We start from the raw sequence: 56,859 nt of genomic DNA on the forward strand, positions 1-56,859 counted from the left end.
CGCGGTGGCCGACATCCGCACGTACACGCCGCCGGACCGGTACGACGCGATCCTGCTGCGCGAGGTCATCTACTACCTGTCCGTGCCGGAGGCGGCGGACCTGCTGCGCCGGTTGCCGGGGATGCTCACCGCGCGGGGACGGATCCTCGTGCAGATCTACGACGTGCAGCGGTCCCGGCAGTTCGTGGCGGTGATCCGGGACTGCGGGCTGGAGGTGACCACCTGGCGACCGCCGGAGACCGGTGACGCCGGGCGGGACGCCTTCTTCGTCCTCACCCCCGCCGCCGTCGCGGAGCCCTGAGCCACACCGGGCCTACACCGGCACGCGCCGCTCCCACCATGGCCACACCGTCACCGGCTCGCTGCGCAGCAGCCGGCGGTGCAGGTCCTGGAGGCGGTGTCCCGGTTCGACGCCGAGCCGGTCGGCCAGCGTGGTCCGGGCGTCCTGGAAGGCGGTCAGCGCCTCGGCCCGCCGTGACGTCTGCCCGAGCGCGATGAGCAGCAGTTCCCAGAGCCGCTCCCGCATCGGGTGCTCGGCCAGCATCCAGCGCAGCTCGGCGACGACGTTCTCGATGTCGCCGAGCAGCAGCCGTACGCCGGTCACCTCCTCCCGGACGTCCTGGCGCAGCTCGGTCAGCCGGATCCGCTCGGCCTCGGCCAGCGGGCCGGTGGCCTCGTGCAGCGCCCGGCCCGACCAGCGCGCCAGACCGGCCTGGAACAGGTAGAGCGAGTCGGTCAGGTCCGCCTGGGCGCGGGCCGCCCGGGCCCGGCGGACGTCCTGCTCGAAGCGGACGGTGTCCACGGCGTCGGGCGGTACGTCGAGGGTGTAGCCGGGTCGGGTGGAGCGCAGCACCCGGGCCACCGCCGGACGGTCTCCGGGTGGTTCGAGGGCCCGACGCAGCCGGCCGATGTAGGTGTGCACCATGTTCTCCACCGAGTCGGGCCGCCGACCGACCCAGATCGCCTCGACGATCTGGGCGACGGACATCACCATGCCGCTGCGCATCGCCAGCACCGCCAGGACCTCCCGCTGCCGGGGGGTGCCCAGGTACAGGACGGTGTCTCCCCGCCGGGCCCGCACCGGACCCAGGAGCAGGATGGACAGTTCACTCTGCGACATCAGGGGCCTTCTCCCACCCGGCGCGGCCGGGGCGTCACGTGTGCGGGGACGGTGACGAAGCGCAGCCCACGGGCGGTAAGCCCGGGCAACACCTCGGCCAGGGCGGCGACGGTCTGCGACCGGTCGCCACCGCCGTCGTGGCAGAGCATGATCTGCCCGGGCCGGGTACGCGACAGCGTGCGGGCGATCCGCGCGACACCCGGACGACGCCAGTCACTGGGGTTCACCGTCCAGTCGACAGGAGTGAGGCCGAGCTCGGCGACGGTCCGCAGGACGGTCGGCGACCAGTTGCCGCCGGGCGCGCGGAACAGGCGCGGCGACACCCCGGTGGCGTCCTCGATGTCGCGCTGGGTCTGCGCGATCTCCGCGACGATCGCGGGTCGGGACAGCGCGGCGAACGGCTGCGGGTGCGAGCGGGAGTGGTTGCCGATCAGGTGACCGGCGGCGAGCACCCGCCGGGCCAGGTCCGGGTGTTCCCGGACGCGGTCGCCGATGAGGAAGAAGGTGGCGCGTACCCGGTGCCGGTCGAGCAGGTCGAGCAGGGCGGGCGTCCACTGCGGGTGCGGCCCGTCGTCGACGGTGAGGGCGACCTCCGCCCCGGCCAGGCCGAACGCCGGCCAGCGCGGGCTGCCGGGGGCCGCGTGACGGCGCAGTGTCTGCCCGCCGCGATAGGCGAACAGCAGGTAGTGCAACGCCTGTGCGTGCAGGTGCGCGCCGAGTCGGGTGACGGGTCCTCGGCGGGCGCTCATCGGGACGTCTTCGCCGCGGTGGCCCGGCTCGGCCCGAAGTCGCGGTCGGTGAGGTGACGGATCCCGCCGACCACGGCGCCGCCGACGACGGCGAGTTGGACCAGCAGGTGCACGGCGAAGAAGAAGAGGGTGAACGGCAGCCCGCGTCGACGCAGCACGAACCGCAGCAGCGCGGGCTCGGCGACCGTGAACAGGACGAGGAACAGCAGCGACAGCACCGGCCACCCGCCGGTGAGCGGTGCCGTCGGCAGCGTCGCCGGCACCGCCGCCGCGGTGAGCAGGCCCGCCGCGCTGTTGGCGCGGATCCCGGCCGGTCCGCGTTCGGCCAGGGCCACCGGAATCAGCATCTGCGAGCGGCGGAACTGCTTGGCCAGCAACGACCCGAGTCGGCTGTCGTCGTCGTGTCGGCAGACCACCGTGTCGGTGAGGACGATGCCGTACCGGTCGCCCATCCGGTCGCCGATCTCCACGTCCTCGGAGGCGCGCAGCTTCTCGTCGAAGAGGCCGACCGTGTCGAAGACCTCGCGGCGGATGAGGCAGATCGCGAAGAGGGTGGTGCGGACCCGCCCGACGTGGCGCAGCCGCCAGTGGTGCCCGTGCGTGAGCCGGTACGCCTCGACCGGGCCGTCGTCGAAGAGCGGCTCCAGCGCGTAGATGCCGTGTACGCAGGCGACGTCGGGCTGCTCGCGCAGGACGGCCAGGGCGTTGCCCAGGGCGTCGGGTTCCGGGGCGCAGTCCGAGTCGAGGAAGAACAGCAGGTCGCCGGTGGCGGCCCGGATGCCGCGGTTGCGGGCGGCGGCCGGGCCGGCGTTGCGGTCGGTGACCAGCAGCCGGCACGGGAACCGCCGGGCGACGGCCCGGGTGTCGTCGGTGCTGGCGTCGTCGACCACGATGACCTCGGTCACCGGGTGCCGTAGTCGGTGCACCGCCGCGAGGCACGCACCCAGGGTCTTGGCGCTGTTGTGGGTGGGAACGATTACCGACACCGTCGGCGGCATGACGGGCACCTCAACGAGTGTTGGCTAATGTGCAGATGAATTGACCGGCGGCAATTGTGTTGCGCCTTGACCAAGTTATCCATGCCCCACCCGCCGTGGCAAGGGTTGCCTTGCGTAGTCAAGGTTGCATCCAGCCTCGGTCCAGGAAAGATCACGGACCAATAGATAGCGTCGCGGCATGCCCAATCTCGTCAGTGTCGAGGAATGCGAGCGGTTCACCGTTCGCGAGGTGCACGACCTCTATCGGCGGTACGTGAACGCGAGCCAGGTCAATCTGATGACGTCGTTCGGGTTCGGTCGGGAATTGGTGGAGCAGGCCGAGGGTGCCTACCTGACCCTGCGGGACGGCCGGCGCGTCCTCGATCTGACCGGCGGGGTGGGGGTGCTCAACCACGGCCACAACCATCCACGGATCGTGGCGGCCCGGCAACGCTTCGCTGAGCGTCGGCGAATGGAGGTGCACAAGACGTACTTTTCGCCCTACCTCGCGGCGCTCGGCCACAACCTGGCCCAGCTGCTGCCCGGCGATCTGTCCATGTCGTTCCTGCCCAACTCCGGCGCCGAGGCGGTGGAGGGTGCGGTGAAGCTGGCCTACAAGTACCACGGTGGTCGACGGGGCACCATCCTTCGCGCGGACTGCGGATTCCACGGGAAGTTGCTCGGTTCCGGTGGGCTCACCGGACAGCCGCACTTCAACTTTCCGACAATTCCGGGAATCGTCCCATTCGCGTACGGGGATCTGGAATCCGTCCGGTCCGCTATCGAGCGGCATGCGGGTGACGTGTACGCCCTGATCGTCGAACCTTTCAGCGCCTCCACCATTCAATGGTGCGACGAAGATTTCCTTCGCGGCGTCCGGGAACTCTGCGACCGACACGACATCGTACTCATCTTCGACGAGATCTACACCGGCTGGGGCAAGACGGGCAGCCTCTTCTACTTCATGCGTTACCCGGATCTGATACCGGACGTGCTGACCACCAGCAAATCGTTCGGCGGCGGCAAGTCGTCCATATCGGCCTTCGTCGCCCGCAAGCCGGTCTTCCGGAAGGCGTACGACAATCTGACCGACGCGCTGTTGCAGAGCACCAGCACCACCTACTACGGCATGGGGGAGGAGTGCGTCACCGCCATCGAGGCGATCAACATCGTGGTGGAGGACGACTACCCGGCACGGGCGCGGGCGCTGGAACGGGTCCTCGAACCGGGGCTGCACCGGTTGGCCAAGGAGCATCCGGAGGCGGTCGGCCGGGTGGCCGGCGCCGGGGCGCTCTGGGGCGTGCACATCGACGGCGGACCCCGGATCCTCGACCTGGTGGGCCGGCTCGCCCCGGCCGGTGTGGCCCGCGACCCCCGCTTCAAGGCCAAGCTGGTCACCTGCGCCGTCATCAACGCGCTCTACCGCGACCACGACATCTTCACCTACTACACACTCAACGGCCGCAACCCGCTTGTCGTCGGCCCGTCGCTCGTCACCGAGCCGGCCGACGCGCAGCGGGCCGTGGACGCCCTGGGTGAGGTGCTCGACCAGGGACTGACCCGACTGGTGACCCGGTTCGTCACGCAGAAGGTGGGATCGCTGTGGTGATCGCGATCACCGGCGCCGCCGGGATGCTCGGCTCCCGGCTGGCCGACCGTCTCGCCGCCGACGGACACCAGGTCCGTGGCGTCGACCTGCGACCGGAACCCACCGTCGGGTACGTCGGCGACATCCGCGACCCGGCGCTGCTGGACCGCGCCCTCACCGGCGCCACCGTGGTGATCCACTGCGCGGCGGCGCTGCCCAGCTACCCGACCGACGAGATCCGGTCGGTCATCGTCGACGGCACGCGCGGTGTCTTCGACGCGGCGCGCCGGGCCGGGGTGGCTCGCGTCCTGCACGTCTCCTCGACCGCCGTGTACGGGCTGCCGAAGCAGGTGCCCACCACCGAGGCGTACCCGCGCAGTCCGGTCGACACCTACAGCGCGGCCAAGGCCGCCGCCGAGGAGATCGCCGAACGGCACCGCGCGGACGGCCTGCCGGTGGCGGTGCTGCGGCCCAAGACCTTCGTCGGCCCCGGCCGGATGGGACTGTTCGCCATGCTCTTCGAGTGGGCGGAGGAAGGGCGCCACTTCCCGGTCCTCGGTCGCGGCGACGTGCGGATCCAGATGTTCGCCGTGGACGACCTGGTGAACGCCGTGGTCACCGTCCTGCACGCCGCCGACGACGTCGCCAACGACACGTACAACCTCGCCGCCGAGGAGTTCGGCACACTGCGCGAGGACTTCCAGGCCGTCCTGGACGCCGCCGGTCACGGCCGACGCGTGGTCTCGCTGCCCGCCCGGCCCGCACTCGCCGCGCTCAGCCTGCTGGAACGCAGCCGACTCTCCCCGGTCTACGGGCGCCTGCTGCACAAGCTGATGGCCGACTCGTACGTCAGCACCGACAAGGCCCGGGACCGGTTGGGCTTCCGGCCCAAGCTGTCCAACCAGGACGCCATCCTGCGCACCTACGAGTGGTGGCGGGCGCAACGGCAGCATCACCGACCGGCCCGGGACGGTCGGACCAGCCGCGATCCGTGGCGGCAGGGCGCCCTGGCCGCCGCGAAGATCTTCTTCTGACGGCCCGCGATGACCGCCGCCGAGACCGTGGTGGAGCCGGTCGCCCCGGTCGCCCCCGACCGGGTCGTACGCCCGCTCCTGCTGCCACGCCACCTCCTCGTCCTGGCCCGACCGGGTCACGTCGTCAAGAACCTCCTGGCCGTTCCGCTCGCCCTGGTCGACACCCCGGTCTGGACGGCGTCGTCGCTGTGGCGGTGCCTGTGGGCGATCGGCGCGTTCACGCTCGCCTCGTCGGTGATCTACGTGCTCAACGACATCGCCGACCGCCACCTGGACCGGGCGCACCCCGACAAGCAACACCGCCCGATCGCCGCCGGGCACGTCCCGGTCCCGGTCGCCTGGGCGTACGCGGTGCTGCTCGCGGTCGGACTGGTCGCGGTGACCGTCACGGGGCCGGAGATGACCTGGTGGCCGCTGATCGCCTACCTGGCACTGAGCGCCGCCTACAGCCGGTGGCTCAAGCACCTGCCGCTGCTGGACGTCTGCGTGGTCTCCACCGGCTTCGTGCTGCGCGTCCTCCAGGGGTACGCCGCCACCGAGACGGTCCCCGCCAGCCTGCTGCTGACCGCCGTGTTCAGCGGTTGCCTGGTGCTGATCCTCGGCAAGCGCCGGCACGAACTGTCCGCCCTGGGCACGCCGCACCGGCCTGCGCTGCACGGCTACAACCTGCTGCTCGCCGACCACCTGCTCGGCCTGACCACCTCCCTGGCCGGCACCACCTTCCTGCTCTACCTGCACCTGGACGCCCCGATCGCCGCCTACCCGCCGGCCGTCCTGGCCCTCGTCGTACCCCTCGGGCTGCTGGCCGCGTTCCGCTACCTCCAGGCGGTCCTGGTGCTGCGGACCGGCGGCGACCCGATCCGGATCCTGCTGCGCGACCGGACGATCGTCGGCTGTGCCGTGCTGATCGGCGTCGTGCTGGCCGTGGCACAGATCAACGCCCGCTATCCCCACCTGCTGACCTGGATGGACTGATGAGCCCTCCCCTGGTGTCGGTCATCGTGCCGAACTACAACTACGCCCGCGCGCTGCGGCTCTGCCTCGACTCCCTGCGGGCACAGACGTACCCGCGCCTGGAGATCATCGTGGTGGACGACTGCAGCACCGACGACTCGGTGGCGGTCGCCGAGGCCCACGGCGCGCGGGTCGTGCGGACGCCGAGCAACAGCGGCCCGGCCGCGGCCCGTAACCTCGGCGCGGCGGTCGCGGCGGGTGAGATCCTGTTCTTCGTCGACTCCGACGTGGCGGCCCGCCCGGACGCGGTGGCCAACGCGGTCGACCTGCTCACCACGGACCCGGAGATCGGGGCGGTGTGCGGCAACTACGATCCGGTGCCGCTGATCCGGGACAGCCTGCTGGAGGAGTACCGCTGCCTCCAGCAGTCCTACTGGCTGATCGCCGACGAGGGGCAGATCATGACGCTCTACACCGCGCTGCTGGCCGTGCCGGCCCGGGTGTTCGCCGAGATCGGCCCGTTCAACCCCCGACTGCGCGAGACCGAGAACGCCGACTACGGCATGCGGCTCGCGCAGCGCTACCGGATCCTGCTGTCGCCGAGGGTGCGGGGTGTGCACGACCACGACCACGAACTCGGTGTCCTGATCCGCAAGGTGTTCACCCGCACGGCGCTGCACATCCCGATGTACGCGAGCAAACCCGAGTTCCCCGGCGGACTGCGCAGCGGCCCCCGGGCCTGGGTCAGCATCGCCGCCCCGCTGACCCTGCTCACCCTCGTGCTCCCGGTCCTGCTCGGCCCGGCGGCACTGGTGGTGCCGCTGGCCGCGTTCGCCGCCTTCGTCGCCGGCGACCTGCCGATGTACCGCTTCGTCCGCGCCGAACGCGGCTGGGGATTCCTGGTCTACTTCGTCGCGATGCACTTCTTCCTGAACCTGGTCATCGCGGTCGCCGCGGCCTGCGGTGTGCTGGCCTGGCTGACCTCACGCCGGTTCCGTCGGCTCTACGACCGCCCGGAGGTCGCCACCCGATGAACGCCCTTCCGCTGGTCTCGGTGATCGTGCCCAACTACAACTACGCCGAGTCCCTGGACCTCTGCCTGCGCTCGGTGCTCGACCAGACCTACCCGAACATCGAGGTGCTGATGGTCGACGACTGCAGCACCGACGAGTCCGTCGCGGTGACCGAGGCGCTCGGCGTACGCGTGGTCAGCACCGGCGCGAACGGTGGTTGTGGGACCGCCCGCAACGTCGGTGCCGCGCACACCCGGGGCGAGCTGATCTGCTACGTCGACTCCGACCTGGCGTTGGCGCCCGACGCGGTGGCCCACGCGGTGCGCCTCCTGCGGGACGCGCCGGATGTCGGTGCGGTCTGCGGGATCCAGGACGCCGAGCCGCTGATCCACGACACGCTCGTCTCCCGCTACCGTGGGCTCCAGTACCACTACTGGTCGATCAGTTCGGAGGGCGACGTGTCGTTCCTCTTCCCCGCCGTCTGCGTGATCCGCCGGGCCGTGTACGACGAGATCGGGCCCTTCAACCCGGCCCTGCGGCAGACCGAGGAGGTCGACTACGGCTACCGGCTGACCCGCCGGTACCGGATGCTGCTCACCTCCGAGGTACGCGGCCGACACGACCACGACCACGAGCTGCCCGGACTGCTGCGCAAGCTGTTCCACCGGGGACGGCTGCGGATTCCGCTGTACGCCCGCGCCCGGCGATTCGGCAAGGGCTTCGAGACCGCCTCCCGCGCATGGGGCAGCCTGGCCGCGTTCCTCGCCCTGCCGGCGCTGGTCGTACCGCTGCTGTTCGGGCCGTGGGGTGCGGTGCTGCCGGCGGCCCTGCTGGCCGCGTCGCTGGCCTGCGACGCCGGGATGTACCGCTTCGTCCTGCGGCGGCACGGGCCGTTGTTCCTGCTCGGCTTCGCCGGGCTGCACTTCCTGGTCAACGTGACGATCACGGCCGGGGTGGCGACCGGCGCCGCGCAGTGGCTGCTCTCCCGGCCGTTCCGGCAGCTCTACGACGCCTCGTTCCCGATCGACGGCACCCCCCGGTGGGAATCGGCGTGACCACCGCCGCGCCGGTCGCCGCCGACACCGCGACGCCACCCGGGCGCGCGGTACGGCGGCGCTGGCCGACGGTGCTGTGGCCGGCCGCCGCCGGGCTCTGGCTCGCCTTCACCGTCGCGCACCGGGCACTGAGCGGGCGGTGGTGGCTCTGGCTCGCCGTGGACACCGTGCCGCCGCCGGCCTTCCTGCTGGTGCCCCTGGTGCTGGCGGCCGGCGCGGTGATGAGCCGCCGCCGTCGTCGTGTGGTGGCGGTGCTCGCCGCCCTGGCGTTGCTGCTCGGCGCCGGGCTCAGCGGCGCCAACGTGCGCTGGTGGCAGGGCGGCGACGGCCCCGCCCCGGCCGACGCGGTACGCGTCTTCTCCTGGAACACCGGCTACTGGGACTCCGGCGGCGAGACCGAGACGATGTACCAGGTGCTGCGCGACGCCGACGCCGACGTCTACCTGTTGCAGGAGTACTGGTTCGAGCAGGGCCGGCCGACGCAGGCGACGCTGGACCGGCTGCGCGCCGAGTTCCCCGGCTTCCACGTGGTGGTGGTCGGCGAGCTGGTCACCCTCTCCCGGCTGCCGGTGCTGCGGCAGGCACCGCTGGAGCCGGTCGGCCTGCCGCCCGAGGTCGCGGCGGCCGGCGACGAGTGGCGCTACAAGACGCTGCGGACCGACCTGGACCTGGGTGGCGGGCGGGTGCTCTCGGCGTACAACCTGCACCTGCCGGTGCAGCTCTCCCCGCAGCACGGCCCCTTCGACGCCGCCTTCTACCGCATTCTGCGGGAACAACGGGCCCAGCGGGAGCCGCAGTGGCGGGCGCTGGCCCGCGACGTTCGTGACAACCCGAATCCGGTGCTGCTCGCCGGTGACCTGAACACCACGCCGGCAATGGGCGACCTGCGTAAACTGCCCGACGGCCTGCGCGACGCCGCCCACGCCATGACGACGCCGTACCCGGCCAGCTTCGCGGCCCGACCCGGCTGGCCGCACTGGTGGCGACTCGACTGGGCGCTCGCCTCGCCGCAGGTCCGGGTGCACTCCTACCGCTTCGGCGACGCGCGGGGCGTCTCCGACCACCGCACCCAGGAGCTGGTGGTGTCGCTGGGCGACCGGTGAGCGAGTCGCCGCTCGCCCTCAGGCGTACGCGTCGAACGGGATGCCGGCGGGCTTGGCGACGCCGAGCAGGTACTCGAACGCCCCATCCTTGATCTTGATGCTGGCCGCGCCGAAGTCGGCAGCCATCAGACTGTTCCGCAGATCCAGGCTGGGCCAGCCGTGCCAGTCCACCACCGGCGGGTAGTGCCAGGTGCCGTAGTGGTTCTCCGGCGGCTCGTCGTTGCCGTTGGCGAGCCGGAAGAAGTGCGTCGACGCGCCGTCCTTGTGATAGACCACCTTCGGATGCGTGCCGTCGAAGCGCACCTGGGAGCGCGGGTAGGTGCGTCGACTGCTGTGCTGAGTGGTGGTCACGTACTCGACCCGGTCGGTGACCTGGTCGACCCAGGAGATCACGTGTTCCCAGTCGTGCCGGTGACCGCCGAGGCCACTGCCGTGCACCGCCTGGTCCTTCTCGAAGTAGCTGGCGTACACGATCGCGCACCAGCCGTTGTTGCACTTCGACCGCGCGTACGTCTGCGACATGTCCAGGTCGGACCGGTCCCGGCAACTGCCGTTGATCGCCCCGGTGGTCCGCAACCCGCCGTTGATCCGGCCGTCCGGGCTGATCGCCGAGACCGCGTAACAGCCGTCGGTGTCGTAGTCGTAGGCGGGGGAGAAGGACGACTCGTAGCCGCCCGCGTGGTGCGGCAGGTTGGGCAGCGAGTTGGCGTACGCGGGCGCGGCGGGCACGAGGACCGCGAGCGCGGCCAGCCCGGCCAGCATTCGGGACAGGGGGCGACGCCGCCGGACCGGCGGGTGTGCGTGCGGTGTCATCTCTCGCCTCTCCGGACGGCGGCGTCGGGCCGGCGTCTCCATCGACGTGTGGCCATGTATCTCACGGTGCGGTGGCGTGCGTCAACGAAAACGCGAGGAATCCTCGCTGACTTGTGGGTGTCGGGCGGGTCCGTCCACAGCGGCCGGACCGGTTGCCGGGTGCCATGCCGGCGCGGTGCGCGGTGTCGGCCGTGCGGGATCCAGCCGTCCGGCTCCGGTGGGCGCTTGCCTGCTCCGCGGTGGAGCGCATTCCAGACGAGGTGGGGAGATTTGTTGTCGCTCCAGCGACAACAAATCTCCCCACCTCGTACCGGGTCCGGGGTTCGTGCCAGGTCCGAGGTCCCGCGCTAGAGGATCAGGCCCGCGTGGCGGCCGGTGCGGCGGCGGACGTGGCCGCGCCAGCCGGCGAGCAGGGCGATCACGGCCCAGCCGAGGGCGCCGAGAACGAGGCTGCCCACCTTGCCGGCGGAGTCGACCCGGTCGGCGTCCCGCAGGGCGATCCGTCCCTCCGGGTCGGTCAGCACGGTGAGCGTGTCGCCGACCCGGTAGCCGGGGGAACTGCCCTGGTACACGAGCGGTTCGTCGAGCGGGCCGGCCGCGCCGCGCAGGGTGAAGGTGTGCCGCTTGCCGGTGGCCTCGGCGTCCACGATCGTCACCTGCTGGCGGACGCCGCGCTGCTCCAGGGCCAGGTCCGGGGCGAGCTGCACCGAGCCGACGAGGACGAACAGGGCCGGCAGCAGGGAGAGCAGGGCCAGCCAACTCGCCCGGTGCAGGAGATGGACGCCGGTGGCGAAGGCCAGGCAGAGGAGTACGCCGGTCACGATCGGGATCACCCGGGTGCCTGCGGAGGCGTACCCGATGCCGGTGTTCAGCGCGACGGCGGCGACGCCGAGGAACAGCAGCAGCGCGGTGCGGCGGACCGACCGGCCGGCGGTCCAGGAGCCCGCGAACTCGGTGGCGACGGAGGTGGACACGACGGAGATCGTAAGGGCGGCTGTCCAGCCGCCCACCGCGCGATCGTGCCTCCCGCCGGACGGCCGGGAGGCACGATCGCGTGGCCGTGAGGGCCGCTGCGCGACCGTCTCCGGCGGCGCGCCGTGGTGAGCTGGGATCCGTCCTATGTGGCCGGTCCGGCTGCCCGGCCTGTCCCGGGATGTCATAGGCTGCCGTCCGGTCGTGAGCCGGTCGAGGAGTAGCATGACGCGTACTGTCCGTGGTCCGTTGCGCCGGCTCGCCGTGCGCTGCGAGGCCGTCGTCGGCGCGCCCTGGTTCAACCTGGCCAGCTTCGCCGTGGTCATCGTCAACGCGGTGGCGTTGGGCCTGGAGACGTACGGCAACGTCGTGGCGACCGTGGGCATCGGGCTGCGTGCCGTCGAGTACGTCTGCATCGCGTTGTTCGTGCTGGAGTTGCTGATGCGGTTCGGTGCGCACGCCACCGCCCCGGCCGGTTTCTTCCGGGACCGGTGGAACGTGTTCGACCTGGTGATCGTGGCCGCGCCGCTGCTGCCCGGTGTGCGGGAGAACGTGACCCTGCTCCGGTTGCTGCGGCTGGCCCGGATCGTGCGGGCGTTCCGGCTCTTCCCGAGTCTGCGGGTGATCCTGGTGGGCATCCGGCGCAGCCTGCCCGGTCTGGCCAGCTTCCTGCTGGTCACCGCGTTGCTGCTGTACGGGTACGCGATGCTCGGCTGGATGCTGTTCGGCGCCGCCTACCCGGAGGAGTACGGCACGGTCGGCCAGGCCATGCTCACGCTGTTCCTGCTGTTGTCGTTGGACGGGATCACCGACACGCTCCAGGCGGGCCGAGACGTCACCGGGTGGGCGGTGCTCTACTACGTCTCCTACATGGTGGCCGCCTGCTACCTGTTGACCAATCTGCTGGTCGGGCTGGTGCTCACCGCGTTGCAGGAGGCGCACCAGGACGAGCAGGTCGCCGCGCAGCGGGCCGGTCGACCGACGGGCGGGCACGCCGAGGACGAGCCGTCGGTGCGGGAGCAGTTGGCCCGCGTACAGGCGATCATCACGGACCTGGAGCGGCGGCTGCCGGAACCGGTCCCGGTCGGTCCGCCGACCGCCGCGCCGGAGGTCGGGACGCTCGTCCTGCCGCCGGTCCCACGGCGGGCCCGGGAAACCGACATCGCCGGGACCGCCTCCGCGCCGCCGGGCAGCGTTCGTGACCAGCGGAGGGCCCGGACCAGGAACCGCCGCAAGCGGCGCTGACCGCGCTGCCGTACGCGGCGCCGGCGGTGCCCCCGCGTACGGCCGCCCCGGGACCGCCCGGCGGCTCCAGGGCGGCAGGGCCGCCCGGCGGGGCGGGTCACTCCCAGCGGAACAGCAGGCCCGCCACGGTGGCGCCGAGGAGCACCGTCACGCCGAGGCCGAGCAGTTGCCCGAGCCCGACCGGCGTGCCCTCCCAGGCGGCGCCGAGAGCCTCCACGGAGGCGCCGAACGGCAACAGGCGACCGATGTCGGCGAGCGGGCCCGGCAGCGAGCCCGGTCCGCCGAACATCCCGCCCAGGGCGCCGAGGACGAAGAACATGACCAGGCCGATGGCGACGGCGGAGTTCGGGGTGGGCGCGACCGCCGCGACGATCATGCCGGCGCTGTACATGGCGGCCATCGCCAGTGCCGCCACGCCGAGGGTCGCGCCGACGTCGACCGGCGCGTTCGCGTCGAACACCAGGAAGGCGAGCGCGACGGCGGCGGCGATGCCGACGACCGACTGGAGCACGCTGACGATCACCTGCGCGGCCAGCACCGTCGCCGGTGAGGCGGGCGTGACGCCGAGCCGGCGCAGGATGCCGGAGCGCCGGTAGTAGGCCAGGAAGCTCGGCATGTTGATGATGCCGATGATCGCGATGACCATGGTGAGCACGAGCGGGAGCACGAACAGGTCCAGCGCGGTCAGCCCGCCCGAGACCTCCTGCTCGTTCGCGGAGCCGGCGCTGGTCAGCATGATCAACAGCGGCAGGCAGAGCGGGACGACCAGTCCGGGGGTGTCCCGGATGACCATCTTCGCCTCGCAGCGGATCAACGTCAGCAGCGACCGCATCCCCGGTCGGTGGGCGACGACGGTGGTCATGCAGCTTCCTCCAGGTCGAGTTCCTTGCCGGTGAGCGCGACGAACGCGTCGTCCAGGCTGGCGGCGCCGGTCTGTGCGACCAGCCCGGCGGGAGTGTCGGTGGCGACGACCCGGCCGGCGTCGAGGACGGCGACCCGGTCGCACAGCCGCTCGACCTCCTCCATGGCGTGACTGACCAGCAGCACACTCACCCCCTCGGCGCGGAGCTGCTCGATCGTCGCCCACATGCGGCGGCGGGCCTTCGGGTCCAGGCCGGTGGTCAACTCGTCGAGGATCACCACGCGGGGGCGGCCGGCCAGCGCCAGGGCGATCGAGAGCCGCTGCTGCTGGCCGCCGGAGAGCTTCTCGAACGTCGCCTTCCGGTGCGTGGTCAGATCGACCATGTCCAGCAACTCGTCGGCCGGGCGAGGGTCGGGATAGAAGCTGCGGTACAGGTCGACGAGTTCGGACACCCGCAGCGCGCCGTGCAGGTAGGCGTGCTGGAGCTGCACCCCGAGCACCTGCCGTACGCGCCGCCGGTCCGCCCGGGGATCGAGTCCGAGGACGCGTACCCGCCCCCGTTCGGGTACGCGTAGCCCGGCGATCATCTCGACCGCCGTGGTCTTCCCGGCTCCGTTGGTGCCGAGGACGCCGACCGCCTCCCCGACGTCGACCCGGAGACTCACGTCGGCCACGGCCCGGGTCGATCCGTAACTCCTGGCGAGGTTCTCGGCGAGGATCGCCGGTTCGGCATCGGTCATGCCTCGACGCTACGGACGCCCCGACCTGGCCACCTGTCCCAGAAGTCACCTCCCGGGGGCATGACTTCCGGCACGGGTGCGCCCGACACGGGCCGCCCTAGAGTGGGGGCGTGCGACGTTTCGGGACGGAGGAGTGGTCCGGCATCGCCATGCTCGTGGTCGCGGTCGGCGTCGCCGCGCCCGTGCTGTTCGGGGCCGTCGACACCGAGATCCCCCGGGTGCTGTGGATCGCGCTGTTCCTCCTCCACCTCGTCGCGCTGCTCACCTCGCTCGCCATCGAGCGGGCCGGTCCGCTGCGTACCGGGGCGTTCGCGGTGGCCGTGCTGGCGTCCTGGGCGGTGGTTCTCGCACTGCCCAACACGGGGCTGCTGCCGGTGCTGCTGGTGCTCACCGCAGCGGTCAGTGTGTACCTGCTGCCCCTGAAGGTGGGGCTGGTCCTCGTCGCCCTCAACACCGTGGTGATCGCCGTGGGCCTGCCGCCGACCGCGCTCCGGTCGGCGGAGGCGGTCGTGGTGGTCGGCTTCTACCTGCTCATCCAGTTGGCCAGCCTGCTCAGTTCGAGCACCCTGCTCCGCGAGCAGCGGATGCGCCGCGAGTTGGCCGAGGCACACGTGGAGTTGCAGGCCGCGAGCGTGCTGCTCTCCGAGTCCGCCCGGACCGCCGAGCGCCTGCGGATCTCGCGGGAGCTGCACGACCAGATCGGTCACCAGTTGACCGTCCTGACGCTGGAATTGGAGACGGCCCGGCACCTCGACGGCGAGGCGTCGCGTACCCACGTGGAACGGGCCGACCGGGTCGCCCGCGAACTGCTCGGCGACGTACGCGCCACGGTCGGCCGGCTGCGGACCGAACCGCCCGACCTGGAGCAGGCGTTGCGGCGGATGGCCCGCGACCTGCCGGGACTCGACGTGTCGGTGGACGTCTCGCCGACCGTGCGGGTCGACGAGGAGGAGAGCGCGGCGTTCGTGCGGGCCACCCAGGAGATCGTCACGAACACCATCCGGCACGCCGGGGCGCGGGAGTTGTGGATCTCGGTGACCGCCGACGCCCGGGGTACCGTGCTGGAGGCCCGCGACGACGGGCACGGCGCACCGGACCTGGTGCTCGGCAACGGGCTGCGGGGGCTACGCGAACGCTTCCAGGCGCTCGGCGGTGACATCGCCGTCGACGGGCGGACCGGATTCCGGGTGACCGCGCGGGTGCCGGCGGCATGACCCGGGTGGTGGTGGTCGACGACCAGACGCTCATCCGGCAGGGCATCCGGGGGCTGCTGGAGGTCGCCGACATCGACGTGGTCGGCGAGGCCGACGACGGGCGGGCCGCACTGGCGGTCGTCGCCGAGACCACGCCGGACGTGATCCTGCTCGACCTGCGGATGCCCCGCTTCGACGGCATCTGGACGCTCGAACGACTCCGCGCCGCCGAGGTCGAGATCCCGGTGCTGGTGCTGACCACGTTCGACGACGACGAGCTGGTGCTGGCGGCGCTGCGCGCGGGCGCCCGTGGCTACCTGCTCAAGGACGTGACGCTGGACCAGCTCACCCGGGCCATCCGCACGCTCGCCGACGGCGGGACGCTGATCGCCCCGTCGATCACCGACCGGATGCTGCGGGCGATCCGGTCGGGGCCGTCACCGGCCGGGCCGCACGCCGGGCCCGTACCCGGCCTCACCGAACGCGAGCAGGAGGTGCTGCGGCTCGTAGCGCACGGCTACAGCAACCGGGAGATCGCCGAGGTGCTGTTCCTGGCGGAGGGGACCGTCAAGAACCACGTCTCCACCATCCTCACCAAGCTCGGCGCGCGGGACCGGACGAACGCGGTGCTGCGTGCCCTGCACGAGGGCCTCCTCGACTGACCTCGGGTAAGCAGGGGTCCCCTGCTATGCACCAGGCGTTAGCAGGGGACCCCTGCTTGCGCGTGACACGCGATTAACAGCTCCCGGGCGGTATGACGCTTTCGCGATGACATCGGACGGGAGGCGGCCATTAATATTCACGCACATCGATCGCGGCGTATCGGCGCGCCGCGCAGTCCGCAGGGGAGTACCTGATGATCCGACGACAACTGCTGCGCGCGGCCACCGCCGCGCTCGCGGCGGTGCTGGCGGCGACCGGCGTGCAGGTGGTCACCGCCACCGGCGCCGCCGCGGCCCGGACCGTGTACTACGACGCCAGCCGGGCCGGCGAGTTCCGGACCAACTTCGACCAGGCCGCCCAGATCTGGAACAGCCGGGTCAGCAACGTCCGGCTGGTCCCGGGTACGCCGGCCAACGTCACCATCCTGGTCGACACCGGCTGGCCCCGGGCGCAGGTCACCGGGCTGGGCTCCGGCCGGATCTGGATGGGGTGGCAGGCCGTCGACCAGGGCTACCACCGCACCCGCATCGCCACCCACGAGTTCGGCCACATCCTCGGGCTGCCCGACCGGCGTACCGGGCTCTGTTCGGACCTGATGTCCGGCAGCAGCGCCCCGGTCTCCTGCACCAACGCCAACCCCAGTGCCGCCGAGGCCAGCCGGGTCAACCAGCTCTTCGCGGGCAGCCGCAGCACGGCCGACGTGGCGCAGTCGTACACCTGGACCGAGGACGGGGAGTTCGGCACCTTCGTGGTCGGCGGTCGGCCGGCCACCGAGAACTACCCGTGGCTGGTCTACACCTCCGGCTGCACCGGCACGCTGATCAAGGCGAACTGGGTGGTCACCGCCAAGCACTGCCCGACCCCCTCGTCGGTGCGGGTGGGCAGCGTCAACCGCAGCAGCGGCGGCGTCGTGGCCGGCGTGAGCCGGGCCGTCAACCACCCCACCATCGACGTGAAGTTGTTCCAGCTCTCCAGCTCGGTCAGCTACGCGCCGGCGGTGATCCCGTCCACCTCCGGCGCGGTCGGCACCGCCACCCGCATCATCGGCTGGGGCCAGACCTGCGCGCCGCGTGGCTGCGGTTCCGCGCCGGTCACGGCGAACGAACTGGACACCTCGATCGTGGCCGACAGCCGGTGCAGCGGCATCAACGGCCCGTACGAGATCTGCACCAACAACACCAACGGCAACGCCGGGGCCTGCTACGGCGACTCGGGTGGCCCGCAGGTGCGCCGGGTCAACGGCGTGTGGCAGGTGATCGGCGCGACCAGTCGGGCCGGCAACAACAGTTCCACCTGCGCCACCGCGCCCTCGATCTACGGTGACCTCCCCTCCATCCGTTCCTGGATCAACACCCAGGTCGGCGGCCTGCCCGTCTGACGAGTCCCGCGATCATGGAGTTGTGGTGCCCGGACGGCCGCGAGGTGCGGCGTACGCGGTACCACAACTCCATGATCGCGTCAGGGGGCCGGGGTGCAGGTGGGGGGAGCGGGGGCGTGGGATAGTGCCTGGTTGTGGAGCGGTATGGGGTGTTGATCCTGCCTTCGAGTAACCGGGTGTACTCGGGGGCGGCGGTGGAGCTGACGCGGGCCGAGCTGGAGATCTTCGGCAGCAGCGTGCTCGGTGGACGGATCGGGGCTGTGGAGACGGTCGCCGTGGGCGGCGTCCCGTACGTCACGTTCGAGGTCGACGGCGGACTGAGTGAACGGGACGCCGCGCTGCTGGCCAACCTGTCCAGCGCGTACGCGCTGTTCGGGTTCGTCGGTGACCTGCTGCGGCCGGTGCCGTTGACGCCTCTGGACCGCTTCGACGACGACCTGATCACCATCCAGAAGTACCCGGGAAAGACCAACGAGCAGTTCACCAAGCTGTTGCTCAATGTCACCCTGCTCGCCTCGGCCTGGGCCGACGACCTGCTCACCCGGCGCTTCCGGGTGCTCGACCCGCTCTGCGGCCGGGGCACCACCGTCAACCAGGCGATGATGTACGGCTTCGACGCCGCCGGCCTGGACCGCGACAGCAAGGACTTCGAGGCGTACCAGACGTTCCTCAGCACCTGGCTCAAGCGCAAGCGGGTCAAGCACCGGGTGCTGGAGTCCGGGGCGGTCCGTCGGGAACGCAAGGTGGTCGGCAAACGGCTGCGGGTCGAGGTGGCCGCCTCGAAGGAGGCGCAGAAGGCGGGCGACGTGCAGACCGTGGACGTGGTCAGCGCCGACACCACCCGGGTCGGGGAGTTCTTCCGCCCGGAGACCGTCGACGTGGTGGTGGCCGACGCCCCGTACGGGGTGCAGCACGGCAGCCGTACCGCCGAGACCGGTCTGGCCCGCGACCCGCTGGCGCTGCTCACCGCCGCCGTGCCGGGATGGGCGCGGTTGCTGCGCCCCGGCGGTGCCCTCGGCATCTCCTGGAACACCAACGTGGCCCGGCGGGAGGCCGCCGCCGAGCGGCTGACCGCCGCCGGTCTCGACGTGCTCGACGAGGGCCCCTGGCAGGCCCTGTCCCACCGGGTCGACCAGGCGATCGTCCGCGACGTGCTGGTCGCCCGCAAACCCGGCTGATCCGTGGTCCCGCACCGGCCGTCAGCGGTCGGTGCGGGACCACGGGCAGGTCAGCGGCCCTGCGCCTGGGAGCGGGAGTTGCCCGGCCCGAAGGTGGTCAGGAACCGGTCGCGGAAGGTGTCCATCCGCCAGACCGGGGCGTCGGCGTCCGGGGTCAGACCCTCCTGCCACTTCCAGTCCTCGATCTGCGCGAACACCGCCGGGTCCTTGGCCACGATGTGGATCGGTACGTCGGGGCTGGGGTTCTCCCCGGTCACCACCGGCGCCGGCTGATGGTCGCCGACGATGACCATCACCGTGTCGTCGTTGCCGTACCGCTCCAGGTAGGAGACGAGGGTACGCAGCGTGTAGTTGATCGAGTGCCGGTAACCGGTGCGGGCCTGCGCGGCCGGGGTGCCGATGATGCCGCGCTGGAACACCTCGCCGTCGTCGATGTCGTCCCAGTCCACCACCGACGGCACCTTGGTCCAGGGGGAGTGGCTGGAGACCAGCGCCAACTCGGCCATCACCGGGCGATCCCGGGGGGCGGCCAGCTCCCGCTGGTGGAACTGGTGGATGGCGAACTGGTCGGGCATCGGCGCGAAGGCGAACTTCGGCCCCTGGTAGCCGAGGTCGGGCCCGCCGTAGAACTTCTCGTACCCGTAGAACGCCCCCTCCGGCCAGGCCTGGTTGACCGCCGGCATCACGCCGACCGTGCGCCACTGCGCGCGCTGGAACGCGTCACCCAGGGTGAACCGGTCGGTGGCGAGCAGGTTGCGGTGCCGCTGGTTGTTGTCGATCCAGAGCCCGGAGAGCAGGGTGGCGTGCGCCAACCAGCTCGCCCCACCGATGGTCGGCGAGGTGAGGAAGCCGCTGCGGGACGTGAATCCGGCCGCCGACAGGCGCCCGGCGCCCTCGTCGAGGACCCGCTGGATCGAGGCGAAGTCCGGATCGGCGACCGCGTCCCGGCCGTAGCTCTCCACGAAGGTGATCAGCACGTCCTTGCCGCGTAGCCCGGTCAGCAACTGGTCGCCGGGCAGGTCGCGGAACGGGTCCACGTTGATCTCCTCGGTGAACGCGGCCCGGTCGTGCAGCCGCGCGTACACCTCGACGGCGTGCTCCTGGACCAGGGTGGTCGCGTTGGAGTCGGCCACGTACACGCCCGGCACGATCCGTGCCCCGAAGGCGGCGAGCACCACCCAGACCACCACCAGCGACACGACGGCCCGGGTACTGCCGGTGCGGTGGCGGGCCAGCACCCCCGCCAGCCGGACCGAGGAGAGCGCGGTGAGCACGGGGATGCCCAGCAGCAGCAGTCCGACCCCGGCGGCGATCGCGATGGCACCCGGCCGGCCGACCGACTCGGCCACGAACGCGAACGCCGGGCCGAGCAGGGACCAGTCCAGCACCAGGTCGAAGGGGCGCCCCAGCGACGAGTAGAAGCCGATGTCACCGACCTTCACCATGGCGACGAGCCCGAGCAGTACGCCGGAGACGGCGGCCACCACCCGGCGGGGGCGGCCGGGCAGCGCCAGCAGGAGCGCGGCCAGCAGCAGCGCCTCCAGCGGGATCCGCAGGAACGTGCCCGGTTCCAACTGCCACGGCCGGTTGGGCAGCGTCAACGTGGCCAGCACCAGGACGGCGGCCAGCACGGTCACCACCCGGGCCAGCACCGCCCGCCGCCGGCTGGGCGCCGCCGCCGGCTCGTCGGTCGTCTCCGCCTCGGCGGCGGTCTCCGGTGCGGGCGGGGACGCGGGCTCGTGGTCCGGTCGCTCGGTCTCGGTGGTGCGGGCGTGGTCGGTGCCCGGCGTGGGGGCCGGGTCGGAGTTCGACAACTGCTTCTCCCGGGTCAGCGCAGCGACAGGACAGGCGCGGGTGGCATGTCGCGGTCCTCGATCCGATCGATCCGGCGAGCGACGACCGGCGCCGGCAGGACCACCACCGCGGGTACGATCCGAGGCGCGCGTTGCCGCCACAGCCACCCGACGTCCCGCCCGAACGACTCGACCAGCATGCCGAGCGCCGCCACCAGTACGAGAGCGGTCAACGGCCCGGGCAGCACCTGGGACGCGGCGACCGCGAGCATGATCCCTTGGACCGCGGCGACCACCTTACGCCAGTACCGGGGCGGCAGTTGCCGGTCCATCCACGGCAGTGCCCAGCTCGCGGCCAGGAAGGCGTACCGCATCAGGCCGATGGCGAGCACCCACACGCCGACGGACGGGGCGATGTAGAAGCTCAGCATCAGCACCAGGAACGAGTCGACCTCCATGTCGAACCGGGCACCGAGGGCGCTGACCGTGCCGGTGCGGCGGGCCACCTTGCCGTCGACGGCGTCCAGGGCCAGCGCCACCGCGGTCATCGTGACCAGCACCACCACCGGCGCCGGGCGGCCGGCGATCAGCGCGTCGGCGATCAGCGCGGTGACCCCGCCGACCAGCAGCCCCCGCCCCATGGTCACCCAGTCGGCGGGTCCGAGCCGGTCCGAGCCGGATCGGCGCAGGGCGCGGACGAGAACCGCGCAGGTCACTGTGCCGTACGCGAGCCCGGCCACCCAGCCGGCGACCCCGATACCGACGGTCGCGGCGAGCCCCGCCAGCAGGACGATCTGAACGATCAGCCCGATTTGCGGACCGGTTCGAACTGTGGACACCGTGCCTCCGTGTTTATGATCGACGACCCTGTCAGAGATGTACGGAAAACATCACGGATCGGTTCGGTCCGGACCCAGGCAAAGGAGAACTCGGTGACCCGAACGGCTCGCGCCTTCTGGCTCAGCGTGCCAGGCCGTGGTGAGATCCGCTCGGTGACCCTCCCGACGCCCGGCCCGGAAGAGGTGCTGGTCCGGGCGCTTTTCTCGGGCGTCAGCCGGGGCACCGAGACGCTCGTCTTCACCGGCGCGGTCCCCGAGAGCCAGTACGACACCATGCGCGCCCCGTTCCAGGAGGGCGACTTCCCCGCCCCGGTCAAGTACGGCTATCTGAGCGTCGGCACGGTCGAGCAGGGGCCGGAGCGGCTGCGCGGGCGGACGGTGTTCTGTCTGCACCCGCACCAGAGCGCGTACGTGGTGCCCGCCGTCGCGGTCACGGTCGTACCGGAGGACGTGCCGGCTGCCCGCGCGGTGCTGGCCGGCACGGTGGAGACCGCGGTCAACGCGCTCTGGGACGCGCCGCCGCTGGTCGGCGACCGGGTCACCGTGATCGGCGGCGGCATGGTCGGCTGCGCGGTGACCGCCCTGCTGGCCCGCTTCCCCGGGGTACGGGTGGAACTCGTCGACACCGACCCGACCCGGGCCGGGATCGCCGCCGCGCTCGGTGTGGACTTCGCCACGCCGGAGACCGCCACCGGGGGACGCGACCTCGTCGTGCACGCCAGCGCCACCGCCGCCGGACTGCAACGCGGCCTGGACCTGCTCGCGCCCGAGGGGACCGTGCTGGAACTGAGTTGGTACGGCGACCGCCAGGTGCAGCTCTCGCTCGGTGGCGCGTTCCACTCGGGGCGGTTGACCGTCCGCAGCAGCCAGGTCGGCACGGTCGCCCCCGCCCGGGGCGGCAGTCGCAGCTACGCCGACCGGATGGCTCTCGCGCTCGACCTGCTCGCCGATCCGGCGTTCGACGCGTTGATCACCGGGCGGTCGCCCTTCGCGGAGCTGCCCGACGTCCTGCACCGACTGAGCGGGGGCAGCCTGCCCGCGCTCTGCCATCTCATCACCTACGACGGGGAGTAGACCGTGTTCAGCGTGACCGTCCGTGACCACATCATGATCGCCCACAGTTTCCGGGGCGACGTCTTCGGGCCCGCCCAGCGGCTGCACGGCGCGACGTTCGTGGTCGACGCCACCTTCCGCCGTCCCGACCTCGACGCCGACGGCATCGTGGTCGACATCGGACTCGCCACCGACCAGCTCAAGGCCGTGCTCGGCGAGCTGAACTACCGCAACCTCGACGACGAGCCCGCCTTCGCCGGCACGAACACCACCACCGAGGTACTGGCCAGGACCATCGCCGACCGGCTCGCCGACGCGGTGGCCGCCGGCGCGCTCGGCGCGGGCGCGCACGGGTTGACCGGGATCACCGTGACCCTGCACGAGTCGCACGTGGCCTGGGCCGCCTACGAGCGGTCACTGCCCGGAGGGTCCGGCGGGGGCGCCGCCTGACGTGGTCGTACCGCATACGCCCGCGTCGGGCGAGGATCACGTGCCGGTTCCGCACGTGATCCTGCCCGGTGACTCGCACGTGCCGGTTCTGCACGTGATCCTGCCCGGTGACATCGACGACCCGGCCGCACCCAGCGGAGGCAACGGCTACGACCGGCGTGTCTGCGCCGGTCTGGCCGCCGCCGGCTGGCCGGTGCGCGAGTACGCCGTGCCCGGGGGCTGGCCGCAGCCGTCCCCGGCCGAGCAGGCCGCGCTGGCCGAGGTGCTGGCCGGGCTCCCCGACGGTGCCCCGGTGCTGATCGACGGCCTCGTCGCCTCGGTGGTCCCGGACGTGCTCGCGGCACACGCCCGACGGCTGCGCCTGGTTCCGCTGGTGCACCTGCCCCGCGACGACGACGCCGAGGCCCGCGCGCTGGCGGCGGCCACCACGGTCGTCGCCACCAGCGCCTGGACGCGCGACCGGCTGCTGCACCGGTACGCGTTGCCCGCCGACCGGGTGCACGTGGCCGCGCCCGGGGTCGACCCGGCTCCGCCCGTACTCGGTTCGCCGGAAGGTGCGGCACTGCTCTGCGTCGCGGCCGTCGCCGCGCACAAGGGCCATGATGTGCTGGTCGAGGCGCTCGCCGCGGTCGCGGACCGGAACTGGACGCTGACCTGCGCGGGCCCGCTGCACCGGGACCCACCCTTCGTCGACCGGCTGCGGGCCCGGCTCGCCGAGCACCGGCTCGCCGACCGGGTACGACTGGCCGGCCCGCTCACCGGTGACCGGCTCGCCGCCGCGTACGCCGCCGCCGACCTGCTGGTGCACCCGTCCCGGGGCGAGACGTACGGGATGGTGGTCACCGAGGCGCTGGCCCGAGGCATGCCGGTGCTGGCCTCGGCCGTCGGCGGGCTGCCCGACGCCCTCGGTCACGCCCCCGACGGCGTACGGCCGGGGCTGCTGGTGCCGCCGGAGGACCCGCAGGCGCTGGCCGGGGCGCTGCGGCACTGGCTGGACGACGCGGCCCTGCGGGCACGCCTGCGCGAGGCCGCCCTGCGGCGTCGGGACACGCTCGACGACTGGACGGCCACCACCACCCGGATCACCACCGCCCTCAAGGAGGCATTGGCGTCATGAACGAGCGTCAGCGAGTGAATCATCGGTGCAGGGTGGTGGTGCCTCATGGTGGCACGCAGCGGAGCGGAGTGCCGGCATGAGCTTCTCGCTTCCGCCGGGCTTCGCGCAGTGGCTCTCGCTGCGCGAACCCGCCGACGTGGCGGCCCGGTCGACGGAGCTGGTCGACGCGGTCCGGGCCACCCTGACCGACGGCCCGTACCTGGTGCGCGACTTCGGCGCCGGCACCGGCTCGCTGGGCCGCTGGCTGGCCCCGCTGCTGCCGGGCCCCCAGCACTGGGTGCTGCACGACCAGGACCCCGACCTGCTGGCCCGGGCCTGCGCCGACATGCCCACCACCGCCGCCGACGGCAGCGCGGTCACGGTACGCGCCGAGGCGGGGGACCTGACCCGGCTGACCGACGGTGACCTGGCCGGTACCGCCCTGGTCACCGCGTCGGCGCTGCTCGACATGCTGACCGCCGAGGAGATCGACCGCATCGTGGCGGCCTGTGTCGGTGCCGGCACCCGGACGCTGTTCCTGATCTCGGTGACCGGCGGGGTGCGGTTGACCCCGTCCGACCCGCTGGACGACGAGGTGGCGGCGGCCTTCAACGCCCACCAGCGGCGGGCCGTGGCGGGCCGGCACCTGCTCGGCCCGGACGCGGTGCAGGCGTGCACCGCCGCCTTCGCCCGGCACGGGGTGCCGGTGCGGGTGCAGCCCAGCCCGTGGCGGCTCGGGCCGGACGAGGCCGACCTGGCCGGGGAGTGGTTCGCCGGCTGGCTGGACGCGGCCCGCGACCACCGGCCCGAGCTGACCGACCGCACCGAGGAGTACGCGCGTCGTCGGCGCGAGGAGGCTAGAACCGGTCGTCTCGGGGTACAGGTCGATCACGTCGACCTGCTCGCGCTGTGCCATTGAACCGGTGGCCGGCCGACTACGTGCGTACAGTCAGGGAAGATCGCCATGCCGGGGAGGCACGCGTGGGGGATGTAGCTGGTGGCGCCGTCTCCACGGCCGCCCCGGCGGGTCGGTCGTTCTGGGCTTGGGCACGACTGGCGCTGGGACTCGCCGTGCTCGTCGGGCTGCTGCTGTGGCTGGGAACGGGACCGTTCCTGGCCGGACTGCGGCTGATCGACGCACCCGCGTTGGGTGCCGCGCTCGCCATCGGCCTGTTCACCACGGTCTGTGTCGCCTGGCGGTGGAGCCTGGTCGCCGGTGGTCTCGGCGTCGGGCTGCCGCTGCGGGAGGCGGTCGCGCACTGCTACCGGGCGATCTTCCTGAACGCCACGCTGCCCGGCGGGATCCTCGGCGACGTGCACCGGGCGGTACGCCACGGCCGTGACGTCGGTGACGTGGGACGCGGCATCCGGGCGGTGGTCTGGGAGCGCGTCGCAGGTCAGGTGGTGCTGGTCGCGGTCGCGGTGGTGCTGCTGTTCGTGTTCCCCTCGCCGGTGCGGCCGTACCTGCCGGTGGCGACCGCCGTCGCGGTCGCGGTGCTGGCCGGCGTGGTGCTGACGGCCCGGATGCTGCCGCAGTCGGGCGCCACCCGGGTCACCCGCGCGATCGGTACGGCCGTCTCCGACGTGCGCCACGGCCTGCTGGGCCGACGCACCTGGCTGGGTGTGCTGCTCGCCTCCGCGCTCGCGATCGGCGGGCACCTGGCGACGTTCCTGGTGGCGGCGCGGACGGCGGGCTCCACCGCGCCGCTGACCCTGCTGCTGCCGCTGACCCTGCTTGCCCTGCTCGCGATGGCCGTGCCGGCGAACGTCGCCGGTTTCGGTCCGCGCGAGGGGGTGGCCGCGTGGGCGTTCGCCGCCGCCGGCCTGACCGCCGCCGAGGGGGTGGCCGCGGCGACCGTGTACGGGGCTCTCGTGCTCGTCGCGAGCCTGCCCGGAGCGGCCGTGCTGCTGGCTCGACGTGTCCGTGTACCCGCCACCGTATGACGAGGAGACCCATGTCCGACTCACTGCCTCTCGCCTCCATCCGGACGCAGGTCACCGTGCCGCTGCGGTTCCCCGACGGCTACGCCACCACCGCCCGGTTGTTCACCTTCGACGGCCTGGTCGACGGCCGGGAACATCTCGCCTTCGCCCTCGGCGACGCCGAGCAGGGCGGGGCCGTGCCGTTGGTCCGCCCGCACAGCGAATGCCTGACCGGTGACGTCTTCGGCAGTCAGCGCTGCGACTGCGGCCCCCAGTTGCGGGAGGCGGTGCAGCGGATCGCCGAGGTCGGCGGGTACCTGCTCTACCTGCGGCAGGAGGGCCGGGGCATCGGTCTGTACGCCAAGCTCGACGCGTACGCGTTGCAGGACGCCGGGCTGGACACCTTCGAGGCCAACGTGGCGCTGGGGCACGAGGAGGACGAGCGCGACTACACCGTGGCCGCGCAGATGCTCGTCGCGCTCGGTGTCGGGCCGATCGCGGTGCTCAGCAACAACCCGGAGAAGACCGAGCAGTTGGGGCGCCTCGGGGTCACCGTCACCGAGCAGGTGCCCACCGGTGTCTTCCTCTCCCCGGCCAACGCCGACTACCTCGCGGCCAAGGCCAGCCGCGCCGCCCGTACCGTCGATCTTCCCTTCGTCCGGTGACCGGCCCGGCGACGGCGCAGCGCCCGTACGTGCTGCTCAGCTGCGCGACCTCGATCGACGGCTACATCGACGACGCCACCGAGGAGCGACTGCTGCTCTCCAACGACGCGGACCTCGACCGTGTCGACGCGGTCCGTGCCGACTGCGACGCGATCCTGGTCGGCGCCGGTACGGTCCGCCGGGACGATCCCCGGTTGCTGGTCCGCTGCGACCGGCGCCGGGCCGAGCGGGTGGCCCTGGGCCTGCCGGAGTCCCCGACCCGGGTGACCCTGACCGGCTGCGGCGACCTGGACCCGACCGCCCGGTTCTTCACCGTCGGCGACACCGACCGGATCGTCTACAGCGCCAGTGGCGCGCTGGAGAAGACCCGGCACCGCCTCGGTGACCTGGCCACCGTCGTCGACGCCGGTGACCCGGTCGACCTGTCGCGGGCCCTGGCCGACCTCGCCGACCGGGGGATACGGCGGCTCCTGGTGGAGGGCGGCGCGGTGGTGCACGGCCAGTTCCTCGCCGCCGGGCTCGCCGACGAACTGCACCTGGTGGTCGCGCCGTTCTTCGTCGGGGACCGGCGGGCACCCCGGTTCGTCGGTGAGGGCCGGTTCCCCTGGCATCCGGGCCGGCGGGCCCAGGTGATGGAGGCGCGTCAGATCGGGGACGTGGTGCTGACCCGCTACGCCCTGTCGGAGCGCTGCCGGCCGGCGTGACCGGTGCGCCGTCCCGCCCGGCCCAGCACCAGCGTGGTGCGCAGGTCGAGGAGGACAGTGCCACCGAAGTCGTCGACCAGTCGGCCGAGGACGGTCAGACCAGCCCGTTGCTGCTCCGGCGACCGGGAGAGGTACGGCCCGAAGGTGCGCACCAGGTCGAGATAGCGTTGCCGGTCGAGGGGCAGCTCGCGTCGGAAGACCTCCTGGCGGACGTCGACGAACTGTCCATGGTCGACGATGTCCTGGTGGAACCAGTCCGTGGGCCGCTCCCGCACGGTGGGGTCCAGGGCGTGCAGTGCCGATCGGATCGCCGCTCGTTGGCCGGGGTCGGTGTAGTCGTAGCGGTGCCCGAGGACAGCCAGTGTGCCGCCGGGCGCGAGTGCCCGCCGTGCGTGTGCGTTGCGGGTGGCCGGATCCAGCCAGTGCCAGGCCATGGCGCAGGCCAGCACGTCGACCCCACCGGCGGGTGGCGACCACTGGTCGAAGGTGCTGACGTGGAGGCGAACACCGGGGTGACGCGCGGCCAGCAGCGCCGCCATCCGGGGATCGGGCTCGATGCAGGTCAGGGGTGCGCCGATGCGGGCGAGCGCGGTCGTTGCCTTGCCGGTGCCGGCACCTATCTCGACCACGGACGCGGGCGTGCCGCCGTGGTAGGCGACGATCTCCCCGGCGATCTCGGGCGGATAGCCCGGCCGGACGGTGTCGTACAGGTCGGCCACCGATCCGAAGACGTCCACCACGGCACTCCTCTCGATCGCGGAACCCGCCTCCGAGATCACGCTCGATCAGGGATCGGGTGGTCACTGCGGCGCTGGGATGCCACTCGATCCTGGATCGAGCGCGACCCTGGGTCGGTCGAGGAACATCAGGCGGGCCTGTTTGTGCGGCAGGTCGATCAACGGGCCCTCGACGAAACCGGCCCGCCGCAGGCGGGCGATCGCCTTGTCGTTGCGGGCGTCCGGCTCCATGATCAGCCGCCGTCGGGTGGGGTCGGTGAAGACGAACGCGACGAACTCGGCGAGCAGCGTGCCGGTGAACCCGGGCTCGGGGCGTACCGGGGTGCCGATCAGCAGGTGGCCGCCGTAGTCGCCGGGGCGTACCGGGTAACACTCGCCGACCGGGTCGTGTTCGGGCTGGTAGCCCTGGAACAGCGCCACCGGCTGCCCGTCGCGCAGGGTGAGGTACGCGTGGTGGCTGGGCAGCGAGTCGACGTACCGGTAGACCTCCACGACCCGGTCCCGGTCGGCGTCGCCCATCCCCCAGAAGCGGGCCCGGTCCTGGCTGACCCAGCCGTGGATGACGTCCGCGTCGGCCTCCGGGTCGACCGGCCGGAAGGTGACGGTGCCGAAACCGGGGACGTGCCGCCGGTGGTGGTGCGGGTCAGTCATCGTGCTCCTCGGTGAGGCGGTCCCAGTCGCAGGTCACCTCGACCAGGTCGCCGCGCAGCCAGTGGGGGAGCTGGTCGTCGCGGTGTGCTCCGGTGCCGGTGGCGCCGAGCGGCACCACCCAGCGGCTGTCCTCGCGGCGGGCCAGGTCCCACACGTACCGGGCGGCCGGCCCGCGCAGGCACAGGTCGGTGACGCCGGGGACGCTGGAGGTGGCCAGCACGCAGTCGCTGTCGCCGTGCAGCTCCGGCCCGGGCGGCGCGGCCGGGTCGGGCAGGGCCTGCCACGCCAGCAGCCGGTGCCGCTCACCCCACCGACGGGTGTCGCCGGTGGCGGCGACCTCCTCGGCCGCGGCCCGCACCAGCGCGTCCCGGTCCACGCCGGGCAGGTCGGCGTGGAGCAGCGGCACCACCGCGTACCCGACCCGGGGCACCAGGGCCAGCCAGGGGTGGAAGACCTCCGGGTGGGCGGGCGGCTCGGCCAGCCCGGCCAGCGCCGGGTGGACGGCGAGCCGTCGGGCCACCGCCGAGCGCAGGTCGGCGAAGGCCGCCGCGTCGACGCTGTCGGCGGCCATCCGCCGGTCCCACGCCAGCAGGCGGGTCCGCAGCGCGTCGGCGTCGGCGCTGAGGCCGTCCAGGTCGGCGAGGACCGCGAGCAGCGGTGCGGCGCCGGCCAGGTGGGTGTCGGTGTGGACGGCGGCCATCTGCTCCGCGCGCCAACCGGTGCGGGCGGTGAGCAGCGTACGGATCCGGTCGGCGCGGTACGGCGGGGCGAACTCGACGCCGAGGGCGGTGGAGATGCCGCGCTCGTTGGCCATCACCGCGACCCCGTCGACCGGGGACTGCGGGGTGTCGTGCCAGCCCTGCCAGGTGTGCTCCGCCGACCAGCCGGGCACCACCCGCAGGCCGTTGTCCGGGTGCCGTCGCGGCACCCGCCCGGCGACCCGGTGCAGCAGGCCACCGTCGGTGTCGGCGGCGAGCACCACGTTGACCGGCTCGACCCAGCCGTCCAGGGCGGCGTCCAGGTCGCCGACGGTGCGGGCGCGCAGCAGCGCGGGCAGCACGGCGAAGCCGAGGTCGGCGGTGACCCGGGGCGGGTGACGCAGGCTGACGGTCAGCTCGGGATCGTCGTCGGGGCCGCCGGAGACCACCGGCCCCCGCTCGGTCTCGATCACCTCGACCTCGACCGGGTCGGCGCCCGCCACCTCGATTGTCTCGACCTGCCGGTACGCCGGCCGCCACCCGTCCGGCCCGTACGCCTCGACCGCGTCACCGACCCGGCGCAGCCGCTCGGCGTAGAGGTCCTGGTAGTCGGACATCGCGTTGGTGATGGCCCAGGCCACCGCACCGGCGTGCCCGAAATGCGGCAGGCCCGGCACGCCGGGCACGGCGAACCCGAGCACGTCGTACTCCGGGCAGGCCAGGCGGATCTGCTGATAGATGCCGGGCGCCTCGATGAACCGGTGCGGGTCCCCGGCGATCAGGGGCGCGCCGGTGGCGGTGCGGTCCCCGGTGACCAGCCAGCCGTTGCTGCCGGAGGTCACCTGCCCGTCGACGGCGAACAGGCGGGCCGCCGACGCACCGAGCTTGCGCGCCACGTGTTCGCGCCAGAGCTTGGTGGGCAGCCCGGCGAAGAGCACGTGGTGACCGAGCCAGACGGCCAGCGGTGTCCATGGCTGCCAGGTGCCGGGGGACAGGCCGGTGGCGGCGAACTCGGGGGTCCGCGCCGCGCCCTCGGCGAGGCCGCTGTTGACGCCGTCGACGTACCGGCCGACCCACTCGGCGGTCGCCGGGTCGAGCGCCGCGTGGCAGCGTCGCGCGGTGTCGGCGAGCCGGACCTGCCGCGCGAACCGGTCCCAGGCGAGCGCGTCCGGGCCGAGGAAGGCGGCGCTGCTGCCCTGGGAGCGGTGTCGTTCCACCTCGATCTGCCAGGCCCGGTCCAGGGCGGTGACCCGACCCTGTGCGTACGCCAGCGAGCCGGGGTCGTCGGCGCGCAGGTGCGGGATGCCGTAGCGGTCCCGGTAGCGGCGTCCACTGTGCGCGGAGGGTCCGGTCGTCCGCCGCTCGTCCACGGCGTAACCGTACCGGTGCGCAGGGGAGTGGCGGGGACCGGCGGTGGGGGAAACGGGTGGTGGCTCGATGACGGACAGTGTGAGCTCCTGTGTGGTGCGAAACGCCGAGCGGGACTTGACAGTCGGTTAGGTTAGGTTAACCTAACCGCGGTTGTCCAAGGTCCTCTCGACCCTGATCGAAAGACGACGCGATGCCTCATCCCGTCTCCGTCCGCCGTTCCCCGTACAGGGGCTCACTCGCCGCCGGCACTGCTGACGCAGTCGGCGTGGCCGCCGGCCGTGACGGAGACGACTCGCCGATCACTTTCGGTCCTCCGCGTGACGGTCACATCGGTCGACCTCGCTTCGCACCTGCCATTAGCGGCCTCGTGCCGACCGCCACCCCGCCCCCGGGTGCGCGACTGCTCGCCTGACGCCTCCGGGTGACCCGCGCCTCATCCCGCCGGCCGCCCCTGCCACCACCCGCCGAGACCGCAGCACTCCGCCGCTCGACGTACGAGCGGCGGGTTCCGGCTGCCCGACACCTGATCCGCCGAGCGTGGAGGACGTCCATGACCCTGCCGGTGCACACCGCCGAGGCAACGCCGACCCGGCCGCCGAACGGGCCCACAACAGCCCGGGCCCACCTGTTCCACGCCGGCACAGTCGAGGAGTACCGGCGCGTCGTGGCGGCCGGCACCGAGCGGGTGGCCCGGCGGGTGGCCGAGGCGACCGGACCCTGCACCGGCGTACGCCCGGACGAGTTGGCGCCGCTGGTCGACGCCGTCGACCTGGACCGCCCGCTGGGTGACGCCACGGCCGCCCTGGACGAGCTGGAGGAGGTCTACCTGCGCGACGCGGTCTACTTCCACCACCCCCGCTACCTGGCCCACCTGAACTGCCCGGTGGTGCTCCCGGCACTGCTCGGCGAGGCGGTGCTCAGCGCGGTCAACTCCTCGATGGACACCTGGGACCAGAGCGCCGGCGGCACCCTCATCGAACGACGGCTGGTCGACTGGACGGCCGGCCGGATCGGGTTCGGCCCGACCGCCGACGGGGTGTTCACCAGCGGCGGCACCCAGTCCAACCTGCACGCCCTGCTGCTGGCCCGGGAGGAGGCCCTGGCCGGGGCCACCCCCGCCGACCGGCGCATCCTGCTGCCCCGGCTGCGGATCATCGCCTCGGCGGCCGGCCACTTCAGCGTCCAGAAGGCGGCCAAGCTGCTCGGCCTCGCCCCGGACGCGATCGTGCTGGTGGAGACCGGCCCGGACCGTCGGATGCGGTCCGGCGCGGTCCGCCACGAGATCGCCCGCTGCCGCCGTGACGGCCTGCAGGTGATGGCGGTCGTCGCCACCGCCGGCACCACCGACTTCGGCACCATCGACCCGCTCGACGGGATCGCCGAGGTGTGCGCCACCGCCGGGGTGTGGCTGCACGTCGACGCCGCGTACGGCTGCGGGCTGCTGGTCTCGCCCACCCGCCGGCACCTGCTCGACGGCATCGAGCGGGCCGACTCGGTGACCGTCGACTACCACAAGTCCTTCTTCCAGCCGGTCAGCTCCAGCGCGGTGCTGGTCCGTGACGGGCGGACGTTGCGGCACGTCACCTGGCACGCCGACTACCTCAACCCGGCCCGGATGGTCGCCCAGCGCATCCCCAACCAGGTCGACAAGAGCATGCAGACGACCCGGCGCTTCGACGCCCTCAAGCTCTGGCTGACCCTGCGGGTGATGGGCCCGGACGCGGTCGGCGAACTCTTCGACGAGGTCTGCGACCGGGCCGACGACGCCTTCGATCTGGTCGCCGCCGATCCCCGCTTCGAGGTGCTGACCCGTTCGCCGCTGAGCACGGTGGTGTTCCGCTGGTTGCCCACGGGCCGGGGGCGGGACCTGGCCGACGCGGCCAACCTGCGGGCCCGGGAGGCGCTCGCCGCCTCCGGCCTGGCCGTCGTCGCCGGGACCAAGGTGGACGGTCGGCAGTACCTCAAGTTCACCGTTCTCAATCCGCACACCACACGCGAGGATGTCGGGTACGTGCTGGACCTGATCGCCGAGCACGCCGGCCGGTACGTGCACGCCCACGCCGGCACGCCCGCCGTTGACCTGACCTGCCCGGTCGGCTGACATGCCGCCGGAGAACCCGAGCCTGGAGGGCCGGATGTCCAGCTACGACTTCATCGGGATCGGTCTCGGCCCGTACAACCTCGGCCTGGCCTGCCTGACCGCGCCGATCGCCGAGATCGACGGGCTGTTCCTGGAGGCCCGCGACGACGTGTCCTGGCACCCCGGGATGCTGCTGGAGTCATCCCGCCTACAGACCCCGTTCATGGCCGACCTGGTGACCCTGGCCGACCCCACCTCGCCGTACTCCTTCCTCAGCTATCTCAAGGAGATCGGCCGGCTCTACCCCTTCTATATCCGGGAGAACTTCTATCCGCTGCGGGTGGAGTACGACGCGTACTGCCGGTGGGCCGCCGGGAAGCTGTCCAACCTGCGCTTCGGCCACCAGGTGACCGCCGTCGAGTACGACCCGGCCGACGACCGGTACGTGGTGACCGCCACCGTGGCCGGCGAGACCGTGACGCACCGGGCCCGGCACGTGGTGCTCGGCACCGGCACCCCGCCGCACCTGCCGCCCGCGTGCGCCGGACTGACCTCCGACGCGGTGCACAACTCGCGCTACCTGGAGAACCGGGACGCGTTGCGGGCCAAACGGAGCATCACCGTGGTCGGCAGTGGCCAGAGCGCCGCCGAGATCTACCACGACCTGCTCGGCGACATCCACACGTACGGCTACCGGCTGAACTGGGTGACCCGCTCACCCCGGTTCTTCCCGCTGGAGTACACCAAGCTCACCCTGGAGATGACCTCACCGGACTACGTGGACTACTTCCACGCGCTGCCCGAGGCGACCCGCTACCGGTTGGAGTCCGAGCAGAAGGGCCTGTTCAAGGGGATCTCCGCCGACCTGGTCGACGGCATCTTCGACCTGCTCTACGCCACCAGCGTGCACGGCCCGGTGGACACCCGCCTGCTGACCAACACCGAGCTGACCGAGGTCACCTACGACGAGGCCGCCGGGGTGCACACGCTCGCGCTGCGCCACGTCGAGCAGGAACGCGACTTCACGATGGAGACCGAGGGGCTGGTGCTGGCCACCGGCTACCACTACCGGGTGCCGGCGTACCTGGACCCGATCCGCGACCGGCTGCGTTTCGACGGGCACGGCCGGCTCGACGTCGCCCGCAACTACAGCATCGACAGCACCGGGCGCGGCGTCTTCCTCCAGAACGGTGGTACGCACACGCACAGCATCACCTCGCCCGACCTCGGGATGGGCCCGTACCGCAACGCCTGGATCATCCGCGAGATGCTCGGCCGGGAGGCGTACCCGATCGAGAAGTCGATCACGTTCCAGGAGTTCGGGGTGCCCGCGTGACCGAGCTCGTGTTCACCCGCCACGATCCGGGGCTGGGCGAGTTCGCCCTGCGTACGCTCGACGTGGCCACCGACGCGCCGCTGCTGCACCGCTGGGTCACCCACCCCAAGGCGGCGTTCTGGATGATGCAGGACGCCGACCTGGACCGGGTCGCGGCCGAGTACGGCGCGATCGCCGCCCACCCGCACCACGACGCCTTCCTCGGCCTGTGGCGCGGCGAGCCGGCGTTCCTCGCCGAACGCTACGACCCGGCCCGGGTGGAGCTGGTCGGCCTCTACGACGCGCAGCCAGGCGACGTCGGCATGCACTTCCTCTGCGCGCCCACCGACACCCCCGTGCACGGCTTCACCACCGCCGTGATCACCACCGTGATGGCCTGGCTCTTCACCGACCCCGCCACCCGTCGGGTCGTGGTCGAGCCGGACGTGCGCAACACCGCCGTGCACGCGCTCAACGCGGCGGTCGGGTTCGAGGTGACCGGCCCGATCGACAAGCCGGAGAAGACGGCGCTGTTGAGCATCTGCACCCGGGAACGGTTCGTCGCCGCGACCCGTAGCGAAGGAGCATCATCGTGACCACCCCCGCCTCGTCCGCACCGGTCGCACACCTGCGTCCGCAGACCTGGGAGCGGGTCAACCGGCTGCTGGTGCGCAAGGCCCTCGCCGAGTTCACCCACGAGCGGCTGCTGACCCCCGAGCCGGTCGACCCGGCCGCCGGGCCCGCCGACGCGCACGGCCGCCGGTGGTACGCGGTGAGCGGCGACTCCGGCGCGGTGCGGTACCGCTTCGCCGCGCGGGTGCTGGCGCTGGAGCACTGGGACATCGACCCGGAGAGCATCACCCGGCACCGGGGGGACGAGTCGCTGCCGCTGGACGCCGTCGACCTCTGCCTGGAGCTGCGCGACGCGCTCGGGCTCGCCGACCGGATCCTGCCCGTCTACCTGGAGGAGATCACCTCCACGCTGGCCGGTGCCGCGTACAAGCTGGACCGCGCGCTGCCCAGCGCCGCCGAGCTGGTCGAGGCCGACTTCCAGGTGATCGAGACGTCGATGACGGAAGGCCACCCGTGCTTCGTGGCCAACAACGGCCGCCTCGGCTTCGGCGTCGACGAGTACCACCGCTACGCCCCGGAGGCCGCCCATCCGGTCCGGCTCGTCTGGGTGGCCGCGCACCGCGACCACGCCACCTTCACCAGCGCCGCCGACCTGGAGTACGCGAGCTTCCTGCGGGCGGAACTGGGCGAGACGACCCTGTCCCGGTTCGCCGACACGATGCGTGACCTCGGTCTGGACCTGGACGACTACCTGCTCATGCCGGTGCACCCGTGGCAGTGGTGGAACAAGATGTCGGTGACGTTCGCCGGTGAGGTGGCTCGCCGCCGTCTGGTGCACCTCGGCGAGGGGCCGGACGAATACCTGGCCCAGCAGTCCATCCGGACCTTCTTCAACGTCAGCGCGCCGCAGCAGCACTACGTCAAGACCGCCCTGTCGGTGCTGAACATGGGCTTCATGCGGGGACTGTCGGCCGCGTACATGGAGGCCACCCCGGCGATCAACGACTGGCTCGCGGAGCTGGTCGCCGGCGACGCGGTCTTCGGCGCCACCGGCCTGACCATCCTGCGGGAGCGGGCCGCCGTCGGTTACCGGCACCGGCAGTACGAGGCGGCCACCGACCGCTACTCGCCGTACCGCAAGATGCTGGCCGCACTCTGGCGGGAGAGTCCGGTGCCCGGCCTCGCCCCCGGCGAACGGCTGGCCACCATGGCGTCGCTGCTGCACGTGGACGCCGACGGCCGCTCGTTCGCCGCCGAACTCGTCGCCGCCTCGAAGCTGGCGCCGACCGAGTGGCTGCGCCGCTACCTGAACGCCTACCTGACCCCGCTGCTGCACGCCTTCTACGCCTACGACCTGGCCTTCATGCCGCACGGCGAGAACGTCATCATGGTGCTGCGGGACGGCGCGGTCGAGCGGGTGATCTTCAAGGACATCGCCGAGGAGATCGTGGTGATGAGCGCCGAGGCGGAGCTGCCGGCGACCGTGGAGCGCATCCGGGCCGACATCCCGGAGGACATGAAGCTGCTCTCCATCTTCACCGACGTCTTCGACTGCTTCTTCCGCTTCCTCAGCGCCACCCTGGTCGCGCAGGGCGTGGTGGACGAGGAGACGTTCTGGCGGGCGGTCGCCGACTGCGCCACCGCGTACGCCGACCAGGTGCCGCACCTGGCCGACCGGTTGGCCCGCTACGACCTGTTCGCCCCGGAGTTCGCGCTCTCCTGCCTCAACCGGCTGCAACTGCGCGACAACCAGCAGATGGTCGACCTCTCCGACCCGTCGGCCGCCCTGCAACTCGTCGGCGCCCTGACCAACCCCCTGGCCCGCTTCGCGCCCGCGCGGTGAGCCGCCGACCCGCCCTGCCTGACGGCGGCCGGGCGGGTGGCGTTCGCGGTTGTGGTGGCGAGGCCGGGCGTCCCGCCGTCGAGCGTGGGCACGGCGGGACCGGGTGCCGCCGTCAACCGGCTGCCGGCGCGAGTCGGGCGAGGTGCGTGTCGATCTCCGTGCGGGCGTCGGCGGGACTCAGGCCGGTGGTCAGGATCCGGACCGTGATGCCGTCGGTCAGGGTGGTCAGCGCGGCGGCCTCGGCGCGCGGTTCGACGTGCGCCCCGAGGTCGCCGCCGGCCCGACCCCGGGTGAGCAACCGTTCGAGGTTGGCCTGCAGGGCCGCCTCGCTCTCGGCGAGGATCTCCGCTATCTGCGCGTCGACCAGCGCCTCGGCGGTCAGGACGAGCCAGACCCGGGCCTCGAAGGTCCGCTCGTCGTCCAGCGGGACGATTTCGCACGCCGCCTGCCGGAGGACGTCCACGGTGATGGCGTCCGCCGGGATCGTCTGCGCCCGGCGCGTCACCCGTTCGGCGAGGTGCGCGATGGCCGCCTGCACCATGCGTTCCCTGGTCGGCAGGTAGTGCTGAGCGGTCGCCAGCGCCATGCCGGCCTCGGTGGCGACCGCCCGGACGGTCATCCCGACCGAGCCCGAGCGGGCGAGCACTGTGCAGGCGGCGGCACCGAGATGCCGCCGCCGCTCCTCATGATCCACAACCTTCGGCACGCCAGCGATCATAGATGATCGGTCATTTGACCGATATAGGTCAGCGACCTAATCTAGCGCCCATGAGCAGTTCCGCACCGGGCCGGACCACCCCGATCACCCACGCCCCTCGATTCACCTACCTCGACATGGCCCTGGTGTTCCTCGTCGGCATCGGCCTGGCCAACTCGGCCGTGGCGGACTTCCTGGCACAGGGACCGGCCCGGCTGGGCATGTCCGAGATGGCGGCCACGAGCATCGCCTGGGCACTGATCAACGGCACCCAGTTGGCCGTCGGCCTGCTGGTCACCTGGCACCGCTTCGGCGCGATCCGCCGACCGCTGCTGCTGGAGCGCCCCGACCGGGCCCAGGTCGGCGCCGCCGCCGGATGGGGCCTGGCCAAGGCCGCGCTGACCCTCGGCCTGCTGCTGGTGCTGCCCACCGCGCTCACCGAGGGCGGCGGTGGAGAGGGCGGCTACCCCGCCGGGAGCCTCCTGGCGCAGTTCACCTTCGCGTTCGCCTTCGGTGCCGTCGCCTCACCCGTCTACGAGGAGGTCCTCTACCGGGGCGTCTTCTTCCGCGGACTGGCGGCCCGGATGCCTGCCGTCGCCGCCATCGTCCTCTCCTCGGCTTTCTTCGCCGTAGCGCACCTGCCCCGGTTCTTCAACACCATCAGTGCGCTCGTCGCCGGGCTCATCTTCGCCTGGCTGCTGCACCGGTACCGCAACCTCTGGGTGCCGATCCTGGCCCACGCGGTCAGCAACGGCACCCTGGTCGTGCTGGCCTTCGCCGTCGAGGCCACCGCAGGTTAGTCGTCGGACAGGTCGGCCAGGTCACGCGCCACCAGGTCGGCCAGCAGCGTGTGCCGCCCCGGGTCGTTGTCGGGCGTGATGCCCCGACTCGGCATCTCCACGGTCATCAGCAGGTGCAGGTGCATCCGGTACAGCGCCAACCGGCGGCGCACCCCGTCGTCGAAGACGAGCGGCGTGCCGGTGGCCTCGGCGTACCCGCGCAGGAACGGATGGGTCGGCTCGTCCTCGGCCCGCCGGAACAGCAGCGGCGAGACCAGGTCCAGCAGCGGGTCGCCGTAGAGGAACCGTTCGCCGTCGACCAGCCCGCACATCCGGTACGCGCCGGTGGCGTCCGGCGCGGCCAGCACGTTGCCGTCCCAGCAGTCGAAGTGCAGCAGCGCCGGGCGGCGTACCTGGTCGAGCAGGTCACCGTGCCGGGCCACCAGCGCGCGGAACCGCTGCGGCGGGGCGGGCAGTGCGATGTCCCAGTCGGCGGCGTCGGCGAGCAGGTCATCGATGATCGCCGTGAACGCCGCCCGCCAGGTCGTCCCGCCGCTGCGGCCCGCGTCGTAGCCGAACCGGTCGCCGGTGATCCGGTGCACGGCCGCCGTCGCCGCGCCCAGGTCGGCGCGGGCCGGTGCGTCGTCGACGTCCAGGTCGGGCAGGGCGCGGCCGGGCAGTCGGCTGGTGACCAGCCACTCGCCGAGGCGCGGGTGCACGCCGTGGTGCAGCACGGCCGGCACCGGCACCGTCGGTGCGCCGTCGGCGACCAGCCGGAAGTAGCGGGCCTCGGCGGCGAGCAGCCCGGTCTCGTACCGCAGCAGCCGGGCGCGGGGCGGCGGGCCCACCTTGAGCACGACCTGGCGGTCGTCGTCGAGGTGGACCCACCACACGGTCGCGAAGCCGCCGCCGGTCAGCGGCGCACAGTCGCGGACCTTGCGGTCGGGGCCGAACGAGGCCCGGACGTAGTCGGCCACGTCGTCGGCGGTGAGGACCTGTTGGGTGGGGCTGAGCGGCGGCACCGGACCAGGGTATGCGTCCGGTGCCGCCGGTCACCGGTCAGCCGCCGGTCACCACTCCGGTCAGCACCACGTCCACGATCGGCCCGTCCTCGGGCTCGGCGAAGGTCAGCTCGATCCACTCGTCCGGCTCGGTCACCGAGTCGGCGACCGTCGGCACGATGACCTCACCGACGCCGGTCTCGGCCGGAATCACCAGGTACGGCGTCAGCCAGGTCTGCGACAACGGCCGTTCCGGCTGCACCGGCTCGAACGCGTTGTCGGTGAACCAGTCCGGGTCGACGTCCAGGGTGGACAACTCCGGTCCGTCGCTGGGCGCCTGCGGCCAGGTGGACAGGAACAGGCCCTGCTCGGTCGGCGCCGACGCCGACAAGCGCCAGCTCAGCAACTCGCCCTCGGCCACGCGCGCCTCGCGGGACTCGACGGTGAGCACCGGCACCGGGTCGTCGTTGCGGACGTCGAGTCCACCGACGTAGTCGCCGACCACCACGCCCCGGTCCGTCTTGACGGACAAGGTGTACTGCTCGGTGTAGTTCCACAGCGTGTCCCCGACCACCTCGACCGGCACCGGGATGCGGCGCTGACCGGGCCGCACGGTGGCCGTCCAGATGCGCGTCTCGAGGGTCACCGGGTCGAGCAGGTACAGCCGTACCGCGCCGCTGCCGCGTCCGGTCAACGACACCGGGATCTCGTGCGTCCGGGTGCCGGAGTCGCCCTCGGACACCTGGAGGGTGCCGACGTCGAGGCGGGGCAGGGGGGCCGGGCGTGGGTCGGGCGTGCCCGGCGCCCATCCCCACGCGTCGAGCAGCCAGGCGCGGCCGGTCGCGCTGCGCGGGGTGATCTCGATTGCGGCGAGCCGGGTGGGGGCGCCCTTCAGCGGCACCCGCATCTCCTGTGCCCAGTACGAGGTCGTGTACCCGGTCCCGGGCAGGCCGTCGACCCGGACCTCGCCGAGCCGGGTGCGCCGTCCGTCGGTGCCGACGACGGTGACGTCCCACCGGTTGTCGGTGGTGTTCGGCGGGACGATGACGCGGAGTGCCAGCTCCCGGGCACCGGCGACGGAGACCGGCCGGGGCGGCGCCAGCCGGATCGGGGTGCCGGCGCGGGACCAGGTCAGCTCGGCCGCGTACCGGTCGGCGTCGGGCACGTTCCAGTAGAACGGCACGAAGTGCGCGAACTGCGCGTTGCGGTCGTCCGGGTCGAGGCAGGACCGCTGCGGGTCGAAGGTGACCTGTTCGCAGAGGCGAGCCCCGCCGGAGAGCCTGGTCGACGCATCCGGCGTCAGGACCGGCGTGCGGTTGCCGCCGAGCGCGTGACTGCGCACCCGGGCCGGGTCGGCCGAGGGGGCGCGTCGGCCGCTGCCGTCGAGCAGTGGTCGGACCCGGTCGTCGCCCGCGACGAAGAGCCGTGCGGCGGCGGCGACGTAGGTGGCGCCGACGGTCTGCTGCTGCGCGGCGGTGAGCCGGGTCGGGGTGCCGGGATCACAGACGGCATCCGGGCCGCCGTCGTCGGTGAAGAAGTCGTCCCACGACGGGGCCACCGCCTGTCCGGGCGTCCATTCGGTGTTGAAGAAGTTGTGGTTGGCGCCGATGACGTAGAGCGCACTGTGCAACGCGCGGCCGGAGCTGACCCCGCGCGTGCCGTCCACGAAGATCTGGCCCTGCTGGTCGAGGACGTCACCGTCGCAGCCGGGCAGGATCGTTACCGACGGGACGTCCGGCACCGGGTTGTGGCCGAAGATGGTCGGACCGATCAGCAGCAGACCGCGTACGGTCCAGCGGACCCGGCCCGAGTAGCCGTCGACGGCGGCCGGCGGCGGGGTGAGCGAGTCCATCGCGGCGCGGTTGACGCCCTCGCCGCCCCGGGAGTGACCCACCAGGAGCACCCGGGACAGGTCGGCGCGGGGTGCCGCGCGCACGATGTCCGGCGCGGCGGCTCGGCCGGCACCGGCCCAGTCGGCCCACTTCGCCAGGTGCAGCCGGACCAGCGAGGATCGGGCCTGGGCGCCGCCGTCCTCGAGGGCCCAGTCCTGGCCGTTGATCCCGTTGGCCGAGATGGAGACCGTCAGGTAACCCTGCGAGGCGAGCAGCCGCTGCGCCTGGAGGTAGCCCCGGTGGCTGGGGATCGGATCGGTGCCGTCCGGGCAGGGCCACTGGAGGAACAGATCGTCGGCACCGCTCTGGTAGCAGTTCGTGTGGCGGCCGTGCAGGAACACCGCGAGCGGTCGGGCACCGGCGGCCCGCTGCGGCGCGACCACGACGGCGCGCATCTCCACCTTCTCCGGGAAGTCCGGCAGCGTGACGGCGGGCAGGTCGTACTCGCCGGTGATCGGTGCGTGGGGTCCGGGGACGCCGGGATCGACGGCGGCGGCGGGCTGCGGAGCGGGTGCGGCGGGGACCGGCCCCGACCGGCGGGCGGTCGGCGGAGCCGCCCCGTCGAGCCGCCTACCGCCGGCGCGCACGCTGAGCTCGTCGGGTTCGACCGGCCCGGTCAGCGGCAGGCTGAACGTGTGTCCGTCCGGGTGCGGGCGGGCCTGGCCGAGCCGCCGGTCACCGGACCAGAACTCGACCGCGGCACCACCGACCGGCACCCGGGTGCTCGAACGCCAGGTCAGCTCGCCGCCGGCCATCGACCAGCCGGTGGCGGCCGGCCGGGGCGCGGGGCTGCCCGGAGGAGCCGCCACCGCCGGCCCGGTGGCACCGGCCACCATCGCCACGGCGAGCGCGGCGGAGATCAGTAATCTACGCATGACACTACGTCTATCTCAGCCGCGCAACCCGATCGCGGCGGCCCGGCGGTCAGCCGGATGGCGGGGCGGAACTGTCCCGGCGGACCAGCTCGGCGGCGAGCGACTCCACCCGGGGGCGGTCCGCACCCGGGTCCAGGGCCAGCGCCATCGCCCGCGCGCCCATCTCCACCAGCGGCAGCCGGATCGTGGTCAGCGTCGGGGTGACGTCCCGGGCCATCGGCATGTCGTCGAAGCCGACGACGCTGACCCGGTCGGGCACCGCCAGCCCACGCGAGCGCAGCAGCGCCAGCGCGCCGATCGCCATCGAGTCGTTGAGCGCCGCGATGGCGGTCAGCTCCGGTTCCGCGTCGAGCAGGGCGGCGGTGGCGGCGGCACCGCTGTCGCGGTCGAACTCGGCGTACCGGATGCGCTGTTCCGGCAGGTCGCGGCCGTGGGCGGTGAGTTCCTCGCGCAGCCCGGTCAACCGGTCGGTGGTGGTGGTCAACACCTGGGGGCCGGCCACCACCCCGATCCGGTCGTGGCCCAGCCGGCACAGCTCCTGCCCGAGCAGCCGGGCGCCGCTGCGGTTGTCGGGCATCACCGCGTCGCCGGAGTGTTCGTGCCGGCCGATCACCGCGACCCGCCCGCCGGTCGCCTCGTACGCGGTCAGCTTGCCGTTGAGCAGGCGGGTGAACTCCGTGTCGTGGTAGCCGGAGCCGGCCAGGATGATGGCGGCCACCTGGTGCCCGCGCAGCAGCTCGACATACTCCAACTCGCGTTCCGGGTCGCGGTAACTGTTGCAGATCATCAGCAGCCGACCCTGGTCGGTGGCGACCCGTTGCAGGCCCCGGGTGATCTCGGAGAAGTACGGGTCGGAGACGTCGTGCACGATCACGCCGACCGCGCCCCGGTGCGAGCGGGCGAGCAGTTGGGCGTGGGCGTTGGGCACGTACTGCAACTCGGCGACGGCCTGGAGCACCCGCTCCCGCAACTCGACGGTGACCGGCTTGCTGCTGCCGTTGATCACCCGAGAGGCGGTGGCGGGGGAGACGCCGGCCCGCCGGGCCACATCGGACAGAGTCGCCACGTACCGCCCCCTTGCGCTCACGCCGCGCGCCTGCGGCCAGCGTCACCGTACCGCAGTCGGGGTCTCCCGCTCGGGGGCCGGTTCCGGCAGCTCACACCGCTGGTCGCGGCCCAGCTCAGCGCGCTTCGCACGGTGTCGGGACGGTGGCCGGCACCGGTCGGTGGGTGGTGGGTGCCGGAAATATCGCTGCCGGGAGAGCGCTTGCCCAGGCGTGACCGTCCGGCCTAGGCTACGCGGGGAAAGCGCTTACCTGAGCGTGTACGACGGAAGGACCCCCATGACCCGCAGGTCGATCGGCATCATCGTGAACGGCGTCACCGGCCGGATGGGATACCGGCAGCATCTGGTGCGCTCCCTGCTGGCCATCCGCGACGCCGGCGGCGTACGGCTGCCCGACGGCACCACCCTCTGGCCGCACCTCGTGCTGGTCGGCCGCAGTGAGGCCAAGCTGCGGGAGATCGCCGACCGGCACGGCCTGACCGACTGGACCACCGACCTGAGCGCGGCGCTGGCCCGCGACGACGTCGAGATCTACTTCGACGCGCAGGTCACCCAGCAGCGGGAGAAGGCGATCCGGCAGGCCATCGAGGCCGGCAAGCACATCTACACCGAGAAGCCGCTGGCCGAGGACACCGCCGCCGCACTGGACCTGGCCCGTGCCGCGAACGCCGCCGGCATCCGCACCGGCGTGGTGCAGGACAAACTCTTCCTGCCCGGGCTGCGCAAACTCAAGCGGCTGCTCGACGGCGGCTTCTTCGGTCAGGTGCTGTCGGTGCGCGGCGACTTCGGCTACTGGGTCTTCGAGGGCGACTGGCAGCCCGCCCAGCGTCCCTCGTGGAACTACCGGGCCTCCGACGGCGGCGGCATCGTGGTCGACATGTTCCCGCACTGGCACTACGTGCTGGCGGAACTCTTCGGCGAGGTCCGCAGCGTCTCGGCCACCGTCGCCACGCACATCCCGCAGCGCGTCGACGAGCGGGGTCGCCCGTACGCGGCCACCGCCGACGACGCCGCGTACGCCGTGTTCGAGCTGGCCGGCGGCGTGATCGCCCAGCTCAACTCCTCCTGGTGCGTCCGGGTGCACCGGGACGAACTGGTCGAGTTCCAGGTCGACGGCACGCAGGGCAGCGCGGTGGCCGGACTGCGTCGCTGCCGGGTGCAGCACCGCGCGGTCACCCCGAAGCCGGTGTGGAACCCGGACCTGCCGGCCACCGAGGACTTCCGGTCGCAGTGGACCGAGGTGCCGGACAACGAGGAGTTCGACAACGGCTTCAAGGTGCAGTGGGAGGCGTTCCTGCGGCACGTCGCCGTCGGCGAGCCGTTCCCGTGGGACTTCCTGGCCGGGGCGCGCGGCGTGCAACTGGCCGAGCTGGGTCTGGTGTCGGCCCGCGAGGGGCGCCGCGTCGAGATCCCGGAGCTGTCGCTGTGAGCGCCACCGAGGTCACCCTGCCCGGTGGCCGGCGACTGCGGCTGGCCGGTGGCACCGGGCACCCCCGCCCCGACGGCCCGCCGCGCAGCCGGATCGCCTATGCCGCCGCGCACGTGGTGGCCGACCCGCAGGCCGACAACACCCCGGGTACGCCCGCCGTCGTCGACTGGGAGAGCACCCTCGCCTTCCGTCGCCACCTCTGGTCGTACGGGCTGGGGGTGGCCGAGGCGATGGACACCGCGCAGCGCGGCATGGGCCTGGACTATTCGGCCACCCGGGAACTGATCCGGCGCAGCGCGGCCGAGGCCCGGGCGGCCGGCGGTCGGATCGTCGCCGGTGCCGCCACCGACCAGCTCCCGGCCGGCCCGGTCACCCTCGCCGAGGTCACCGCCGCCTACCGCGAGCAGATCGACGACGTGCAGGCCGCCGGGGCGGTGCCGGTGCTGATGTGCAGCCGCCACCTGGCCGCCGCCGCCCGTGGCCCCGAGGACTACCTGCGGGTGTACGACGACCTGCTGTCCGCCGCCGATCGGCCGGTGGTGCTGCACTGGCTCGGCCCGATGTTCGACCCGGCGTTGGCCGGCTACTGGGGCTCGACCGACCTGGACCTGGCCGCCGACACGGTGGTGGAGCTGCTCAAGTCACACGCCGCCCGGGTCGACGGGATCAAGGTGTCGCTGCTCGACGCCGGACGCGAGGTGGCGTTGCGCCGCCGACTGCCGGCCGGCGTACGCCTCTACACCGGCGACGACTTCCACTACCCGGAGCTGATCCGGGGCGACGCGGACGGCTACTCCGACGCGCTGCTGGGTGTCTTCGCGGCCATCGCACCGGCCGCGTCGGCCGCGTTCGCCGCCCTCGACCGGGGCGACCTGACCGCGTACGACGAGATCTTCGCGCCCACCGTGCCGCTGGCCCGGCACCTGTTCGCGGCCCCGACCTGGTATTACAAGACCGGGATCGTCTTCCTCGCCTGGTTGGCCGGTCACCAGGACCACTTCACCATGGTCGGCGGCCTCCAGTCCGGCCGGTCACCGGCGCACCTGGGCACCCTGCTCACCCTGGCCGACGCCGCCGGCCTGCTGCCCGACGCCGAGCTGGCCGCCGCCCGCGCCCGGGCCTTCTTCCAGGTGGCGGGGGTGGCCCAGTGACCGGCGGGCGCCCGGAGCTGGCCCGCTTCTCGTTCAACCAGGCCACCGCCACGCACTGGGCGCTGCCCGACGTGGTGGCCGGGTGCGTCGACGCCGGGGTGCCCGGCATCGGCCTGTGGCGCGAGCCGGTTGCCGAGTACGGCCTGGACCGCGCCGCCAAGCTGGTCCGCGACGCCGGGCTGGCGGTCACCACGCTGTGCCGGGGCGGGTTCTTCACCGCCGACGACTGGTGGGACGAGAACCGGCGCGCCGTCGACGAGGCCACCGCGCTCGGCGCGCCGGTGCTGGTGCTGGTCTCCGGCGGCCTCCCTTCGGGCAGCAAGGACATCGACGGGGCGCGCGCCCGGGTGGCCGACGCCGTCGCCGAACTGGCCCCGTACGCCGACTCGGCCGGGGTGACGCTCGCCATCGAGCCGTTGCACCCGATGTTCAGCGCCGACCGCTGCGTCATCGCCACCCTCGGCCAGGCCCTCGACATCGCCGAACGGTTCGACCCGGGCGTGGTCGGCGTGGTGGTGGACGCCTACCACGTGTGGTGGGACGACACCGTCCACGACCAGATCGCCCGCGCGGGGGAGTGGATCGCCTCGTTCCAGGTCTGCGACTGGATCACCCCGCTGCCCGAGGGCGTGCTGCTGGGGCGGGCGCTGCCCGGCGACGGCTGCATCGAGCTGCGCCGGATGCGCGAGGCGGTCGACGCGGCCGGCTACACCGGCCCGATCGAGGTGGAGGTCTTCAACGCGCAGGTGTGGGCGCGTCCCGGTGCGGAGGTGCTGGCCGCCTCGATCGACGGCTACCTGCGCGAGGTGGCCTGATCACAGCTCGCGCGCGCAGATGATCCGGGCTCGTCGCCCTGTCAGGTGTAGTAGGCGACCTGACAGGGCGTGCCGCCGACCTCGAAGGCGGTCGGTCGCTGAGTCGCGATGAAGGCGACGCCGCTGAAGCGCATGATGGCAGCCGCGCCGGGCGCGAGGGTGTTGGTGTACGGAGGCCACGCCGGAGTGAGTGTGCCGGTGGTGCCCACGAGAGTCAGGGTGCCGTTCTCCGCGTAGGGATGGACGTATGCGGGGAGCGGTGCGGTGAAGCGGACGGCCCAGTCGACGAGGGGCGCCGAGCCCGTGTTCACCACCACGATGGTGGTCATGTAGGCGGATCCGTGCATGACCACGGAGACCGGGCAGATGACGGTGGCCGGGTCGGCGGTCGATGAGGGGTTCGCCGTGGAGGCGCGGGCGAGCGTCGTCGGCGCCAGCACGGTCACGCAGACGGCGACCAGCAGCGCCGGCCACAGGGCGCGGAATCTGACCATGGCGGGATCCCCCGATCGAGTCGACGACACATCAATTGTCGTCTGTCGATGCGATGCCCCGTCCAGAGGTGCGCGCGATAAACCCCGTATGTGAGTTCTCGTGGAACGGAGTGTCCGTCAGCCCGTCGTGGTGCGGTTGGCGAGGGCGTCGACCAGGCGGCGGGTGGAGCCGGCCAGGTTCCACCGCTCGGCCAGCTCGACCAGGCGTTCCGGGTCGGCCGGTGCGGTCGGCAACTCGGTGGGCAGCGACGGCAGCGGCACGTCCAGGGCGACCCGCACCACCTTCGGTGCCACTGCCAGGTAGTCGCGGGCGGCGTCGAGCTTGGTGCGCAGGCCGGGGGCGAAACCGGAGGCCGGATCATCCAGCGCGGCCAGGATGCCGGCGATGTCGCCGTACCGCTCGATCAGCCGGGCGGCGGTCTTCTCGCCGACGCCGGCCACGCCCGGCAGCCCGTCACTGGGGTCGCCCCGCAGCGCGGCGAAGTCGGCGTACCGGTCGGCGGCCACCCCGTAGCGGGCCCGGACGGCGGTGTCGTCGCAGTCGTCCAGCTTGGCCACGCCCCGCCCGACGTAGAGCAGCCGCACCCCACGGGCGTCGTCGACGAGTTGGAACAGGTCACGGTCGCCGGAGACCACCTCGACCGGGCCGGGCTGGGTGACCGAGAGCGTGCCCAGCACGTCGTCGGCCTCGTAGCCGGTCGCGCCGACCACGGTGATGCCGAGGGCGTCGAGCACGTCCAGGATCATCGGCACCTGCGGGCTGAGGGTGTCCGGCACGACCTCGCCGCCCTCGGGGGCCACCCGGTGCGCCTTGTACGACGGCAGCAGCGCGACCCGCCAGTCCGGCCGCCAGTCGTGGTCCATCGCGCACACCATCCGGCCCGGCCGCCGGGTGCGGACCAGTTGGGCGAGCATGTCGAGGAATCCGCGTACGGCGTTGACCGGCTGGCCGTCGGCGGTCCGCGCGGCCGACTCGGGGATGCCGAAGTAGGCCCGGAAGTAGAGACTGGGCGCGTCGACGAGCATGATCGGGGTCTGCTGTGCCACGCCCGACAGCCTGGCACATCCCACCGACGTTCGCGGTCGACGGCACGTCGACGGCGCGATCCAGGAGGACGCGATGACCACGAGGCCCCGACTCGCGCTGACCACGGTCAACCTGGACACACCCGACCCGGCGGCGCTGTCCCGCTTCTACGCGCGACTGCTCGGTTGGACGGTGGAGGTCGAGGAGGCCGACGACGTCATCCTGCGCGGGCCCGAGGGCGGGGTGGGCCTGTCCTTCCAGCGCGAGCGGGCGTACGTGCGGCCGACCTGGCCGGCCGAGGCGGACCGGCAGCAGATGATGATGCATCTGGAGATCGGGGTCGAAGACCTGGCCGCCGCCCTGGAGCACGCGCTGGCCTGTGGTGCCACGCTGGCCGAGTTCCAGCCGCAGGACGACGTGCGGGTCTGCCTGGACCCGGACGGCCACCCGTTCTGTCTCTGGCTGATGGACTGACCGCGAGGCCGGTCGGTCGGTGGTCGACACGACCCGCACCGTCCGTGCCCGCCACCCGAACGAACGTTAAGCTGAGCGGGTGGGAGCCAGAAGCTGCCACGGCGTACGACAGCTCACCACCATCCCACGGAGCTCACCACGCTATGACCGTCGACCGGATCCTGCCCACCGAAGAGGCCCACGACCTGCTGGAGCTGGCCACCGAACTCGCCGACCGCGAGCTGGCCCCGAAGGCCGTCGAGTTCGAGCAGCGCGCCGAGTTCCCCCGCGAGCTGCTGCGCACCCTGGGCCGGGCCGGTCTGCTCGGCCTGCCCTATCCGGAGGAGTACGGCGGCGCCGCCCAGCCGTACGAGGTCTACCTCCAGGTGCTGGAGATCCTGGCGAGCCGCTGGCTGGCGGTCGCCGAGGCGGTCAGCGTGCACACGCTCTCCTGCCACCCGGTCGCCACGTTCGGCGACGACGCCCAGCGCAAGCTGCTGCCCGACATGATCGGCGGCGAGCTGCTCGGCGCGTACTGCCTCTCCGAACCGCAGGGTGGCTCGGACGCCGCCGCGCTGACCACCAAGGCGGTCCGCGACGGCGACGCGTACGTGGTCACCGGCACCAAGGCATGGATCACCCACGCCCAGGTGGCCGACTTCTACAACGTCTTCTGCCGCACCGGCGTACCCGGTCCGCGGGGCATCTCCTGCCTGCTGCTCGACCGGGCCACTCCCGGTCTCCACCCGCAGGCCGCCGAGCGCACCATGGGACTGCGGTCGTCACCGGTGGCACAGCTCGTCTTCGACGACGCGCGGGTGCCGGCGGAGCGGCTGATCGGCGGCGAGGGCGCCGGCTTCACCATCGCCATGTCCGCCCTGGACTCCGGCCGCCTCGGCATCGCCGCCTGCGCGGTGGGGTTGGCCCAGGCAGCGCTGGACTACGCGGTCGGCTACGCCCGGGAACGTCGCCAGTTCGGCCGTGCCGTCATCGACTTCCAGGGCCTCGGCTTCACCCTCGCCGACCTGGCCACGCAGATCTCCGCCGCCCGGGCGTTGACGCTCGCCGCCGCCCGGCTGCGCGACGCCGGACGGCCGTACTCGATCGAGGCGGCCAAGGCGAAACTCTTCGCCACCGACGTGGCGATGCGGGTGACCACCGACGCGGTGCAGGTGCTCGGCGGCGCCGGGTACGTGGCCGACCACCCGGTGGAGCGCTACATGCGGGAGGCCAAGGTGCTCCAGATCGTGGAGGGCACCAACCAGATCCAGCGTCTGGTGATCTCCCGGGCCCTGGCCAAGGAGTGACCGCGCCTGCCCTCGGGTGGGTTCGTCGTCGCGCGGACGGGCCTTTCCCGGTAGGTTGCACGCCGTGGAGGAGATCGACCGGGCCATCGTCGCCGCGCTGACCACGGACGGCCGGCAGTCGTACACGGATCTCGCGGAGAAGGTGGGTCTGTCCGTCTCGGCCGTGCACCAGCGGGTACGCCGGCTGGAACAGCGCGGTGTGGTCAAGGGCTACACCGCGCGGGTCTCGTTCGAGGCGCTCGACCTGCCGTTGACCGCGTTCGTGGCGATCCGGCCGTTCGACCCGTCGCAGCCGGACGACGCCCCGGTACGCCTCGCGCACCTGCCCGAGATCGACTCGTGCTACTCGGTGGCGGGGGAGGACTTCTACCTGTTGCTGGTGCGGGTGGCCGGTCCGGTCGACCTGGAACGCGTACTCCAGGAGATCCGGACCGCGGCGAACGTCACCACCCGGACGACGGTGGTGCTCTCCACGCCCTACGAAGGCCGCCCGCCGAAGATCAGTGGCGAGCCGTCGAGTCGCTCACGGTCGCGGTCGGCGGGGGAGGCGGCTGGTTCCACCGGAGGATGACCCGCCGGCCGTGCTCGTGGCCGAGCACGCTCATGGTGGCGGTGTCCAGCCGGAGCAGCCCGCCGGCCGACGGCGGCAGGCCGATCCACCGGGCACCCAGCACGCGCAGCGAGTGCGCGTGCCCGACCACCGCGACGGAACCCCGGTCGAGCAGCGGATGCACCGTGGCGAGCAGCCGGTCGAGGCGTTCGCCGACCTCGCTGGGCGACTCCCCGTTGGGGCACCCGTCGGTCCACACGTTCCAACTGGACCGTTCGTCGTGGATCTCGGCGGTGGTCCGGCCCTCGTAGTCGCCGTAGTGCCACTCGGCCAGATCCTCGTCGGTGCTGGTGACGGTCAGCCCGGCCAGTTGCGCGGTGAGCAGCGCCCGGCGGCGCGGGCTGCTCAGCACCGCGGCGAACCGCCGGCCGGCGAGCGCCGGACCGAGCGCGCGGGCCTGTCGCTCACCGTCGGGCGTCAGCTCCAGATCCGTGTACGAGGTGTGCCGGCGACTGGCGCTCCAGGTGGTCTCGCCGTGTCGGACGAGCAGGATCTCGCTCATGTTCTCAGTCAACCAGGAGTCGGATAGGATCGTGGCCATGTACTCCTGTGCCTTCTCGATGAAGCCCTGGTCCGGCCGCTGACGGCGGCAGGGTTGACCGGCTTCTTCTAGCTCCACTCTGTGTCGCCGTCCTGGTGTTCCCGCCGGGCGGCCTGATCACGCTGCCCGGCTCCACGACGAGCCGAAGAGCGCAGAGTGAACAATCTTGAACTGAACCCCACCCAGGACTCGACAGCCGGCCTGCCGGCCGGTGACCGGGCGCATGTCCGGGCCGAGGGCGTACGCGTGGTGCTGGGCGGACGGGTGGTGCTGTCCGACGTCAGCGTGACCGTCTCCGCCCGTTCGCGGCTGGCGGTCGTCGGCGAGAACGGCCGGGGCAAGACGACCCTGCTCCGGGTGCTGATCGGGGAAATCACCCCGGACCAGGGCACGGTGGAGCGTGTCGGCACGCTCGGCGTGGCCCGGCAGGCACTGGAGGCCCGCAGCGGCGAGACGGTGGGCACCCTGGTCGCCGCAGCGATCCGGGAGTCCCAGGAGGCGGTGCGGGCGCTGGACGACGCGGCGACGGGACTGGCCGAGGGCCGGCCCGGCGCGGACACCGCGTACGCCGTCGCGCTGGACGCCGCCACCCGACTGGACGCCTGGGACGCGGAACGCCGCGTGGACGTGGCACTGGCCGGGCTGGACGCCTGCCCGGACCGGCAGCGCCCGCTGTCGACGTTGTCGGTCGGCCAGCGCTACCGGGTCCGCCTGGCCTGCCTGCTCGGGGCACGGCACGACCTGCTGATGCTCGACGAGCCGACCAACCATCTCGACGCCGACAGCCTGGCGTTCCTGACCCTGCGCCTGCGTCAGCACGCGGGCGGGGTGGTGCTGGTCAGCCACGACCGGGCCCTGCTCGGTGACGTGGCCGAGGAGTTCCTCGACCTCGACCCCAGCGAGGACGGCCGCCCACGGGTCTTCGCCGGTGGGTACGCCGGCTGGCAGGAGGGCCGTCGCCGCGAGCGGGAACGCTGGTTGCACGACTACGAGGCCCAGCAGGCCGAACACCAGCGGCTGGCCGAGGCGGTGAACGAGGCACGGCAGCGGCTCAGCACCGGCTGGCGGCCGGAGAAGGGGCACGGCAAGCATCAGCGCCAGTCCCGGGCGCCCGGGGTGGTGCAGGCGTTGCGTCGCCGGCAGGAGGACCTGGACGCCCACCGGCTCACCGTGCCCGAGCCGCCGCTGCGCCTGCGCTGGCCCGAGCTGCGGACCCGGCCCGGGGCGCCGTTGCTGCGCTGCGACGACGTGACGGTGGCCGGGCGGCTGCACCAGCCGGTCACGCTCACCCTGGACGGTGGGGAGCGGCTGCTGGTGACCGGGCCCAACGGTGCCGGCAAGTCGACCCTGCTCGAGGTGCTCGCCCAGAACCTCGAACCCTCCACCGGCGCCGTCCGGCACCTGGGGCGGGCCCGGGTGGCGTACCTGGGACAGGAGGTGCCGGCATGGCCGTCGACCGCGCTCGCCCGCGACCTGTACGACCAGCACGTGGGTCGGCTCCAGTCCGCAGGTCGGCTCCGGGAGGCCGACCGCCTGCCGCTGGGCGCGACGCACCTGCTGGACCGGGAGGCGCTGCGTACTCCGGTGGGCCGCATGTCGCAGGGGCAGCAGCGGCGGCTGAACCTGGCCCTGCGCCTGGCCGAGCTGCCCGACCTGTTGATCCTCGACGAGCCCACCAACCACCTCTCGGCGCTGCTGGTGGACGAGTTGACCGCCGCGTTGCGGGAGACCCCGGCGGCGGTGGTGGTCGCCACCCACGACCGCCAGATGCTCGCCGACCTGGCGGACTGGCAGATCCTGTCGCTGGGAGCCGCCGAGGAGTCGCCCTGACGGACGCTCCCTGTCCGGCTGCTCGACGGTGCGGTGGTGAGTGGTGGCCAGGTCGTGGTCTGGCCACCACCGCCCCCTACCCCGAAGGACGCTGGGCCCATGACCTGACCCGCCCATCCTTCGGGGTAGGGCTTCGGGGTAGGGGCACTGTCGAGCTGATGGCACGGACGGATCAGGCGATCTGCCGCGTCGCTCGGCCCGGCGAGGGTGACCTCTCGGCCGCCTTTGCTCTGCTTCAACCACCGCACTGCTTCTGGGCGCGGACCGTTGCGGTGGTTGAAGCAGAGCAGGAGGGTCTGCGCCTGGACGAATCGGTTCAAGATCTTGGACAGTTTCCGTTTCGAGCTAACGGAAACTGTCCAAGGTTCACATTCGAGGGGCGGTGGTGGGATCCCGTTGGGGGCGGTTGGTGGCATCCGTGCCAGAGGCGGCGCGATGTGACGCACGAACGGAGGTGGTCGGCAGACCCGGCGGCCGACGGAGTGGGCGTGTCGGAGGCGGACGGGGATCGGGCTCCACTCCAGAACGAGGGGTGGGGAAGTGGGAACGCGGGCCCGCCGGCGACGACGGCCGGGCGCATGACGTCTCAGCTGGCTGGCGGGAACCGGCAGACCAACTGCGCTACCAGTCGTCGCTGACCAGGGCAGGGACTTCCGATAGCAGGGACGGTTCAGCTCGACAGCGGCCATAAGGCAGGTCAACAGCCCGCTGAGGGCGGCGGCAGCTCGCGACGATCAGTACACCTAGCTTCCTAGGACGCCCTAGCGGATGTGCACGGCACCACCGCTCCGAGAACAGTTTCAGATCATCGGGGGCGGGGACACGACCGTGAGGAGCGCAGCGGATCGCTGCGCCGCCGAGGCAGGCAGGGAGGCGACATGAGCTTCACCGACAAGGCGAAGAACAAGGTCGAGGAACTGAGCGGCGCCGCCAAGGAGCGCGTCGGCGACATGACCGACAACGAGCGCATGCGTGCCGAGGGCGCCAGTGAGCAGTCCGAGGCCCGTGCCCGTCAGGCCGGTGAAAAGGTCAAGGACGCCGGCCGCGACGCCAAGGACGCCTTCACCAAGAAGTGACCGTACGTACGCCGAAGCGGGCCACCGGAACGTTCCGGTGGCCCGCTTCGCGGCGTGGCGTCAGTCGGTGGAGGAGGTACCGACCGGGCTACGCCGGGTCCGGTCAGTCGTCGCGGTGGGTCCGCCACCACTGTTGGCCGGTGTCCGGCAGGGTGTCGATCGGGTCGTAGTACGCGTACCGCTTGTTGAGGGCCTCCAGGTCGGCGGACTCGATGGAGGTGCGATAGTTCTTCGTCCAGTAGGAGATGCCGCGTTCGCGGTCGTACTCGGTGATCATGTGTACCCAGCGCTTGCCGACGAAGGGCACGTCGCAGACGATCCGGGGCGTGGCGTAGCCGGGCAGGTAGCCCATGATGTCGTGCTGGAGCTGTTGGGCGTGCCAGACCGGGACCCGCCAGTGTTCGGCGTTGGGGATCATGTCGCACATGTAGAAGTAGTACGGCAGAATGCCCGTCTCGCCCTGGAGCGCGAAGCAGAGGTCGAGCAGTTCGGTGGTGCTGGCGTTGACGCCGCGCATCAGCACGCCCTGGTTGCGGACGTCGCGTACGCCGACGTCGAGGGCGGTCTGCGCGGCCTTGGCGACCAGTGGGGTGAGCGACTGGGCGTGGTTGACGTGGGTGTGGATGGCCAGGTTGACGCCCCGTCGGGCGGCGGTGCGGGCGACCCGCTCCAGCCCCTCCACGACGTCGGGCTGGAGCCAGTGCTGGGGCAGGCCCATGAGTGCCTTGGTGGCGAGCCGGATGTCGCGGATGGTCTCGATCTCCAGCAGGCGCATCAGGTACGACTCGAGGTTGCGCCACGGGACGTTGGCCACGTCGCCGCCGGAGACCACGACGTCGCGTACGCCGGGGTGGGCCTTGAGGTAGGTGATGTGGGCGTCGTACCGGTCGACGGGTTTGAGGGTGAGTTTGAGTTTGTCGACGGCGGGGGTGGAGTTGCCGACCAGGTCCATGCGGGTGCAGTGTCCGCAGTACTGCGGACAGGTGGAGAGCAGCTCGGCGAGGACCTTGGTGGGGTAGCGGTGGGTGAGGCCCTCGGCGACCCACATGTCGTGTTCGTGCAGGGAGTCGCGGGTGGCGTACGGGTGGGAGGGCCAGTCGGTGCGTCGGTCCGAGGCGACGGGGATCATGTATCGCCGGATCGGGTCGGCCAGCAGCGTCTCGGTGGTGGGTGGGGCGTCCGGCACCATGGTGTTGATCATTTGGGGTGGTACGAGCATGGACATGGTGGCCAGGGCGCGTTGGTCGGCGTCGAGGTCGGCGTAGAAGCTCTCGTCGACGGTGTCGCCGAGCAGGGCGCGGAGCTGCTTGATGTTCTTGACGCAGTTGACGCGCTGCCACTGGGCGCTTTCCCACTGGTCGCGGGTGACGTCGCGCCAGCCGGGGAAGCGGGTCCAGTCGGGTTCGACGAGGCGGTGGCGGCGGTATTCGTAGGGCTGGCCGGTGGGTGCGGTGGTGGGGGCCGGCTCGGGTGTCGCCGGGGTGGCCTGCACCGGCGGTTGGGTCTGGGTCACGGCCCCTCCTGCGGGTGTGTCGATGGTCGTCCGACCTGGGTGCAGGTCGGTCCGGGTTCGTCAGCGGACCGAAGGTTACTGGAAAATATTCGGTACAGGAATTATTCTGCCGGAAGTTTTCCCGTCATGCGAGTTGATGTCGGGGCTTCGGGCGGTCGGACAGGGAGGTTGGCGTGACGTCACCAGTAGGTCTGCACCGGGTCGTGGAACCGGCGGGTGTGCTGCCGCAGGCGGCCTGGCGGTTGGACGCGCGGTCGGAGATCGGCCCGAACGAGGTGCGGATCTCGGTCGAGCGGCTGAACCTGGACGCGGCGAGTTTCCGCCAGTTGCGGGACAAGCACGGTGGTGACGGGGACGCGGTGCGCGCGGAGGTGCTCGACATCATCGCGACGCGGGGCAAGATGCAGAACCCGGTGACCGGGTCGGGCGGGATGCTGATCGGCACGGTGGCGCAGGCGGGGCGTCGGTCGCCGTTGGGGTTCAAGGCCGGTGAGCGGGTGGCGACGCTGGTGTCGTTGACGTTGACGCCGCTGGTGATCACCGACGGGTTGGCGCGGTGGGACGGGCTCAGCGAGCAGGTGCCGTGTGAGGGGTGGGCGATCCTGTTCGCCCGGTCGATCGCGGCGGTGCTGCCGGAGGATCTGGATCCGCAGTTGTCGTTGGCGGTGCTGGACGTGTGCGGGGCGCCGGCGTTGACCGAGCGGGTGGTGCGGCGGTATGTGGCGGAGCGGCCGGCGGGGTCGGGGCCGGTCTCGGTGGCGGTGATCGGCGGTGCGGGCAAGAGTGGTTCGTTGTCGCTGGCGGCGGCGCGGCGGGCGGGTGCGGGTCGTACGGTCGGGGTGGTGCCGGTGGTCGCGGAGCGTGACGCGTTGGTGGCGGCGGGCCTGGCCGACGAGGTGGTGGTGGCCGACGCGCGGGATCCGGTGGGGTTGTCGGTGGCGGTGACCTCGGCGTTGGGGGTGCCGGCGGACGTGACGGTGGTCTGCGTGGACGTGCCGGGGTGTGAGCACGGCGCGGTGTTGGCGACTGCGGACGGCGGCACGGTGGTGTTCTTCTCGATGGCGACGAGTTTCGCGGCGGCGGCGTTGGGTGCGGAGGGCCTGGCGGCGGACGTGACGATGCTGGTGGGCAACGGGTATGTGCCGGGTCACGCGGAGCTGGCGTTGGGTCTGCTGCGTGAGGTGCCGGGGGTGCGTGGGCTCTTCGAGGCCCGGTTGGCGGCAGACTGAGGCCATGACGAAGAACCCCTCGACGTTGTACCGGGCCGGCGTGTTGCACTGCCCGGCGGATCCGTCCGCGACGGCGCTGTTGGTGCGGGACGGGCGGATCGTCTGGTTGGGTGCCGGGGCGGATGCTCCGGCGGCGGACCGGGTGGTGGATCTGGGTGGGGCGTTGGTGACGCCGGCGTTCGTGGACGCGCACGTGCACGTGAGTGACACGGGGTTGGCGTTGTCGGGGCTGGATCTGTCCGGGGTGCGGTCGGCGGGGGAGTTGCTGGCGGCGGTGGCGGCGTTCGCGGCGGGGTTGCCCGCGGACGCCGTGGTGCTGGGGCACGGGTGGGACGAGTCGACGTGGTCGGTGCCGGTGCCGCCGGGGGCGGCGGAGGTGGATCGGGCGGCCGGTGGTCGGCGGATGTACCTGTCGCAGGCGTCGATCCATTCGGCGTTGGTGTCGTCGGCGTTGTTGGCGGCGTGTCCGGAGGCGGTGACGGCGCCGGGGTACGACGCGTCGGGGTGGTTGCGGCGGGACGCGCATCACGTGGTGCGGGCGGTGGCGCGGGCTTCGGTGTCGCGGGCGCAGCGGGTGGCGGCGCAGCGGGTGGCGTTGCGGCATGCGGCGTCGTTGGGGATCGCGGCGGTGCACGAGTGCGGTGGG

The 56,859-nt window shown here is 72.4% G+C and carries 52 protein-coding genes and 2 pseudogenes (2 of these 54 running past the window's edge); 34 read left to right on the forward strand and 20 right to left on the reverse strand.

Annotation, left to right across the window (positions count from 1 at the left end):
• Window positions 1-301 carry the 3' end of a trans-aconitate 2-methyltransferase gene (locus tag HUT12_RS17610; RefSeq protein WP_176094073.1) on the forward strand. 323 nt of this gene lie to the left of the window's left edge, so the window shows 301 of its 624 coding nt (coding positions 324-624); its start codon lies beyond the left edge, outside the window; it ends in the stop codon at window positions 299-301.
• 12 nt (window positions 302-313) lie between these two features.
• Here HUT12_RS17610 and HUT12_RS17615 read toward each other — a convergent pair whose 3' ends face one another.
• Genes HUT12_RS17615 through HUT12_RS17625 form a run of 3 tightly spaced genes read right to left on the reverse strand, consistent with a single transcriptional unit; the run spans window position 314 to window position 2,855 of the window.
• The gene (locus tag HUT12_RS17615) at window positions 314-1,120 is read right to left on the reverse strand and encodes a BTAD domain-containing putative transcriptional regulator (protein WP_131054066.1); all 807 of its coding nucleotides are present in this window, start codon (window positions 1,118-1,120) and stop codon (window positions 314-316) included.
• Window positions 1,120-1,869, reverse strand: coding sequence for a polysaccharide deacetylase family protein (locus HUT12_RS17620; RefSeq protein WP_176094074.1), 750 nt, complete (start codon window positions 1,867-1,869; stop codon window positions 1,120-1,122). The genes HUT12_RS17615 and HUT12_RS17620 overlap by 1 nt, the downstream gene beginning before the upstream one ends.
• Window positions 1,866-2,855 (reverse strand): glycosyltransferase family 2 protein, encoded by a 990-nt coding sequence (locus HUT12_RS17625; RefSeq protein ID WP_254876868.1) that lies wholly within the window; start codon window positions 2,853-2,855, stop codon window positions 1,866-1,868. Before HUT12_RS17625 ends, HUT12_RS17620 begins: the two co-directional genes overlap by 4 nt.
• 289 nt (window positions 2,856-3,144) lie before the next feature.
• Here HUT12_RS17625 and HUT12_RS17630 point away from each other — a divergent pair, with 289 nt between their 5' ends.
• Genes HUT12_RS17630 through HUT12_RS17655 form a run of 6 tightly spaced genes read left to right on the forward strand, consistent with a single transcriptional unit; the run spans window position 3,145 to window position 9,593 of the window.
• Window positions 3,145-4,455, forward strand: a complete 1,311-nt coding sequence (locus HUT12_RS17630) for an aspartate aminotransferase family protein (RefSeq protein ID WP_217706096.1) — start codon at window positions 3,145-3,147, stop codon at window positions 4,453-4,455.
• Entirely contained in the window at window positions 4,449-5,468 is a 1,020-nt protein-coding gene (locus tag HUT12_RS17635) for an NAD(P)-dependent oxidoreductase (RefSeq protein WP_176094077.1), read from the forward strand. The genes HUT12_RS17630 and HUT12_RS17635 overlap by 7 nt, the downstream gene beginning before the upstream one ends.
• Before the next feature lie 9 nt (window positions 5,469-5,477).
• The gene (locus HUT12_RS17640) at window positions 5,478-6,443 is read left to right on the forward strand and encodes a UbiA prenyltransferase family protein (RefSeq protein WP_176094078.1); all 966 of its coding nucleotides are present in this window, start codon (window positions 5,478-5,480) and stop codon (window positions 6,441-6,443) included.
• On the forward strand, window positions 6,443-7,456 hold the full coding sequence (locus tag HUT12_RS17645; protein WP_131055502.1) for a glycosyltransferase family 2 protein: 1,014 nt from the start codon (window positions 6,443-6,445) through the stop codon (window positions 7,454-7,456). Before HUT12_RS17640 ends, HUT12_RS17645 begins: the two co-directional genes overlap by 1 nt.
• Window positions 7,453-8,490 (forward strand): glycosyltransferase family 2 protein, encoded by a 1,038-nt coding sequence (locus tag HUT12_RS17650; protein ID WP_131055504.1) that lies wholly within the window; start codon window positions 7,453-7,455, stop codon window positions 8,488-8,490. The genes HUT12_RS17645 and HUT12_RS17650 overlap by 4 nt, the downstream gene beginning before the upstream one ends.
• A complete protein-coding gene (locus HUT12_RS17655; RefSeq protein WP_176094079.1) occupies window positions 8,487-9,593 on the forward strand; it encodes an endonuclease/exonuclease/phosphatase family protein in 1,107 nt (368 codons plus the stop codon). Before HUT12_RS17650 ends, HUT12_RS17655 begins: the two co-directional genes overlap by 4 nt.
• Window positions 9,594-9,611: 18 nt before the next feature.
• Here HUT12_RS17655 and HUT12_RS17660 read toward each other — a convergent pair whose 3' ends face one another.
• Window positions 9,612-10,406 (reverse strand): NPP1 family protein, encoded by a 795-nt coding sequence (locus HUT12_RS17660; RefSeq protein WP_217706022.1) that lies wholly within the window; start codon window positions 10,404-10,406, stop codon window positions 9,612-9,614.
• 347 nt (window positions 10,407-10,753) lie between these two features.
• Window positions 10,754-11,380 carry a hypothetical protein gene (locus tag HUT12_RS17665; protein ID WP_176094081.1) on the reverse strand — a complete coding sequence of 209 codons (627 nt, stop codon included), beginning with the start codon at window positions 11,378-11,380 and terminating at the stop codon, window positions 10,754-10,756.
• A 223-nt stretch (window positions 11,381-11,603) separates the two neighbouring features.
• Here HUT12_RS17665 and HUT12_RS17670 point away from each other — a divergent pair, with 223 nt between their 5' ends.
• Complete coding sequence (locus HUT12_RS17670) at window positions 11,604-12,623, forward strand: ion transporter (protein WP_176094082.1); 1,020 nt, start codon at window positions 11,604-11,606, stop codon at window positions 12,621-12,623.
• A 97-nt stretch (window positions 12,624-12,720) separates the two neighbouring features.
• Here the strand turns inward: HUT12_RS17670 and HUT12_RS17675 are convergent, their stop codons facing one another.
• Window positions 12,721-13,485 (reverse strand): ABC transporter permease, encoded by a 765-nt coding sequence (locus HUT12_RS17675; RefSeq protein WP_131054741.1) that lies wholly within the window; start codon window positions 13,483-13,485, stop codon window positions 12,721-12,723.
• Window positions 13,482-14,225: an ABC transporter ATP-binding protein gene (locus HUT12_RS17680; RefSeq protein ID WP_176094083.1), complete on the reverse strand. Its 744-nt coding sequence runs from the start codon at window positions 14,223-14,225 to the stop codon at window positions 13,482-13,484. Before HUT12_RS17680 ends, HUT12_RS17675 begins: the two co-directional genes overlap by 4 nt.
• Before the next feature lie 110 nt (window positions 14,226-14,335).
• Between HUT12_RS17680 and HUT12_RS17685 the strand changes: the two genes are divergently transcribed.
• The 4 genes from HUT12_RS17685 (at window position 14,336) to HUT12_RS17700 (ending at window position 18,637) form a co-directional block, all read left to right on the forward strand.
• On the forward strand, window positions 14,336-15,439 hold the full coding sequence (locus HUT12_RS17685) for a histidine kinase (RefSeq protein WP_217706023.1): 1,104 nt from the start codon (window positions 14,336-14,338) through the stop codon (window positions 15,437-15,439).
• Entirely contained in the window at window positions 15,436-16,080 is a 645-nt protein-coding gene (locus tag HUT12_RS17690; RefSeq protein ID WP_131054743.1) for a response regulator transcription factor, read from the forward strand. Before HUT12_RS17685 ends, HUT12_RS17690 begins: the two co-directional genes overlap by 4 nt.
• Before the next feature lie 194 nt (window positions 16,081-16,274).
• Complete coding sequence (locus HUT12_RS17695) at window positions 16,275-17,459, forward strand: snapalysin family zinc-dependent metalloprotease (protein ID WP_176094084.1); 1,185 nt, start codon at window positions 16,275-16,277, stop codon at window positions 17,457-17,459.
• Window positions 17,460-17,608: 149 nt separating this feature from the next.
• The gene (locus HUT12_RS17700; RefSeq protein ID WP_236145905.1) at window positions 17,609-18,637 is read left to right on the forward strand and encodes a TRM11 family methyltransferase; all 1,029 of its coding nucleotides are present in this window, start codon (window positions 17,609-17,611) and stop codon (window positions 18,635-18,637) included.
• A gap of 50 nt (window positions 18,638-18,687) precedes the next feature.
• Here HUT12_RS17700 and HUT12_RS17705 read toward each other — a convergent pair.
• Window positions 18,688-20,265, reverse strand: a pseudogene (locus HUT12_RS17705) (sulfatase-like hydrolase/transferase); the annotation flags it as partial.
• A gap of 299 nt (window positions 20,266-20,564) precedes the next feature.
• Window positions 20,565-21,269 (reverse strand): annotated as a pseudogene (locus HUT12_RS17710) (CDP-alcohol phosphatidyltransferase family protein); the annotation flags it as partial.
• Between the two features lie 93 nt (window positions 21,270-21,362).
• On the opposite strand from HUT12_RS17710, the gene HUT12_RS17715 reads away from it, so the two are divergent.
• The 7 genes from HUT12_RS17715 to HUT12_RS17745 all read left to right on the forward strand — a co-directional run bounded on the left by HUT12_RS17715 (window position 21,363) and on the right by HUT12_RS17745 (window position 27,160).
• Window positions 21,363-22,343: a zinc-binding alcohol dehydrogenase gene (locus HUT12_RS17715; RefSeq protein WP_176094087.1), complete on the forward strand. Its 981-nt coding sequence runs from the start codon at window positions 21,363-21,365 to the stop codon at window positions 22,341-22,343.
• Window positions 22,344-22,346: 3 nt separating this feature from the next.
• On the forward strand, window positions 22,347-22,772 hold the full coding sequence (locus HUT12_RS17720) for a 6-carboxytetrahydropterin synthase (RefSeq protein WP_131057553.1): 426 nt from the start codon (window positions 22,347-22,349) through the stop codon (window positions 22,770-22,772).
• 79 nt (window positions 22,773-22,851) lie between these two features.
• The gene (locus tag HUT12_RS17725) at window positions 22,852-23,889 is read left to right on the forward strand and encodes a glycosyltransferase family 4 protein (protein ID WP_176095838.1); all 1,038 of its coding nucleotides are present in this window, start codon (window positions 22,852-22,854) and stop codon (window positions 23,887-23,889) included.
• A gap of 76 nt (window positions 23,890-23,965) precedes the next feature.
• Window positions 23,966-24,787 carry a class I SAM-dependent methyltransferase gene (locus HUT12_RS17730; protein WP_131052900.1) on the forward strand — a complete coding sequence of 274 codons (822 nt, stop codon included), beginning with the start codon at window positions 23,966-23,968 and terminating at the stop codon, window positions 24,785-24,787.
• 62 nt (window positions 24,788-24,849) lie between these two features.
• The gene (locus HUT12_RS17735; protein WP_131052901.1) at window positions 24,850-25,812 is read left to right on the forward strand and encodes a lysylphosphatidylglycerol synthase domain-containing protein; all 963 of its coding nucleotides are present in this window, start codon (window positions 24,850-24,852) and stop codon (window positions 25,810-25,812) included.
• An 11-nt stretch (window positions 25,813-25,823) separates the two neighbouring features.
• A complete protein-coding gene (gene ribA, locus HUT12_RS17740; protein ID WP_131052902.1) occupies window positions 25,824-26,456 on the forward strand; it encodes a GTP cyclohydrolase II in 633 nt (210 codons plus the stop codon).
• Window positions 26,453-27,160, forward strand: coding sequence for a dihydrofolate reductase family protein (locus HUT12_RS17745; RefSeq protein WP_176094088.1), 708 nt, complete (start codon window positions 26,453-26,455; stop codon window positions 27,158-27,160). Before ribA ends, HUT12_RS17745 begins: the two co-directional genes overlap by 4 nt.
• Here the strand turns inward: HUT12_RS17745 and HUT12_RS17750 are convergent.
• The 3 genes from HUT12_RS17750 to HUT12_RS17760 form a co-directional block, all read right to left on the reverse strand.
• Entirely contained in the window at window positions 27,127-27,897 is a 771-nt protein-coding gene (locus HUT12_RS17750) for a trans-aconitate 2-methyltransferase (RefSeq protein WP_161594945.1), read from the reverse strand. The two genes, HUT12_RS17745 and HUT12_RS17750, sit on opposite strands and share 34 nt — an antisense overlap.
• Before the next feature lie 63 nt (window positions 27,898-27,960).
• Window positions 27,961-28,548, reverse strand: a complete 588-nt coding sequence (locus HUT12_RS17755) for a GNAT family N-acetyltransferase (protein WP_131052905.1) — start codon at window positions 28,546-28,548, stop codon at window positions 27,961-27,963.
• Window positions 28,541-30,616: a penicillin acylase family protein gene (locus HUT12_RS17760; RefSeq protein ID WP_176094089.1), complete on the reverse strand. Its 2,076-nt coding sequence runs from the start codon at window positions 30,614-30,616 to the stop codon at window positions 28,541-28,543. The genes HUT12_RS17755 and HUT12_RS17760 overlap by 8 nt, the downstream gene beginning before the upstream one ends.
• A gap of 551 nt (window positions 30,617-31,167) precedes the next feature.
• On the opposite strand from HUT12_RS17760, the gene HUT12_RS17765 reads away from it, so the two are divergent.
• Genes HUT12_RS17765 through HUT12_RS17780 form a run of 4 tightly spaced genes read left to right on the forward strand, consistent with a single transcriptional unit; the run spans window position 31,168 to window position 36,428 of the window.
• A complete protein-coding gene (locus tag HUT12_RS17765) occupies window positions 31,168-32,718 on the forward strand; it encodes an aspartate aminotransferase family protein (RefSeq protein ID WP_176094090.1) in 1,551 nt (516 codons plus the stop codon).
• Window positions 32,719-32,752: 34 nt separating this feature from the next.
• On the forward strand, window positions 32,753-34,033 hold the full coding sequence (locus tag HUT12_RS17770; RefSeq protein WP_176094091.1) for a lysine N(6)-hydroxylase/L-ornithine N(5)-oxygenase family protein: 1,281 nt from the start codon (window positions 32,753-32,755) through the stop codon (window positions 34,031-34,033).
• Window positions 34,030-34,608 (forward strand): GNAT family N-acetyltransferase, encoded by a 579-nt coding sequence (locus HUT12_RS17775; RefSeq protein WP_176094092.1) that lies wholly within the window; start codon window positions 34,030-34,032, stop codon window positions 34,606-34,608. Before HUT12_RS17770 ends, HUT12_RS17775 begins: the two co-directional genes overlap by 4 nt.
• A complete protein-coding gene (locus HUT12_RS17780; protein WP_176094093.1) occupies window positions 34,605-36,428 on the forward strand; it encodes an IucA/IucC family siderophore biosynthesis protein in 1,824 nt (607 codons plus the stop codon). The genes HUT12_RS17775 and HUT12_RS17780 overlap by 4 nt, the downstream gene beginning before the upstream one ends.
• 112 nt (window positions 36,429-36,540) lie before the next feature.
• Here the strand turns inward: HUT12_RS17780 and HUT12_RS17785 are convergent, their stop codons facing one another.
• Window positions 36,541-37,134 (reverse strand): TetR/AcrR family transcriptional regulator, encoded by a 594-nt coding sequence (locus tag HUT12_RS17785; protein WP_176094094.1) that lies wholly within the window; start codon window positions 37,132-37,134, stop codon window positions 36,541-36,543.
• Window positions 37,135-37,196: 62 nt separating this feature from the next.
• Between HUT12_RS17785 and HUT12_RS17790 the strand changes: the two genes are divergently transcribed.
• Window positions 37,197-37,925 (forward strand): CPBP family intramembrane glutamic endopeptidase, encoded by a 729-nt coding sequence (locus HUT12_RS17790; RefSeq protein ID WP_176094095.1) that lies wholly within the window; start codon window positions 37,197-37,199, stop codon window positions 37,923-37,925.
• Here the strand turns inward: HUT12_RS17790 and HUT12_RS17795 are convergent.
• The 3 genes from HUT12_RS17795 to HUT12_RS17805 are packed head-to-tail and all read right to left on the reverse strand — an operon-like array spanning window position 37,922 to window position 42,738.
• Window positions 37,922-38,926: an aminoglycoside phosphotransferase family protein gene (locus HUT12_RS17795; protein ID WP_176094096.1), complete on the reverse strand. Its 1,005-nt coding sequence runs from the start codon at window positions 38,924-38,926 to the stop codon at window positions 37,922-37,924. The genes HUT12_RS17790 and HUT12_RS17795 overlap by 4 nt on opposite strands.
• A 37-nt stretch (window positions 38,927-38,963) precedes the next feature.
• The gene (locus HUT12_RS17800) at window positions 38,964-41,672 is read right to left on the reverse strand and encodes a hypothetical protein (protein WP_176094097.1); all 2,709 of its coding nucleotides are present in this window, start codon (window positions 41,670-41,672) and stop codon (window positions 38,964-38,966) included.
• A 49-nt stretch (window positions 41,673-41,721) separates the two neighbouring features.
• On the reverse strand, window positions 41,722-42,738 hold the full coding sequence (locus tag HUT12_RS17805; protein ID WP_176094098.1) for a LacI family DNA-binding transcriptional regulator: 1,017 nt from the start codon (window positions 42,736-42,738) through the stop codon (window positions 41,722-41,724).
• A 277-nt stretch (window positions 42,739-43,015) separates the two neighbouring features.
• Here HUT12_RS17805 and HUT12_RS17810 point away from each other — a divergent pair, with 277 nt between their 5' ends.
• The 3 genes from HUT12_RS17810 to HUT12_RS17820 are packed head-to-tail and all read left to right on the forward strand — an operon-like array spanning window position 43,016 to window position 46,133.
• Complete coding sequence (locus tag HUT12_RS17810) at window positions 43,016-44,167, forward strand: Gfo/Idh/MocA family protein (RefSeq protein ID WP_176094099.1); 1,152 nt, start codon at window positions 43,016-43,018, stop codon at window positions 44,165-44,167.
• The gene (locus tag HUT12_RS17815) at window positions 44,164-45,318 is read left to right on the forward strand and encodes a dihydrodipicolinate synthase family protein (RefSeq protein WP_176094100.1); all 1,155 of its coding nucleotides are present in this window, start codon (window positions 44,164-44,166) and stop codon (window positions 45,316-45,318) included. The genes HUT12_RS17810 and HUT12_RS17815 overlap by 4 nt, the downstream gene beginning before the upstream one ends.
• Window positions 45,315-46,133 carry a sugar phosphate isomerase/epimerase gene (locus HUT12_RS17820; protein WP_254876869.1) on the forward strand — a complete coding sequence of 273 codons (819 nt, stop codon included), beginning with the start codon at window positions 45,315-45,317 and terminating at the stop codon, window positions 46,131-46,133. Before HUT12_RS17815 ends, HUT12_RS17820 begins: the two co-directional genes overlap by 4 nt.
• A 41-nt stretch (window positions 46,134-46,174) precedes the next feature.
• On the opposite strand, the gene HUT12_RS17825 is transcribed toward HUT12_RS17820, so the two are convergent.
• The gene (locus HUT12_RS17825) at window positions 46,175-46,627 is read right to left on the reverse strand and encodes a cellulose binding domain-containing protein (RefSeq protein ID WP_176094101.1); all 453 of its coding nucleotides are present in this window, start codon (window positions 46,625-46,627) and stop codon (window positions 46,175-46,177) included.
• A gap of 117 nt (window positions 46,628-46,744) precedes the next feature.
• Window positions 46,745-47,653: a 5'-3' exonuclease gene (locus tag HUT12_RS17830; RefSeq protein WP_176095840.1), complete on the reverse strand. Its 909-nt coding sequence runs from the start codon at window positions 47,651-47,653 to the stop codon at window positions 46,745-46,747.
• 94 nt (window positions 47,654-47,747) lie between these two features.
• On the opposite strand from HUT12_RS17830, the gene HUT12_RS17835 reads away from it, so the two are divergent.
• The 3 genes from HUT12_RS17835 to HUT12_RS17845 all read left to right on the forward strand — a co-directional run bounded on the left by HUT12_RS17835 (window position 47,748) and on the right by HUT12_RS17845 (window position 49,985).
• Complete coding sequence (locus HUT12_RS17835) at window positions 47,748-48,128, forward strand: VOC family protein (RefSeq protein ID WP_176094102.1); 381 nt, start codon at window positions 47,748-47,750, stop codon at window positions 48,126-48,128.
• 143 nt (window positions 48,129-48,271) lie between these two features.
• Window positions 48,272-49,414, forward strand: a complete 1,143-nt coding sequence (locus HUT12_RS17840) for an acyl-CoA dehydrogenase family protein (RefSeq protein WP_176094103.1) — start codon at window positions 48,272-48,274, stop codon at window positions 49,412-49,414.
• 64 nt (window positions 49,415-49,478) lie between these two features.
• Complete coding sequence (locus tag HUT12_RS17845) at window positions 49,479-49,985, forward strand: Lrp/AsnC family transcriptional regulator (RefSeq protein ID WP_176094104.1); 507 nt, start codon at window positions 49,479-49,481, stop codon at window positions 49,983-49,985.
• Here the strand turns inward: HUT12_RS17845 and HUT12_RS17850 are convergent.
• Window positions 49,915-50,526 (reverse strand): histidine phosphatase family protein, encoded by a 612-nt coding sequence (locus HUT12_RS17850; protein WP_176094105.1) that lies wholly within the window; start codon window positions 50,524-50,526, stop codon window positions 49,915-49,917. The genes HUT12_RS17845 and HUT12_RS17850 overlap by 71 nt on opposite strands.
• A 195-nt stretch (window positions 50,527-50,721) precedes the next feature.
• Between HUT12_RS17850 and HUT12_RS17855 the strand changes: the two genes are divergently transcribed.
• Window positions 50,722-52,395, forward strand: coding sequence for an ABC-F family ATP-binding cassette domain-containing protein (locus HUT12_RS17855; protein ID WP_254876870.1), 1,674 nt, complete (start codon window positions 50,722-50,724; stop codon window positions 52,393-52,395).
• 878 nt (window positions 52,396-53,273) lie between these two features.
• A complete protein-coding gene (locus tag HUT12_RS17860; RefSeq protein WP_131053649.1) occupies window positions 53,274-53,471 on the forward strand; it encodes a CsbD family protein in 198 nt (65 codons plus the stop codon).
• A gap of 103 nt (window positions 53,472-53,574) precedes the next feature.
• Here HUT12_RS17860 and HUT12_RS17865 read toward each other — a convergent pair whose 3' ends face one another.
• Window positions 53,575-54,963 carry a KamA family radical SAM protein gene (locus HUT12_RS17865; RefSeq protein WP_236145770.1) on the reverse strand — a complete coding sequence of 463 codons (1,389 nt, stop codon included), beginning with the start codon at window positions 54,961-54,963 and terminating at the stop codon, window positions 53,575-53,577.
• A 194-nt stretch (window positions 54,964-55,157) separates the two neighbouring features.
• Between HUT12_RS17865 and HUT12_RS17870 the strand changes: the two genes are divergently transcribed.
• Complete coding sequence (locus HUT12_RS17870; protein WP_176094106.1) at window positions 55,158-56,213, forward strand: zinc-binding alcohol dehydrogenase; 1,056 nt, start codon at window positions 55,158-55,160, stop codon at window positions 56,211-56,213.
• Window positions 56,214-56,217: 4 nt separating this feature from the next.
• Window positions 56,218-56,859: the 5' end (the start) of an amidohydrolase gene (locus HUT12_RS17875; protein ID WP_176094107.1), read on the forward strand. It continues 915 nt past the right edge of the window; the window shows 642 of its 1,557 coding nt (coding positions 1-642); the start codon lies at window positions 56,218-56,220; its stop codon lies beyond the right edge, outside the window.

The organism is Verrucosispora sp. NA02020 (assembly GCF_013364215.1).
Classification (GTDB): domain Bacteria; phylum Actinomycetota; class Actinomycetes; order Mycobacteriales; family Micromonosporaceae; genus Micromonospora.

Excerpts from the sequence above, each read along its gene's own strand:
- HUT12_RS17615 (WP_131054066.1), bottom strand. The coding sequence starts at position 1,120 with ATGTCGCAGAGTGAACTGTCCATCCTGCTCCTGGGTCCGGTGCGGGCC.
- HUT12_RS17620 (WP_176094074.1), bottom strand. The coding sequence starts at position 1,869 with ATGAGCGCCCGCCGAGGACCCGTCACCCGACTCGGCGCGCACCTGCAC.
- HUT12_RS17630 (WP_217706096.1), top strand. The coding sequence starts at position 3,145 with ATGACGTCGTTCGGGTTCGGTCGGGAATTGGTGGAGCAGGCCGAGGGT.
- HUT12_RS17640 (WP_176094078.1), top strand. The coding sequence starts at position 5,478 with ATGACCGCCGCCGAGACCGTGGTGGAGCCGGTCGCCCCGGTCGCCCCC.
- HUT12_RS17645 (WP_131055502.1), top strand. The coding sequence starts at position 6,443 with ATGAGCCCTCCCCTGGTGTCGGTCATCGTGCCGAACTACAACTACGCC.
- HUT12_RS17650 (WP_131055504.1), top strand. The coding sequence starts at position 7,453 with ATGAACGCCCTTCCGCTGGTCTCGGTGATCGTGCCCAACTACAACTAC.
- HUT12_RS17660 (WP_217706022.1), bottom strand. The coding sequence starts at position 10,406 with ATGACACCGCACGCACACCCGCCGGTCCGGCGGCGTCGCCCCCTGTCC.
- HUT12_RS17670 (WP_176094082.1), top strand. The coding sequence starts at position 11,604 with ATGACGCGTACTGTCCGTGGTCCGTTGCGCCGGCTCGCCGTGCGCTGC.
- HUT12_RS17675 (WP_131054741.1), bottom strand. The coding sequence starts at position 13,485 with ATGACCACCGTCGTCGCCCACCGACCGGGGATGCGGTCGCTGCTGACG.
- HUT12_RS17680 (WP_176094083.1), bottom strand. The coding sequence starts at position 14,225 with ATGACCGATGCCGAACCGGCGATCCTCGCCGAGAACCTCGCCAGGAGT.
- HUT12_RS17690 (WP_131054743.1), top strand. The coding sequence starts at position 15,436 with ATGACCCGGGTGGTGGTGGTCGACGACCAGACGCTCATCCGGCAGGGC.
- HUT12_RS17695 (WP_176094084.1), top strand. The coding sequence starts at position 16,275 with ATGATCCGACGACAACTGCTGCGCGCGGCCACCGCCGCGCTCGCGGCG.
- HUT12_RS17730 (WP_131052900.1), top strand. The coding sequence starts at position 23,966 with ATGAGCTTCTCGCTTCCGCCGGGCTTCGCGCAGTGGCTCTCGCTGCGC.
- ribA (WP_131052902.1), top strand. The coding sequence starts at position 25,824 with ATGTCCGACTCACTGCCTCTCGCCTCCATCCGGACGCAGGTCACCGTG.
- HUT12_RS17755 (WP_131052905.1), bottom strand. The coding sequence starts at position 28,548 with ATGACTGACCCGCACCACCACCGGCGGCACGTCCCCGGTTTCGGCACC.
- HUT12_RS17765 (WP_176094090.1), top strand. The coding sequence starts at position 31,168 with ATGACCCTGCCGGTGCACACCGCCGAGGCAACGCCGACCCGGCCGCCG.
- HUT12_RS17770 (WP_176094091.1), top strand. The coding sequence starts at position 32,753 with ATGTCCAGCTACGACTTCATCGGGATCGGTCTCGGCCCGTACAACCTC.
- HUT12_RS17790 (WP_176094095.1), top strand. The coding sequence starts at position 37,197 with ATGAGCAGTTCCGCACCGGGCCGGACCACCCCGATCACCCACGCCCCT.
- HUT12_RS17800 (WP_176094097.1), bottom strand. The coding sequence starts at position 41,672 with ATGCGTAGATTACTGATCTCCGCCGCGCTCGCCGTGGCGATGGTGGCC.
- HUT12_RS17810 (WP_176094099.1), top strand. The coding sequence starts at position 43,016 with ATGACCCGCAGGTCGATCGGCATCATCGTGAACGGCGTCACCGGCCGG.
- HUT12_RS17825 (WP_176094101.1), bottom strand. The coding sequence starts at position 46,627 with ATGGTCAGATTCCGCGCCCTGTGGCCGGCGCTGCTGGTCGCCGTCTGC.
- HUT12_RS17830 (WP_176095840.1), bottom strand. The coding sequence starts at position 47,653 with ATGCTCGTCGACGCGCCCAGTCTCTACTTCCGGGCCTACTTCGGCATC.
- HUT12_RS17835 (WP_176094102.1), top strand. The coding sequence starts at position 47,748 with ATGACCACGAGGCCCCGACTCGCGCTGACCACGGTCAACCTGGACACA.
- HUT12_RS17840 (WP_176094103.1), top strand. The coding sequence starts at position 48,272 with ATGACCGTCGACCGGATCCTGCCCACCGAAGAGGCCCACGACCTGCTG.
- HUT12_RS17850 (WP_176094105.1), bottom strand. The coding sequence starts at position 50,526 with ATGAGCGAGATCCTGCTCGTCCGACACGGCGAGACCACCTGGAGCGCC.
- HUT12_RS17860 (WP_131053649.1), top strand. The coding sequence starts at position 53,274 with ATGAGCTTCACCGACAAGGCGAAGAACAAGGTCGAGGAACTGAGCGGC.